The 55,890-nt window shown below is 75.1% G+C and carries 55 protein-coding genes (2 of these 55 cut by a window edge); 32 read left to right on the top strand and 23 right to left on the bottom strand.

Translation table 11 applies throughout. From position 1 onward, the window contains the following. The 3 genes from KC207_RS09475 to KC207_RS09485 all read right to left on the bottom strand — a co-directional run. On the bottom strand, positions 1-260 hold the 5' portion of the coding sequence (locus KC207_RS09475; protein ID WP_211602772.1) for a GDYXXLXY domain-containing protein. 217 nt of this gene lie to the left of the window's left edge; only the first 260 of its 477 coding nucleotides appear in the window; the start codon lies at positions 258-260; its stop codon lies beyond the left edge, outside the window. Then, positions 260-1,531, bottom strand: coding sequence for a DUF2157 domain-containing protein (locus KC207_RS09480; protein WP_211602773.1), 1,272 nt, complete (start codon positions 1,529-1,531; stop codon positions 260-262). The genes KC207_RS09475 and KC207_RS09480 overlap by 1 nt, the downstream gene beginning before the upstream one ends. 85 nt (positions 1,532-1,616) lie before the next feature. Continuing rightward, complete coding sequence (locus KC207_RS09485; RefSeq protein WP_211602774.1) at positions 1,617-2,528, bottom strand: DMT family transporter; 912 nt, start codon at positions 2,526-2,528, stop codon at positions 1,617-1,619. Between the two features lie 39 nt (positions 2,529-2,567). On the opposite strand from KC207_RS09485, the gene KC207_RS09490 reads away from it, so the two are divergent. Then, positions 2,568-3,053 (top strand): MarR family winged helix-turn-helix transcriptional regulator, encoded by a 486-nt coding sequence (locus KC207_RS09490; RefSeq protein ID WP_211602775.1) that lies wholly within the window; start codon positions 2,568-2,570, stop codon positions 3,051-3,053. Between the two features lie 74 nt (positions 3,054-3,127). Then, positions 3,128-4,900 (top strand): acetyl/propionyl/methylcrotonyl-CoA carboxylase subunit alpha, encoded by a 1,773-nt coding sequence (locus KC207_RS09495; RefSeq protein ID WP_211602776.1) that lies wholly within the window; start codon positions 3,128-3,130, stop codon positions 4,898-4,900. Between the two features lie 24 nt (positions 4,901-4,924). Here the strand turns inward: KC207_RS09495 and KC207_RS09500 are convergent, their stop codons facing one another. The 5 genes from KC207_RS09500 to KC207_RS09520 all read right to left on the bottom strand — a co-directional run bounded on the left by KC207_RS09500 (position 4,925) and on the right by KC207_RS09520 (position 7,834). Then, on the bottom strand, positions 4,925-5,098 hold the full coding sequence (locus KC207_RS09500) for a hypothetical protein (protein ID WP_211602777.1): 174 nt from the start codon (positions 5,096-5,098) through the stop codon (positions 4,925-4,927). Then, on the bottom strand, positions 5,098-5,424 hold the full coding sequence (locus tag KC207_RS09505; protein WP_211602778.1) for an antitoxin: 327 nt from the start codon (positions 5,422-5,424) through the stop codon (positions 5,098-5,100). The genes KC207_RS09500 and KC207_RS09505 overlap by 1 nt, the downstream gene beginning before the upstream one ends. 74 nt (positions 5,425-5,498) lie before the next feature. Then, positions 5,499-6,914, bottom strand: a complete 1,416-nt coding sequence (locus KC207_RS09510; protein ID WP_211602779.1) for an NAD(P)H-quinone dehydrogenase — start codon at positions 6,912-6,914, stop codon at positions 5,499-5,501. Positions 6,915-6,928: 14 nt separating this feature from the next. Further along, entirely contained in the window at positions 6,929-7,420 is a 492-nt protein-coding gene (locus tag KC207_RS09515) for a DUF2306 domain-containing protein (RefSeq protein WP_211602780.1), read from the bottom strand. A gap of 3 nt (positions 7,421-7,423) precedes the next feature. Next, the gene (locus KC207_RS09520; RefSeq protein WP_211602781.1) at positions 7,424-7,834 is read right to left on the bottom strand and encodes a MarR family winged helix-turn-helix transcriptional regulator; all 411 of its coding nucleotides are present in this window, start codon (positions 7,832-7,834) and stop codon (positions 7,424-7,426) included. Positions 7,835-7,989: 155 nt separating this feature from the next. On the opposite strand from KC207_RS09520, the gene KC207_RS09525 reads away from it, so the two are divergent. The 6 genes from KC207_RS09525 (at position 7,990) to KC207_RS09550 (ending at position 14,896) form a co-directional block, all read left to right on the top strand. Next, positions 7,990-8,829, top strand: a complete 840-nt coding sequence (locus tag KC207_RS09525; RefSeq protein ID WP_249138668.1) for a purine-nucleoside phosphorylase — start codon at positions 7,990-7,992, stop codon at positions 8,827-8,829. Between the two features lie 11 nt (positions 8,830-8,840). Next, positions 8,841-10,508, top strand: coding sequence for a phospho-sugar mutase (locus tag KC207_RS09530; RefSeq protein WP_211602783.1), 1,668 nt, complete (start codon positions 8,841-8,843; stop codon positions 10,506-10,508). Positions 10,509-10,613: 105 nt separating this feature from the next. Next, on the top strand, positions 10,614-11,435 hold the full coding sequence (locus KC207_RS09535) for a VOC family protein (RefSeq protein ID WP_211602784.1): 822 nt from the start codon (positions 10,614-10,616) through the stop codon (positions 11,433-11,435). A 60-nt stretch (positions 11,436-11,495) separates the two neighbouring features. Beyond that, positions 11,496-12,485, top strand: coding sequence for a deoxyribose-phosphate aldolase (deoC, locus tag KC207_RS09540; protein WP_211602785.1), 990 nt, complete (start codon positions 11,496-11,498; stop codon positions 12,483-12,485). A gap of 54 nt (positions 12,486-12,539) precedes the next feature. Then, positions 12,540-13,991: an aldehyde dehydrogenase family protein gene (locus tag KC207_RS09545; protein ID WP_211602786.1), complete on the top strand. Its 1,452-nt coding sequence runs from the start codon at positions 12,540-12,542 to the stop codon at positions 13,989-13,991. Further along, positions 13,988-14,896, top strand: coding sequence for an aldehyde dehydrogenase family protein (locus tag KC207_RS09550; RefSeq protein ID WP_211602787.1), 909 nt, complete (start codon positions 13,988-13,990; stop codon positions 14,894-14,896). Before KC207_RS09545 ends, KC207_RS09550 begins: the two co-directional genes overlap by 4 nt. Before the next feature lie 6 nt (positions 14,897-14,902). Here KC207_RS09550 and KC207_RS09555 read toward each other — a convergent pair whose 3' ends face one another. Continuing rightward, the gene (locus KC207_RS09555) at positions 14,903-15,595 is read right to left on the bottom strand and encodes a helix-turn-helix transcriptional regulator (RefSeq protein ID WP_211602788.1); all 693 of its coding nucleotides are present in this window, start codon (positions 15,593-15,595) and stop codon (positions 14,903-14,905) included. A gap of 73 nt (positions 15,596-15,668) precedes the next feature. On the opposite strand from KC207_RS09555, the gene KC207_RS09560 reads away from it, so the two are divergent. The 7 genes from KC207_RS09560 to KC207_RS09590 are packed head-to-tail and all read left to right on the top strand — an operon-like array spanning position 15,669 to position 22,615. Further along, positions 15,669-16,433 carry an alpha/beta fold hydrolase gene (locus KC207_RS09560; protein ID WP_211602789.1) on the top strand — a complete coding sequence of 255 codons (765 nt, stop codon included), beginning with the start codon at positions 15,669-15,671 and terminating at the stop codon, positions 16,431-16,433. An 11-nt stretch (positions 16,434-16,444) separates the two neighbouring features. Continuing rightward, on the top strand, positions 16,445-17,086 hold the full coding sequence (locus KC207_RS09565; RefSeq protein ID WP_249138669.1) for a uridine kinase family protein: 642 nt from the start codon (positions 16,445-16,447) through the stop codon (positions 17,084-17,086). Positions 17,087-17,118: 32 nt separating this feature from the next. Next, positions 17,119-18,303: a hypothetical protein gene (locus KC207_RS09570; protein WP_211602790.1), complete on the top strand. Its 1,185-nt coding sequence runs from the start codon at positions 17,119-17,121 to the stop codon at positions 18,301-18,303. A 4-nt stretch (positions 18,304-18,307) separates the two neighbouring features. After that, positions 18,308-18,958 (top strand): DUF4129 domain-containing protein, encoded by a 651-nt coding sequence (locus KC207_RS09575; RefSeq protein WP_211602791.1) that lies wholly within the window; start codon positions 18,308-18,310, stop codon positions 18,956-18,958. Continuing rightward, a complete protein-coding gene (locus KC207_RS09580) occupies positions 18,955-20,202 on the top strand; it encodes a DUF4350 domain-containing protein (RefSeq protein ID WP_211602792.1) in 1,248 nt (415 codons plus the stop codon). Before KC207_RS09575 ends, KC207_RS09580 begins: the two co-directional genes overlap by 4 nt. Next, the gene (locus tag KC207_RS09585) at positions 20,199-21,326 is read left to right on the top strand and encodes an AAA family ATPase (RefSeq protein ID WP_211602793.1); all 1,128 of its coding nucleotides are present in this window, start codon (positions 20,199-20,201) and stop codon (positions 21,324-21,326) included. The genes KC207_RS09580 and KC207_RS09585 overlap by 4 nt, the downstream gene beginning before the upstream one ends. Then, positions 21,326-22,615 (top strand): DUF58 domain-containing protein, encoded by a 1,290-nt coding sequence (locus tag KC207_RS09590; RefSeq protein WP_211602794.1) that lies wholly within the window; start codon positions 21,326-21,328, stop codon positions 22,613-22,615. The genes KC207_RS09585 and KC207_RS09590 overlap by 1 nt, the downstream gene beginning before the upstream one ends. A gap of 106 nt (positions 22,616-22,721) precedes the next feature. Here KC207_RS09590 and KC207_RS09595 read toward each other — a convergent pair whose 3' ends face one another. Next, entirely contained in the window at positions 22,722-23,717 is a 996-nt protein-coding gene (locus KC207_RS09595) for a stage II sporulation protein M (protein ID WP_211602795.1), read from the bottom strand. Positions 23,718-23,823: 106 nt separating this feature from the next. Between KC207_RS09595 and KC207_RS09600 the strand changes: the two genes are divergently transcribed. Genes KC207_RS09600 through KC207_RS09610 form a run of 3 tightly spaced genes read left to right on the top strand, consistent with a single transcriptional unit; the run spans position 23,824 to position 26,114 of the window. Continuing rightward, on the top strand, positions 23,824-24,312 hold the full coding sequence (locus tag KC207_RS09600) for a SigE family RNA polymerase sigma factor (RefSeq protein WP_211602796.1): 489 nt from the start codon (positions 23,824-23,826) through the stop codon (positions 24,310-24,312). Next, the gene (locus KC207_RS09605) at positions 24,305-25,240 is read left to right on the top strand and encodes a hypothetical protein (protein WP_211602797.1); all 936 of its coding nucleotides are present in this window, start codon (positions 24,305-24,307) and stop codon (positions 25,238-25,240) included. Before KC207_RS09600 ends, KC207_RS09605 begins: the two co-directional genes overlap by 8 nt. Before the next feature lie 40 nt (positions 25,241-25,280). Continuing rightward, entirely contained in the window at positions 25,281-26,114 is an 834-nt protein-coding gene (locus tag KC207_RS09610; RefSeq protein WP_249138670.1) for an RDD family protein, read from the top strand. Positions 26,115-26,154: 40 nt separating this feature from the next. On the opposite strand, the gene KC207_RS09615 is transcribed toward KC207_RS09610, so the two are convergent. Next, complete coding sequence (locus KC207_RS09615; RefSeq protein ID WP_211602834.1) at positions 26,155-27,219, bottom strand: adenosine deaminase; 1,065 nt, start codon at positions 27,217-27,219, stop codon at positions 26,155-26,157. A gap of 178 nt (positions 27,220-27,397) precedes the next feature. Between KC207_RS09615 and KC207_RS09620 the strand changes: the two genes are divergently transcribed. Next, positions 27,398-27,553: a DUF6131 family protein gene (locus tag KC207_RS09620; protein ID WP_211602798.1), complete on the top strand. Its 156-nt coding sequence runs from the start codon at positions 27,398-27,400 to the stop codon at positions 27,551-27,553. Positions 27,554-27,644: 91 nt separating this feature from the next. Here the strand turns inward: KC207_RS09620 and KC207_RS09625 are convergent, their stop codons facing one another. The 4 genes from KC207_RS09625 to KC207_RS09640 are packed head-to-tail and all read right to left on the bottom strand — an operon-like array spanning position 27,645 to position 31,159. Further along, on the bottom strand, positions 27,645-28,949 hold the full coding sequence (locus KC207_RS09625) for a thymidine phosphorylase (protein WP_211602799.1): 1,305 nt from the start codon (positions 28,947-28,949) through the stop codon (positions 27,645-27,647). Positions 28,950-28,999: 50 nt separating this feature from the next. Beyond that, a complete protein-coding gene (locus KC207_RS09630) occupies positions 29,000-29,419 on the bottom strand; it encodes a cytidine deaminase (RefSeq protein ID WP_211602800.1) in 420 nt (139 codons plus the stop codon). Then, the gene (locus KC207_RS09635; protein WP_211602801.1) at positions 29,416-30,639 is read right to left on the bottom strand and encodes an amidohydrolase; all 1,224 of its coding nucleotides are present in this window, start codon (positions 30,637-30,639) and stop codon (positions 29,416-29,418) included. Before KC207_RS09635 ends, KC207_RS09630 begins: the two co-directional genes overlap by 4 nt. A gap of 13 nt (positions 30,640-30,652) precedes the next feature. After that, complete coding sequence (locus tag KC207_RS09640) at positions 30,653-31,159, bottom strand: MarR family transcriptional regulator (protein ID WP_211602802.1); 507 nt, start codon at positions 31,157-31,159, stop codon at positions 30,653-30,655. 54 nt (positions 31,160-31,213) lie between these two features. Here KC207_RS09640 and KC207_RS09645 point away from each other — a divergent pair, with 54 nt between their 5' ends. Beyond that, positions 31,214-32,161: an ABC transporter ATP-binding protein gene (locus KC207_RS09645; protein WP_211602803.1), complete on the top strand. Its 948-nt coding sequence runs from the start codon at positions 31,214-31,216 to the stop codon at positions 32,159-32,161. Then, positions 32,158-33,756, top strand: a complete 1,599-nt coding sequence (locus KC207_RS09650) for an ABC transporter permease (RefSeq protein WP_211602804.1) — start codon at positions 32,158-32,160, stop codon at positions 33,754-33,756. The genes KC207_RS09645 and KC207_RS09650 overlap by 4 nt, the downstream gene beginning before the upstream one ends. Positions 33,757-33,762: 6 nt before the next feature. On the opposite strand, the gene KC207_RS09655 is transcribed toward KC207_RS09650, so the two are convergent. Next, entirely contained in the window at positions 33,763-34,842 is a 1,080-nt protein-coding gene (locus KC207_RS09655) for a mannose-1-phosphate guanylyltransferase (protein ID WP_211602805.1), read from the bottom strand. An 88-nt stretch (positions 34,843-34,930) separates the two neighbouring features. Here KC207_RS09655 and KC207_RS09660 point away from each other — a divergent pair, with 88 nt between their 5' ends. Beyond that, on the top strand, positions 34,931-36,100 hold the full coding sequence (locus KC207_RS09660; RefSeq protein ID WP_211602806.1) for a glycosyltransferase family 4 protein: 1,170 nt from the start codon (positions 34,931-34,933) through the stop codon (positions 36,098-36,100). Between the two features lie 30 nt (positions 36,101-36,130). Here KC207_RS09660 and KC207_RS09665 read toward each other — a convergent pair whose 3' ends face one another. Continuing rightward, positions 36,131-36,643: a 2'-5' RNA ligase family protein gene (locus KC207_RS09665; RefSeq protein ID WP_211602807.1), complete on the bottom strand. Its 513-nt coding sequence runs from the start codon at positions 36,641-36,643 to the stop codon at positions 36,131-36,133. After that, positions 36,643-37,668 carry a tryptophan--tRNA ligase gene (gene trpS, locus KC207_RS09670; RefSeq protein ID WP_211602808.1) on the bottom strand — a complete coding sequence of 342 codons (1,026 nt, stop codon included), beginning with the start codon at positions 37,666-37,668 and terminating at the stop codon, positions 36,643-36,645. Before trpS ends, KC207_RS09665 begins: the two co-directional genes overlap by 1 nt. Before the next feature lie 41 nt (positions 37,669-37,709). Between trpS and galK the strand changes: the two genes are divergently transcribed. Continuing rightward, entirely contained in the window at positions 37,710-38,867 is a 1,158-nt protein-coding gene (galK, locus tag KC207_RS09675) for a galactokinase (protein ID WP_211602809.1), read from the top strand. Positions 38,868-39,076: 209 nt separating this feature from the next. Then, complete coding sequence (locus KC207_RS09680; RefSeq protein ID WP_211602810.1) at positions 39,077-40,417, top strand: HNH endonuclease signature motif containing protein; 1,341 nt, start codon at positions 39,077-39,079, stop codon at positions 40,415-40,417. A 495-nt stretch (positions 40,418-40,912) separates the two neighbouring features. On the opposite strand, the gene KC207_RS09685 is transcribed toward KC207_RS09680, so the two are convergent. The 3 genes from KC207_RS09685 to cysD are packed head-to-tail and all read right to left on the bottom strand — an operon-like array spanning position 40,913 to position 43,903. Further along, the gene (locus KC207_RS09685; RefSeq protein ID WP_211602811.1) at positions 40,913-41,710 is read right to left on the bottom strand and encodes an exodeoxyribonuclease III; all 798 of its coding nucleotides are present in this window, start codon (positions 41,708-41,710) and stop codon (positions 40,913-40,915) included. Between the two features lie 4 nt (positions 41,711-41,714). After that, positions 41,715-42,956 (bottom strand): sulfate adenylyltransferase subunit CysN, encoded by a 1,242-nt coding sequence (gene cysN / locus KC207_RS09690; protein ID WP_211602812.1) that lies wholly within the window; start codon positions 42,954-42,956, stop codon positions 41,715-41,717. Continuing rightward, positions 42,956-43,903, bottom strand: a complete 948-nt coding sequence (gene cysD, locus KC207_RS09695; RefSeq protein WP_211602813.1) for a sulfate adenylyltransferase subunit CysD — start codon at positions 43,901-43,903, stop codon at positions 42,956-42,958. The genes cysN and cysD overlap by 1 nt, the downstream gene beginning before the upstream one ends. 70 nt (positions 43,904-43,973) lie before the next feature. Here cysD and cysC point away from each other — a divergent pair, with 70 nt between their 5' ends. From cysC to KC207_RS09720, 5 genes are all read left to right on the top strand, one after another. Next, positions 43,974-45,101, top strand: a complete 1,128-nt coding sequence (gene cysC / locus KC207_RS09700) for an adenylyl-sulfate kinase (RefSeq protein ID WP_249138671.1) — start codon at positions 43,974-43,976, stop codon at positions 45,099-45,101. Further along, entirely contained in the window at positions 45,091-46,140 is a 1,050-nt protein-coding gene (locus tag KC207_RS09705) for a sulfite exporter TauE/SafE family protein (RefSeq protein WP_249138672.1), read from the top strand. Before cysC ends, KC207_RS09705 begins: the two co-directional genes overlap by 11 nt. Then, the gene (locus tag KC207_RS09710; RefSeq protein ID WP_211602815.1) at positions 46,137-46,910 is read left to right on the top strand and encodes a 3'(2'),5'-bisphosphate nucleotidase CysQ; all 774 of its coding nucleotides are present in this window, start codon (positions 46,137-46,139) and stop codon (positions 46,908-46,910) included. Before KC207_RS09705 ends, KC207_RS09710 begins: the two co-directional genes overlap by 4 nt. Before the next feature lie 94 nt (positions 46,911-47,004). Beyond that, complete coding sequence (locus KC207_RS09715) at positions 47,005-49,215, top strand: NADP-dependent isocitrate dehydrogenase (RefSeq protein ID WP_211602816.1); 2,211 nt, start codon at positions 47,005-47,007, stop codon at positions 49,213-49,215. Between the two features lie 116 nt (positions 49,216-49,331). Next, positions 49,332-50,321, top strand: coding sequence for a malate dehydrogenase (locus tag KC207_RS09720; protein WP_211602817.1), 990 nt, complete (start codon positions 49,332-49,334; stop codon positions 50,319-50,321). 102 nt (positions 50,322-50,423) lie between these two features. Here KC207_RS09720 and KC207_RS09725 read toward each other — a convergent pair whose 3' ends face one another. After that, entirely contained in the window at positions 50,424-51,296 is an 873-nt protein-coding gene (locus KC207_RS09725; protein WP_211602818.1) for a bifunctional methylenetetrahydrofolate dehydrogenase/methenyltetrahydrofolate cyclohydrolase, read from the bottom strand. 236 nt (positions 51,297-51,532) lie between these two features. On the opposite strand from KC207_RS09725, the gene KC207_RS09730 reads away from it, so the two are divergent. After that, positions 51,533-51,883, top strand: a complete 351-nt coding sequence (locus KC207_RS09730; protein ID WP_211602819.1) for a hypothetical protein — start codon at positions 51,533-51,535, stop codon at positions 51,881-51,883. A gap of 138 nt (positions 51,884-52,021) precedes the next feature. Beyond that, positions 52,022-53,095: a DUF418 domain-containing protein gene (locus KC207_RS09735; protein ID WP_211602820.1), complete on the top strand. Its 1,074-nt coding sequence runs from the start codon at positions 52,022-52,024 to the stop codon at positions 53,093-53,095. On the opposite strand, the gene KC207_RS09740 is transcribed toward KC207_RS09735, so the two are convergent. Beyond that, complete coding sequence (locus KC207_RS09740) at positions 53,082-54,692, bottom strand: long-chain-fatty-acid--CoA ligase (RefSeq protein ID WP_211602821.1); 1,611 nt, start codon at positions 54,690-54,692, stop codon at positions 53,082-53,084. The two genes, KC207_RS09735 and KC207_RS09740, sit on opposite strands and share 14 nt — an antisense overlap. Before the next feature lie 208 nt (positions 54,693-54,900). Between KC207_RS09740 and KC207_RS09745 the strand changes: the two genes are divergently transcribed. Beyond that, positions 54,901-55,890 carry the 5' portion of a TetR/AcrR family transcriptional regulator gene (locus KC207_RS09745; RefSeq protein WP_211602822.1) on the top strand. Its footprint extends 300 nt past the window's final position, so 990 of the gene's 1,290 nt are visible here — the first part of the coding sequence; its start codon is at positions 54,901-54,903; its stop codon lies beyond the right edge, outside the window.

Here is a 55,890-nt window from a genome sequence, read left to right on the forward strand (position 1 = left end):
CACACGTCCCCGGACCGGGTGAGCGGCACGAAGGCCGCCCCCTCCCCCTCACCCTCCGGGCTCGGCAGGTCCGAGTAGTCGAGGTCGACGTAGGCCCCGCGGAAGGGGTCGACCGGGTCGAAGGGCGCGACGCGGAGGCGGATCTCGTCCCCGGTGAGCCGCGCGGAGAGCGGGGCCCACACCGCGACGCCGACGAGCAGCGCCTGGACGACGAGGGCGACGGCGAGCCGGAGGACGCGACGGGAGGTCGGCGGCGTCATCACGCGGCTCTCCCCTCGGCCACGAGCCGGCGCCTGCCCCGGTCGGCGAGGACGCCGGTCCCGAGGAGGACGAGACCGACGGCGAGGAAGAGCACGGCGCCCGACAGCACCGGCGCGAAGACGGCGAACGCCTGGGTCGTCGTGAAGACGACGAGCGCACCGGTCGCCACCCAGGTGAGCCGGCCGCTGCCGCGCATCCCGCCGAGGACGGCGTAGCCGCTCGCGACCGCGAGGTACACGACGACGGCGACGACGGCCCGGGCCAGGTCGCCCGCCGCGAGCTGCGAGGGGTCGGTGATGCTCGTCGAGGTGCTCCACGACACCAGGACGAGCGCGGCGGCGAGGACGGCGGCGCCGACCCCGACCTCGAGGCGGTCGACCCGCGTCGCCCCGGCGCCCGGCACGAGGGAGGCACCGGCGAGCAGCACGGCGGCGGCGAGGACGACGACGGCGAGGACCGACCACGTCGGCGGCGCGTCGAAGAACGGCAGCGCCGCGACGAAGAGGGCGCCGAGCGCGAGGACGGCCCCGACCTCCCGCCACGGCAGGCCGAGCCCGACCGGGACGAGCCCGCGACGACCGGCCGGGCCGTGCAGGACACCGAGGGCGACGGCTCCCAGGCCCACCGCCGCGACGGCGACGACCGCGGCCCCGGGGTCGGTCGCGGTGTCGACGACGTGCCAGACGACCCACCCGGCGGACAGGACGATGCCGACGAGGACCGGGGAGACACCGCCCACGGCGTAGCCGTACACGAGGGCGCCGAGGGCCCAGATGCCGACGAGCGACGGCTCGTAGGCCGGGACCTGGAGGCTCTGGGCGGCCTGGAAGACGACGGCGCCGAAGGCGGCGACGGCGAGCAGACGGAGGGCGCCGACGAGCGGGGACCCCTCGTCCTCGCGTCGTCCACCGGTCCGGGCCGCGACCGTCTCCGCGGCGGTGACGAGGCCGAGCCAGAGGAGGACGACGAGGGCGAACCGGACGAGTGGCGAGAGGTCGTCGAGGTTGGCCGCGACGAGCCAGATGACCCCGAGGCCGACGAACGCGGCGCCCAGGGTGAGGACGATGCGGGCGAGCGTGACCCGCCGGTGGGCGACGTAGCGCCCGCGGATCGACGCCGCGGTGCCGGCGTCGAGGAGGCCGTCGGCGGCCCAGGCGTCGAGCTGGTCCTCGAGCCAGGCCAGGCGGGACGGGGTCGCTCGCACGGGCGGTCGGGCCTCCCCCGGTGCCGTCGGGGACGGCGGGGGCGGTGCGGTGGGTGGCGCGGTCATCGCGGCCTCCTCGTGGGACGGGCGCCCGGGGTGGGCGCACCCCATCGTCCCGCTCGGGACCCCGCGCCGTCATGGGTCGTCGTACTCAGGTCGCGGGCGCCGCCGCCTTCCGCCGGCGACCGCCGACGAGGCGGGCCCGCACCGGCGCCTGCGCGAGCAGGACCCCGCCGAGGACGAGCACCATCGCTCCGAGGTGGCCGAGCCCGAACGCCTCACCGAGCAGCACGACGCCGAGGACCGTCCCGACGACGGGGTTGAGCAGCCCGACGACGGCGACGGCGCCGGCGTCCATCCGGGTGAGCCCCCGGAACCACACGACGTAGCCGACGACCGACCCGGCGAGCCCGAGGTAGACGAGCGCGAGGACCGCCGGGACGTCGAGCGCCGGTGGGCCGCCCTCGACGACGAGGGCGACGGGGACGAGGAGCAGCCCGCCCGCGACGAGCTGCCACGACGTCGTGACGAGGACCGAGCCCGGCGGGGTCCACCGCTTGACGAGGACGAAGCCGACCGATGACGACACGACGGCCCCGACCATCGCCGCGACGCCGACCGGGTCGACGACGCCGTCGCCGCCGCCGAGGCGGACGAGGACGACGACCCCGACGATGCCGGTCACGGCAGCGACGAGGGTCACGGGCGGCTGGCGCTCGCCGATGGCGAGGCGGGCGACACCCATGACGACGAGCGGCGACAGGGCCGTGAGGGTGGCGCCGAGCCCGCTCGGCAGCCGGTAGGCCGCGACGTAGAGCAGGCCGAAGAAGACGGCGTGGTTGAGCGTGCCGAGCAGGGTGGCGCGCCCCCACCACGGGCCGCTGGGGAGCCGCCGCAGCCAGAGGAGCATGAGCAGGCCCGCCGGCAGGATCCGCAGGACGGCGGCGAGGAGCGGCCGGTCCGGCGGGAGGAACAGCTGGGTCACGGCGTAGGTCGACCCCCACACCGCCGGGGCGACCGCGGTGAGCAGAACGGTGCGGAGCGTCGCCGAGTTGTCTTCCACGGAAGGGACATTACCTTCCGTGGAAGATAGTGTCCACTCATGGACCACGTGCAGACCGTCCACGAGCAGTGGCTCGTCGAGCGGCCCGACCTCGACACCACCCCCGTCCTCGTCATCGGCCGGATCTCCCGGCTCGCCGCGGCGCTCACCCCCGAGCTCGTCGCCGTCTACGCGCGGTTCGGCCTCGGCGAGGGCGAGTTCGACGTCCTCGCGACGCTGCGCCGCCAGGGCGACCCGTACGCCCTGACCCCGAGCGAGCTGTCCGCCCGCACGATGGTCACCTCGGGTGCCGTGAGCAAGCGGCTCGACCGGCTCGAGGCGGCCGGCCTCGTCGAGCGCCGGGCGAGCACCGGCGACGGCCGCTCGCGCACCGTCCACCTCACCGCCCGCGGCCGCGAGGTCATCGACGAGGCGATGACGGCGCACATCGACAACGAGCGCCGGCTGCTCGCCGCCCTGCCCGACGCCGAGCGGGACGAGCTCGCACGCCTCCTCGGACGGCTCGCCTCCGCCCTCGGGGCGTGAGTCCCGCCACGTCCGCGCGACGTCGGTCACGGCCACCCGGCCGGGCCCCGGACGGGCCGCTAGAGTCCACGACCATGGCCATCACCAAGGTCCTCATCGCCAACCGGGGCGAGATCGCCGTGCGCATCGCCCGCGCCTGCGCCGACTCCGGCATCGCGTCGGTCGCCGTCTACGCCGACCCCGACCGGGACGCCCTCCACGTGCGGGTCGCCGACGAGGCGTACGCCCTCGGCGGGCAGACCCCGGCCGAGTCCTACCTCCTCCAGGAGAAGCTCGTCGAGGTCGCGCAGCAGGCGGGCGCCGACGCGGTGCACCCCGGCTACGGCTTCCTCGCCGAGAACGCCGACTTCGCCCAGAAGGTCATCGACGCGGGGCTGACCTGGATCGGCCCCGGACCGCAGGCCATCGACAGCCTCGGCGACAAGGTCAAGGCGCGGCACATCGCCCTCGCCGCCGACGCCCCGCTCGTCCCCGGCACGAAGGACCCCGTCGAGGGACCCGAGGAGGTGGTCGCCTTCGCGCAGGAGCACGGCCTGCCGGTCGCCATCAAGGCGGCCTACGGTGGCGGCGGTCGCGGCCTCAAGGTCGCCCGGACGATGGAGGAGATCCCGGACCTCTTCGACTCCGCCGTCCGCGAGGCCGTCACCGCCTTCGGTCGCGGCGAGTGCTTCGTCGAGCGCTTCCTCGACCACCCCCGGCACGTCGAGACCCAGTGCCTCGCCGACCAGCACGGGAACGTCGTCGTCGTCTCGACCCGCGACTGCTCGCTGCAGCGGCGCAACCAGAAGCTCGTCGAGGAGGCCCCCGCGCCGTTCCTCAGCGAGGAGCAGCACGCCGAGCTCGTCCGTGCCTCGAAGGCGATCCTGTCCGAGGCCGGCTACGTCGGCGCCGGGACGTGCGAGTACCTCGTCGGGCCGGACGGCCACATCAGCTTCCTCGAGGTCAACACCCGCCTCCAGGTCGAGCACCCGGTGTCCGAGGAGGTCACCGGCATCGACCTCGTCCGTGAGCAGCTGCGGATCGCGAACGGTGAGGAGCTCGGCTACGACGACCCGCAGCCGCACGCGCACTCCATCGAGTTCCGGATCAACGGCGAGGACGCCGGGCGGAACTTCCTGCCCGCCCCCGGCACCGTGTCCCGGATGGTCGTCCCGCAGGGCCCGGGGGTGCGCTGGGACGCCGGCATCGTCGAGGGCGACACCGTCGCCGGGGCGTTCGACTCGATGATCGCCAAGCTCGTCGTCACCGGACGGACCCGGCAGCAGGCGCTCGAGCGGTCCCGCCGCGCGCTCGCCGAGCTCGTCGTCGAGGGCATGCCGACCGTCGTGCCGTTCCACCGCAAGGTCGTCTCCGACCCGGCGTTCGCGCCGGGCGACCCGGACGAGCCGTTCACCGTGCACACCCGGTGGATCGAGACCGACATGGACAACGACATCGAGCCCTACGCGGGCCCGGCCGCCGAGGGCGAGGAGCCGCAGGAGCGCCGCACCCTCGTCGTCGAGGTCGGCGGCAAGCGGCTCGAGGTGTCGGTGCCCGGCGACATGTCGTTCGGCGGCGGCGGTGGCGGTGCGAGCCGGAAGAAGGCGCCGCGGCGCAGCAGCCGGGGCGGGGGCGGGGCGGCGGTGTCCGGCGACTCGCTCACCGCGCCGATGCAGGGGACGATCGTCAAGATCGCCGTCGAGGACGGGGCCACGGTCGCGGCGGGCGACACCGTCGTCGTCCTCGAGGCGATGAAGATGGAGCAGCCGATCACGGCCCACAAGGCCGGCACCGTCACCGGCCTGACCGCCGAGGTCGGCGCCACGGTGACGAACGGCGCCGTCATCTGCGAGATCGCCGACGCCTGACCGCCGGGTACCCGGCGGCGGGCGTCAGGCGGGGGCGTCGTCGACGTCGCGGCGCGGCTGCGGGTCGTCGTCGGTGCCGGGCTCGGGGTTCGGGGCCGGCACACCGTCGTCGCCCGGACCCGCCGGGGCGCCCGGCTCCGGGGCGGGCTCGGGGTCGGGGTCGACGTCCGGGTCGACGTGCTCCGGCTGCTGCGTCATCAGGCGCCCGAGGTAGGGGTGTCCCCGTCGGGGCGGGAGGTCCCGGTCGACGGCGGCGGGGGCGGAGGGGTGCTGCCGCCGCCGGACGTCGGGCCACCGGACACGGTGCCGCCGGTGCCGGACGCGCCGGACGACGGCACGCCGAGGCCCTTGCGCAGGGCGTCGCCGCCCTTGCCGACCTTGTCGGAGTGCTGCGGACCGGCCTTGCCGCGCACGAAGCCCTCGACCTTGCCGATGGCGTCCGAGGTCTTCTCGGGGTTCTTGCGGGCGTAGTCCTTCACCTTGTTGACGGCGCCGAGCAGCGCGGCGGCACGGAACTTGGCCATGGCGTCCTCCTGGGGTCGCGTCCGAGGTCACGACCCATCCTGCCCTACCCGCAGGTGAGCGGCCCGGACGGACGTCAGTCGGTCGGGTGCAGGCGGCGCGCGGCCTCGGCGATGGAGCCGGACAGCGACGGGTACACCGTGAAGGTCGAGGCCACCTGGTCGACGTTGAGCCGGTGCTGCACCGCGAGGGTCACGGGGAAGACGAGCTCGGAGGCCCGCGGCGCGACGACGACGCCGCCGATGACGGCCCCGGACCCCTTCTGGGCGAAGAGCTTCACGAACCCGTCCCGGATGCCGAGCATCTTCGCCCGGGGGTTGCGGGAGAGGGCGAGGGTCAGCACGTCGGCGTCGACCCGCTCCTCGGCGAGGTCCTTCTCGGACACCCCGACCGTCGCGATCTCCGGGTCGGTGAAGACGTTCGCCGAGACGACGTCGAGGTCGAGCGGCGCGACGGCGTCCCCGAGGGCGTGCGACATCGCGATCCGCCCCTGCATCGCCGCGACGGACGCGAGCGGCAGGACGCCGGTGCAGTCCCCGGCCGCGTAGACCCCACGCACCGAGGTCCGCGAGACCTTGTCGACGACGACGTGCCCGGACGGCGCGAGCTCGACGCCGACCTCCTCGAGGCCGATGCCCCGCGTCTGCGGGACGGACCCGACGGCGAGCAGGGCGTGCGACCCGGTGACCTCGCGGCCGTCCTCGAGCCGGACGAGCACCCCGTCGTCGGTGCGCTCGACGGACGCCATCCGGGACCGGCCGAGCACCTCCATCCCCCGCTTGCGGAAGACCTCCTCGATGACCTCGGCCGCGTCGCCGTCCTCGCCGGGCAGGACCCGGTCCCGGGAGGAGACGAGGACGACCTCGGAGCCGAGCCCGAGGTAGGCCTGGGCGAGCTCGGCGCCGGTGACGCCGGAACCGACGACGACGAGCCGCTCTGGCAGCTCGGTGAGGTCGTAGATCTGCTGCCACGTGAGGATCCGCTCGCCGTCCGGGACGGCGGTGTCCATGACCCGGGGCGCCGCGCCGGTCGCGACGAGGACGACGTCGGCGTCGAGGTCGCGGGCCTCGCCGTCGTCACCGGTGACCCGGACCGACGTCGGGGAGGTGAGCGTCCCGGCCCCGGTGACGACCTCGACCCCCACCTCGTCGAGGCGGCTGCGGATGTCGCGGCTCTGGGCCTCGGCGAGGGCGAGCACCCGGCGGTTCACGCCCGGCAGGTCGGCGACGGCCTCGGGTGCGCCGTCCCCGTGGTCGTCCTCGAGCTGGACGCCGAGGTCGGAGGCGACCCCGATGTCGTTCATGTACTCGGCGGTCGAGATGAGCGTCTTGCTCGGGACACAGTCGGTGAGGACCGACGCGCCGCCGATGCCGCTGCGCTCGACGACCGTGACCCGGGCCCCGAGGTGGGCGGCGACGAGGGCCGCCTCGTACCCGCCGGGGCCACCGCCGAGGATGACGACTCTGCTGGACCGCGCACTCACGGGAGCCATCCAACCATCCGCACTCAGTGGACCGGCTGCGGCCGCCCCGTCCCGACCCGGGCGAGCCGGTCCCCGACGACGACGAGCGCGGCCGTCGTGGCCGCGAGCGCGACGAGGGCGGCGAGCGCCCCGAGCGGCTCGTCGAGCGCGAAGGTCGGGAGCATCCGGCCGGGCACCGCGACGGCGAACACCATCGCGACGGCCGACCCGACCCAGCTGCCCGTCATGTTCCCCCGGTGGCCGCGCAGGTCGCCGCGGCGGACGGCGACGACGCCGAGGGTCACGGTGACGAGGGTGACGACGCTGAGGACGTGCAGCCAGCTGAACCCGCCGTCGCGCAGGTGGCGGATCCAGAAGGACGACACGGCGGCCCACAGCATGAGGCCGACCCACACCCGCCCGAGGAGCCGGTGGCGCAGGTCGCCCTTGCGACGGACGAGCTGGACGACACCGAGCGCCACCGAGACGAGGGCGGCGGCGACGTGGGAGACGAGCAGCGGGGTCCACAGGTCCATGGGTCAGTCCTCCGGGACGTGGTCGGACAGGTCGGTGACGAGGGCGAGGAGGGCGGCCGGGTCGTGGCCCCGGTCGCGGACGAGGGCGTCGAAGCGGCCCCCGAGGACGTCGTCGGCGACGGCGAGGCGACGCCCGCCCTCGGCGGTGACGTGGAGGGTGCGGCCGCGGCCGTTGGGCCGGACCTCGAGGAGGCCGTCGGCGGCGAGGCCGGCCACCATCCGGCTCGTCGCGGCCTCGCTCGACCCGTTGCGCTCGGCGAGCGCGCGCTGGCTCGGGCCGTCCAGCTCGGACACCTGGAGCAGGGTGAGGAAGCGGCGGTAGGTCAGACCGGTCCCGGCCTCGGCGAGCAGCGCCTCGGCGCGACGGTCCATCCGGGCGACGAGGACGTGGAGCTGGTGGGCGAGGCTGGGCACCCGATCAGAGTTGCACATGCAAGTTGCAGCCGCAAGGACACGCGTCGAGATCGGGCAACACGCAGGCGGACGGCCCGCTCCGCCTGCGTGTTGCCCGACGTCGAGCGTCCATGACCCCGGCCCGGCACCCTCCCCGGCATCGGTACGCTGCCCGGGTGACCGACAGCGCCGCCGCCCACGACCTCACCGACCCCGCCGTCGACCCGTTCGCCGTCGCCGAGGCCGCCGCCGCGGTCATCCGCGAGCGCACCGGCGTCGAGCGGCACGACGTCGCCCTCGTCCTCGGGTCGGGCTGGGGCCAGGCCGGCGACCTCGTCGGCGAGACCCTCGCGACGATCGAGAACACCGACGTCCCGGGCTTCGCGGCCGCCGCCGTCCACGGGCACACCGGCACGATGCGCTCGGTCGCCATCGGCGACACCGGCCGCCGGGCCCTCGTCTACGGCACCCGCACCCACTTCTACGAGGGCCGCGGCGTCCGCTCCGTCGTCCACGGCGTCCGCACCGCCGCGGCCGCCGGCTGCTCGGCCGTCGTCCTCACGAACGGCTGCGGCGGCCTGCGCCCCGAGTGGACCCCCGGCACCCCGGTCCTCATCTCCGACCATCTCAACCTCACCGGCGCCACCCCGCTCGAGGGCGCGACCTTCGTCGACCTCACCGACCTCTACAGCCCGCGGCTGCGCGCCGCCGCCCAGGAGGTCGACCCGACCCTCGACGAGGGGGTCTACACCCAGTTCCGCGGCCCGCAGTACGAGACCCCGGCCGAGGTGCGGATGGCGAAGGTCCTCGGCGGCGACCTCGTCGGGATGTCGACCGCGCTCGAGGCGATCGCCGCCCGCCACGTCGGTCTCGAGGTGCTCGGCATCTCGCTCGTGACGAACGCCGCCGCCGGCATCTCCCCCGACCCGCTGAGCCACGAGGAGGTCATCGAGGCCGGCAAGGCCGCCGCCGACCGCTGCGGCCGGCTCCTCGCGACCGTCGTCGAGCGGATCTGAGGTCGCCTGCGATGCCCTCCACCCCGCCCGAGACCGCCGACGTCGTCGCCGCCGCCCGTGCGTGGGCGGCCGACGACCCCGACCCGCGGACCCGTGACGAGCTGACCGGGCTCGCCGACGCCGCCGAGGGCGAGGACACCGCTGCCGCCGACGAGCTCGCCGACGCGATGTCCGGGCTCCTCGAGTTCGGCACCGCCGGGCTGCGCGGCCGGCTCGGCGGCGGACCGCACCGGATGAACCGCGCCGTCGTCATCCGCGCCGCCGCCGGGCTCACCGCGCACCTGAAGGCCGTCGCCGACACCCCGTTCGTCGTCGTCGGCTTCGACGCCCGGACGAACAGCGACGTCTTCGCCGCGGACACGTGCGCCGTCGTCACGGGCATGGGCGGCCGCGCCGCGCTCCTCCCCCGGCCGCTGCCGACCCCCGTCCTCGCGTACGCGATCCGCCACCTCGGCGCCGACGCCGGCGTCATGGTCACGGCCTCGCACAACCCGCCGGATGACAACGGCTACAAGGTCTACGTCGGCGACGGGTCGCAGATCGTCCCGCCCGTCGACCGGAGCATCGCCGACGCGATCGCCGCCGTGGAGTCCGTCGCGTCCGTCCCGCGGGCCGAGGACGGGTGGGAGACCCTCGGCGAGGACGTGCTCGAGGCCTACCTGCGCGACGTCGTCACGGTCGTCGACCCCGGCACCCCGCGGGAGCTGTCGGTCGTCCACACCGCACTGCACGGCGTCGGCGCCGACACCGTCCGCCGGGCCTTCGTCGCCGCGGGCTTCGACGCCCCCGAGCCGGTCGCGTCGCAGGCCGAGCCGGACCCGCTCTTCCCCACCGTCTCCTTCCCCAACCCCGAGGAGCCGGGGGCGATGGACGCGGCCTTCGAGCTCGCCGAGCAGACCGGCCCCGACGTCGTCGTCGCCAACGACCCCGACGCCGACCGGTGCGCCGTCGCGGCGCCCGGCCCGGGCGGCTGGCGGATGCTGCGCGGCGACGAGATCGGGGCGCTCCTCGGGGCGCACGTCCTCGACCGCGGGGTCGCGGAGGACGCCGTCTTCGCGTGCTCGATCGTCTCCTCCCGGATGCTCGCGACGATGTGCCGCGCCGCCGGGGTCCGGCACGAGGAGACCCTCACCGGCTTCAAGTGGATCGGCCGGGTCGAGGGCCTGCGGTACGGCTACGAGGAGGCCATCGGCTACTGCGTCGACCCCGGCCACGTCCGGGACAAGGACGGGGTGTCCGCGGCGCTCGCCGTCGCCGAGCTCGCCGCCGGGCTCAAGGCGCAGGGCCGGACCCTCCAGGACCGGCTCGACGACCTCGACCGGGAGCACGGGGTCCACGCGACCGACGCCTTCTCCGTCCGGGTCGAGGACCTCTCGCTCATCGGCACGGTCATGGAGCGGCTCCGGGCGCAGCCGCCCACGAGCATCGCCGGCATCGACGTGGCCCGCGCCGACGACCTCGCCGAGGGGACCGAGGACCTGCCGCCGACCGACGGGCTGCGCTGGTACCTCGCCGACGACGCCCGGGTCATCGTCCGGCCGTCCGGCACCGAGCCGAAGCTCAAGGTCTACCTCGAGGCGGTCGAGGAGCCGACCGACGACCTCGCCGCCGCCCGCGGCCGGGCCCGGGACCGGCTCGCGGCCCTCCGCAGCGACCTCGAGCGGCTCACGACCCCCTGACCCGGCCCGGGACACCCACGGGGCCGCGTCCCGAGGGCGGACGGGACGGTCGCCGACGGTCCTCCCGTCGCGCGAGGACCGTCGGTGACCCCCTACGCTCGGGAGATGGAGCGGACCTACCCCCCGGGCGTCACGTGCTGGATCGACGCCGAGCAGCCCGACATCGAGGCCGCGCAGCGGTTCTACGGGCCTCTTCTCGGATGGGAGTTCACGCTCGCGACGCCGCCGGACGCCCCGCTGCGGTACGTCGTGGCAACCCTCGACGGCGCGGACGCGGCCGCCCTTGCCGAGGCGCCCAGCGGTCCCGCTCGGTGGTCGACCTACGTCGCGGTCAGCGACACCGACGCGTCCGTCGAGCGGGCCGTCGCCCTCGGCGGCACGGTCCTCGAGGCCCCGACCGACGCGGGACCCGGCGGTCGGGGCGCGGTCGTCCTCGACCCGGAGAGCAACGAGATCCGGCTCTGGCAGGCTCGGAGGCGGCTCGGGGCCCAGGTGGCGAACCTGCCGGGCGCCTGGAACTTCAGCAACCTGCGGTCCCGGGATCCCGATCGGGTCGGCTCGTTCTACGAGGCCCTCTTCGGGTGGCGCCTGGTCGACCAGGGGTGGGCGACGGCCATCCAGGTCCCCGGGTACGGAGACCACCTCGAGTCCACCGTCGACCCGGACATCCGGGTCCGTCAGGCCCAGGCCCCCGAGGGCTTCGCCGACACCATCGGGGCGATCGTCCCCGCGGAGGACGAGGAGCCCGGCTGGTACGTCGTGTTCACCGTCGCCGACCGCGACGACGTGGTGGACCGGGTCCCCGACCTCGGGGGCACCGTGCTCCTCCGGCTCGAGACGGAGTGGACCCGTGAGGTCGTGGTCCGCGACCCCCAGGGAGCGGTCTTCACGGCGAGCCAGTTCACCCCGCCCACCTCCTGGGACTGACCCCTCCCGGTGGGCCGAGGGCCGGTGACGGGTCCGCGGCAGCGCCCGTACACTCGCCGGGTGAGTACCGCCACCGACGTCGACGTGACCGCGCGCGCCCGCGACCTGCTGGGTGTCTCGCGCCTGACGAACTCCGCCCTCACGGGCTGGCTGCACGGCCTGCCGGGCGTCGACCAGGTCGGCTGCGAGGCCCGCGCCGCGGGGCTGTCGACCCGCTCCATCAAGACCTCGAGCAAGGCGTGGGCCATCGACCTCGCCATCTCGATGATCGACCTCACGACGCTCGAGGGCGCCGACACCCCCGGCAAGGTCCGCGGCCTCGCGACCCGGGCGCTCGTGCCGGACCCGACCGCCCCGGACACCCCGAGCCCGGCCGCGGTCTGCGTCTACGGAGACATGGTCGGCATCGCGAAGGAGACGCTCGGCGACTCCGGCGTCAAGGTCGCCGCCGTCGCCACCGCCTTCCCGAGCGGCCGCGCGAGCCGCGCCGTCAAGCTCGCCGACACCCGCGACGCCGTTGCGGCCGGGGCCGACGAGATCGACATGGTCATCGACCGCGGGGCGTTCCTCGCCGGCGACTACCTCTCCGTCTTCCGCGAGATCGCCGAGACGAAGGAGGCCTGCGGCGACGCCCGCCTCAAGGTCATCATGGAGACCGGCGAGCTCGTGACGTACGACAACGTCCGCCGCGCGTCGTGGCTGTCGATGCTCGCCGGCGGCGACTTCGTCAAGACCTCGACGGGCAAGATCTCCCCGGCCGCGACGCTCCCCGTCACCCTGACGATGCTCGAGGCGGTCCGCGACTGGCACGACCTCACCGGCGAGCAGGTCGGCGTCAAGCCGGCCGGCGGCATCCGCACGAGCAAGGACGCCATCCGCTACCTCGTCACCGTCCACGAGATCGCCGGCGAGGCGTGGCTCGACAACCACTGGTTCCGGTTCGGGGCCTCCTCGCTCCTCAACGACCTCGTCCTCCAGCGCCAGCGGATGGCGACCGGCGCGTACTCCGGCGCCGACTACGTCGCCGACGACGCCCCGAGCGCCTACTGACCCCGAGCACCGACCGCACCGCACCCGCACCGCAGACGCAAGGACCTTCGCGCAATGCCCACCTTCGAGTACGCACCGGCCCCCGAGTCCCGGGCCGTCGTCGACATCGCGAGCAGCCACGGGCTGTTCATCGGCGGCGAGTTCGTCGAGGCCACCGGCGGCAAGCCGTTCAAGACGGTGAACCCGGCCACCGAGGAGGTCCTCTCCGAGGTCTCAGAGGCCACCGCCGACGACGTCGACGCCGCCGTGCGCGCCGCCCGGACCGCGTACACCCGCGTCTGGTCGCGGATGAGCGGCGCCGACCGCGGCAAGTACCTCTACCGGATCGCCCGGATCATCCAGGAGCGGGCCCGTGAGCTCGCCGTCCTCGAGACGCTCGACAACGGCAAGCCGATCAAGGAGAGCCGGGACGTCGACGTACCCCTCGTCGCGGCGCACTTCTTCTACCACGCGGGCTGGGCCGACAAGCTCGAGTACGCCTCGCTCGGGAGCAACCCCCGCGGCATCGGCGTCGTCGGCCAGGTCATCCCGTGGAACTTCCCGCTCCTCATGCTCGCGTGGAAGGTCGCCCCGGCCCTCGCGACCGGCAACACCGTCGTCCTCAAGCCCGCCGAGACGACCCCGCTGACGGCGCTCGCCTTCGCGGAGATCTGCCGCCAGGCCGACCTGCCGCCGGGCGTCGTCAACATCGTCACCGGGGCGGGCGCGACCGGCCAGGCCATCGTCGACCACCCCGGCGTCGACAAGCTCGCGTTCACCGGCTCGACGGGGGTCGGCAAGATGATCGCCCGCTCCATCGCCGGCACGCGCAAGCGGGCGACCCTCGAGCTCGGCGGCAAGGGCGCGAACATCGTCTTCGACGACGCGGCGATGGACCAGGCGATCGAGGGCATCGTCACCGGCATCTTCTTCAACCAGGGCCACGTGTGCTGCGCCGGCAGCCGCCTGCTCGTCCAGGAGAACGTCGTCGACGAGGTGCTGCGCCGGCTCAAGCGGCGGCTCGGCACGCTGCGCGTCGGCGACCCGATGGACAAGAACACCGACGTCGGGGCCATCAACAGCAAGGCCCAGCTCGACCGGATCACCGAGCTCGCGGGCGTCGGCGAGGCCGAGGGCGCCGAGCGCTGGGACTCCGGCTGCGACCTGCCGACCTCCGGCTACTGGTTCCGCCCGACCGTCTTCTCCGGGGTCTCGCAGTCCTCGCGGATCGCCCAGGAGGAGATCTTCGGGCCCGTCGTGTCCGTCCTCACCTTCCGTACCCCGGGCGAGGCCGTCGCGAAGGCGAACAACACCCCGTACGGGCTGTCCGCCGGCATCTGGACCGAGAAGGGCAGCCGGATCCTCTGGATGGCCGACCAGCTGCGGGCCGGCGTCGTGTGGGCCAACACCTTCAACAAGTTCGACCCGACGTCGCCGTTCGGCGGCTACAAGGAGTCCGGCTACGGCCGCGAGGGCGGCCGGCACGGGCTCGAGGCGTACGTGAGCACCGGTCAGGAGACGACGTGAGCACCCGCGTGGACGTCCGCAAGACGTACAAGCTCTACATCGGTGGCAAGTTCCCTCGCTCCGAGAGCGGCCGCTCCTACGAGGTGACCGCCGCGCCGACCGGCCGCCGGAGCACCCCGCGCTTCCTCGCCAACGCCGCCCAGGGCTCCCGCAAGGACGCCCGCGACGCCGTCGTCGCCGCCCGCAAGGCGCAGCCGGGCTGGGCCGGGGCCACCGCGTACAACCGCGGGCAGGTCCTCTACCGCGTCGCCGAGGTCATGGAGGGCCGCCGCGCCCAGCTCGTCCAGGACGTCCGGGACGCCGAGGGCCTCACGGCCGCCCGCGCCGAGGGCGTCGTGTCCGCCGCGATCGACCGGTGGGTCTGGTACGCGGGCTGGTCGGACAAGTACCCGCAGGTGCTCGGCGGGCTCAACCCCGTCGCGGGGCCGTACTTCGACATCTCGGCGCCCGAGCCGACCGGCGTCGTCGCCGTCCTCGCGCCCCAGGCGTCCTCGCTCCTCGGCCTCGTGTCCGTCGTCGCGCCGGTCGTCGTGTCCGGCAACACGTGCGTCGTCGTCGCCTCGCAGGACCGCCCGCTGCCGGCGATCGACCTCGCCGAGTGCCTCGCGACCTCCGACGTCCCCGGCGGCGTCGTCAACGTCGTCACCGGCCGGACCGCCGAGATCGCCCCGTGGCTCGCCTCGCACCGGGACGTGAACGCCATCGACCTCACCGGTGCCGCGGACGCCGACGGCGTCGACTGGGCCGACCTCGAGATCGCGGCGGCGGACAACCTCAAGCGGGTCCTGCGGCCGGGCGGCACGGGGGCCGAGGCCGTCGAGCCCGACTTCGCACCGGTGCCCGACCTGTCCCGGCTGTCGGCCTTCCTCGAGACGAAGACCGTCTGGCACCCGAAGGGCCGCTGACCCCGGTCAGAGGTCCGACGCGGGCCGGGCGGACTCCGGCGGGCGGCCGATCGCCCCGACCGGGTGCCCGGCGCACGGCGTCCGGGTCGCGCTCGCCCGCTCGACCCGGGTGAGGTCGAACCAGCGGACGTCGTTCCGCAGGCGACACCAGGCGACGAGGTACCAGCGCCCGAAGGCCCACGCGAAGATCATCGGCTCCACCTCACGCCGCGTCGCCCGCCCCTGCCGGTCGGTGTACGCGATGCGGACCGTCACCTGGTCCGCCGTCGCGGCCTCGAGCGCCGACATGACGCGGCGCGGGGCACCGTCGGGCGCGTCGACCCAGACCCGCCCCGCGAGCCGTTCGGCACGCCGCCGCGTCCCGGGGTCGAGGGTGTCGAGGACCTTCCGGACCGAGGCACGGGCGGCGTCGGCGTACGGTGCGCCGGTCGTCGCCGCGACGGCGGCGACGAGGCCGACCGCCTGCCCCGGGGTGAGGGTCACCGGCGGCAGCGACGCCCGCTCGGACAACCCGTAGCCCCCACCGGGGCCGCCGCGTCCCCACACGGGCAGCCCGCCGGCGTCGAGGGCGGCGAGGTCCCGCTTGACCGTCCGGGTCGAGACGCCGAACTCCTCGGCGAGCTGCTCGGCCGTCCGGCCCCGGGGTCCGGCCCGGCGGAGGGCCTCGGTGAGGGCGTGGAGCCGTTCGCTGCGTCGCATCCCCCGACGATGCCAGAGACAGTGACGGAGACGGTGACATCCCGCTGTCCACCGGGCGCCGGAGGATCGGGTCATGGACACGACAGCGACCACCCCGCCCGCACCCGCCGCCCCCCTCGTCCTCGTCCCGGGCCACTGGCTCGGCGCCTGGGCCTGGGACGAGGTCGTCGAGGACCTCCGCTCCCGGGGTCTCACCGCCCACCCGGTGACGCTCCCGGGCGCCGACCCGGCCGACCCCGACCGCGCCCGGCGCACCCCCGCCGACCAGGCCGAGGCGCTGCTCACCGCCGTGGAACGCGCCGCCGCCGACGCCGGGCCGGTCGTCCTCGTCGCGCACAGCGGGGCGAACCACCCGGCGACCGTCGTCCTCGACCGCCGGCCGGACCTCGTGGCCCGGGTCGTGTGGGTCGACAGCGGCCCCGTCGCGGACGGCGCGGTCTTCGCCCCCGACCTCGCCGGCGACGGGGACGGGGACGGGCTACCGCTGCCGCCGTTGGACGTGCTCGGCGAGCAGGCGTCGCTCGACGGGCTCGACGACGCGGTGCTCACCCGGTTCCGCGAGCGCGCGGTCGCCGTCCCGGACGCGGTCCTGCGCGACCCGGTCCGGCTCACCGACCCCGCCCGGCGCGACGTCCCGGCGACGTTCGTCTGCTGCTCCCTCCCCGCGGAGCAGGTGCGCGCGCTCGCCGACGCCGGGCACCCGATTATGGCCGAGGTCGCGACGCTCGCCGACGTCACGTGGGTCGACCTGCCGACCGGGCACTGGCCGATGTGGAGCCGCCCCGCGGACCTCGCGGCCACCCTGGCCGATGCGGCCGGGAACGCCACCCACACCTAGACTCGACGCCCGTGGACGAGCGGGCGACGGACGGCGGAACGATCTCGTCGACCCCCGCCCCGGACCGCCGGCGGGTCGTCGTCCTCGCCGGTCCGAGCGGCTCGGGCAAGTCCCGCCTCGCCGGGCGCCTCGCCGCCGCCCGGGGCTGGCCGATCGTCCGCCTCGACGACTTCTACCGCGACGAGGACGACCCGGCGATGCCCCGGCGCGAGGACCTCGGCATCCTCGACTGGGACCATCCCGACAGCTGGGACGAGGACCGGGCCGTCGCCGCCCTCGCCGAGCTCGTCGACACCGGGCGCACCCGCACGCCGGTCTACGACATCGGTGCCAGCCGGGCGGTCGGACACCGGGTCGTCGAGGCGGCCGCCGGCGACCTCGTCCTCGCGGAGGGCATCTTCGCGGCCGAGGTCGTGGCCCGCCTCGAGGCCGACGGCCTGCTGCACAGCGCGTGGTGCGTCCACCACCGTCCGGCCGTGACCTTCGCCCGCCGGCTGCTGCGCGACCTCGCCGAACGGCGCAAGCCGCCGGCGGTCCTGGTCCGACGCGGGTGGCGCCTCATGCGGGACGAGCCGGGCATCGTCCGCCGGCAGACCGGACTGGGCGCGGTGGCCTCCCGGGCGAGCGCCGTCGAGCGCAGCCTGCTCGGCTAGGGTGGCGGCGTGCAGCACGAGGGGGCCCGCCGATGACCGACCAGCCGTGGACCGTCCCGGGCTCCGCGCCCGAGCCGTCCCGCCCCACGCCGGGCGACCCCGGTCCCCCGCCCGGGTCCCCGCCCCCCGCAGGCCCGCCGCCGGGCTCGCCGCCGCCCGGCTCACCACCGCCCGCCGGCCCGGGGGGACCCCCACCGGGGGGCTACGGTCGTTTCGACGTCCGTCCGGGCATCATCCCGCTGCGGCCGCTCGGCCTGGGTGACCTCTTCGGGGCCGTCTTCCAGGCCGTCCGCGGCAACCCCGGCGCGACCATCGGGCTCGCGACGCTGACGACCTTCGTCTTCCTCCTGCCGACGACCGCGCTCGGCGCCTGGCTCGCCGGACAGGCCTCCTACGACGTCCTCGGCACCTCGGGCGCCGAGTCGGACGCCCTGCCGGAGGGGTTCGGCCTCAGCCTCGTCGGCCAGTACCTCCCCTCGATCGGCCAGGTCCTGTCCGGGATCCTCCTCGCCGGGTTCCTCGCCCAGGTCGTCGGTCAGGCGGTGCTCGGCCGCAAGGTCGGGATGGCCGGTACGTGGGCCGCGACGCGCGGCCGGGTCCCCGCCCTCCTCGGCGCGGTCGCCGTCCAGGTCCTCGCCGTCGTCGGTCTCGTCGCGCTCGCGGTCGCCCTCGTCGTGGCCCTCGTCGTCGGCATCGACCCCACGGACGGCCCGAGCATCGCGCTCGCCGTCCTCGTCGGGCTCCTCTGCGTCCTGGCCGTCGTCGTCGCGATGGTCTACCTCTCCACCGTGTGGGCGTTCGCGACGTCCTCCGTCGTCCTCGAGCGGCTGGGGCCGCTGCGCGGGCTCGGCCGCTCCGCGCGGCTCGTCGGCTCACCCCTCAAGGGTCCGTTCTGGCGGGTCTTCGGCATCCGGCTGCTCACCGGCATCATCGTCGGCACGGCCGCCTCGGTCGTCACCTTCCCCATCGCCCTCGCCATCTTCTTCGGCGGCGTCCTCCTCCTCGGCGACGCCGAGGCGGGCAGCCAGCTGCTCGTGCTGCAGACGGTCGCGACCGGGATCGCCGGTCTCGTCACGGGGGCGCTCACGACACCGTTCTCCGCCGGCGTCGACGCGCTCCTCTACGTCGACTCCCGCATCCGACGCGAAGGGCTCGACGTCCGCCTCGTCCAGACCGCCCAGGGCGCCGCCGAGCCCCCGTGGCCGGCGAGCACCTGACCTCGTGACGCCCTTCCTCCACACCGTGGTCGCCGACGCACCGCTCGACCCGACGTCCGACGAGGCCCGGGCCTGGCTCGAGCGCGAGCTGTCCAGCGGCGTCTACACCCCCCGGCCGGGCCTGCTCGAGCGGATCCGCGAGTGGCTCGACGAGCTGTTCTCCGCGACCGGGGGCGGCAGCCTGCCCGCTTTCGTGCTCCCCGTCGTCCTCGTGCTCGCCGTGGCGGTCGCCGTGCTCGTGCTCCTCGCCGTGCTGCGCCGGGACGTCGGTCGGGCGTCCGGCGCGTCCGGCGGCGGGGTGCTCGACGTCCCCGACGTCCCGGCCGACACCCTGCGCGACCGCGCCGTGGCGGCCCTGCGCGCCGGGGACTGGGACACCGCCGTCCTCGACGGTCTCCGGGCCGTCGCCCGGCGGGCCGTCGAACGGGTCGTCCTCGACGACGCCCCGGGGCGGACCGCCCACGAGGTCGCCCAGGACCTCGCCCGGCGGTTCCCCGACGAGGCCACCGCGCTCGCGGCCGCCGCCGATGCCTTCGACGCCGTGCGGTACGGCGACGTGCGCGCCACCCGCGAGCGCGCCGAGCACGTCGTCGCCCTCGAGGACCGGCTCGCGAGTGCCCGGCCCGTCACCGCGGCCGAGGAGGCCCGGCGATGACCGCGACCGCGACGGACGGGGACCGGGCGGTCCGCCCCGCGACCGCCGACACCCGCTCGGCGGCCCGGCGGGTCCGCGGGGTCGTCCTCTGGGCGCTCGCGCTCGTCGTCGGCGGGGCCCTGATCGCGCTCGCGGCGGGACGTCCGTCCCCGGACGAGTACCTCCACCCGGACGGCACCGGCCAGACCGGGGCGCGGGCCCTCGTCGAGGTGCTCCGGGACCAGGGGGTCGACGTCGAGGTCGTCGAGACCACCGCCGAGGCCCTCGCCGCAGGAGCAAACGCCCCCGGGACCACCGTCGTCGTCGGCAACTCCTCGCTGCTCGGCGAGACCGCCGCCCGCGACCTGCTGCGCGGGTCCCGCGACGGGGACGGGGTCGTGCTCCTCGACGGCGCCCCCCAGGTGTTGTACGCGCTCGGCCTGGGCCTCGACGCGCTCCCCGCGACCGACGACATCGGCCCGGCCGGCTGCTCCGTGCGCTGGGTCCGGCCGGACGACGAGCTGCGACGGGTCTCGTGGACCCTCGTCGGGGCCGACGAGGACGGCGCCTCGACCGGCGGCCTGCCGCCCGGCGCGACCGGCTGCTACGAGGTCGCCTCCGGGTCCGGGGACGACGCGCCGCCGCCGGGGCACGCGGCCGTGCTCGTCCCTGGGACGGCGGACCGCGCGCCGGTCACCGTCGTCGGCTTCCCCGACGCCGCGACGAACCGCTTCGTCACCGAGGCCGACCACGCCGGACTCGTCGTCCGCCTGCTCGGCGCCTCCCCCCGGCTCGTCTGGTTCCACCCGAACGCCGAGGCCCTCGCCGCCGGCCCGGACCAGGGCTCCGAGCCCGTCGCGCCCTCGTTCCTCGTGCCGGCGACGGCCGTCCTGGCGCTCGCCGTCCTCGCCTTCGCGCTCGCCCGCGGCCGCCGTCTCGGCCGTCTCGTCCCCGAGCGCCTGCCCGTCGTCGTCCGGGGCACCGAGACGACGGAGAGCCGCGCCGCGATGTACCGCGCCGCCTCCGACCGGGGCCGGGCCGCGGCCGTGCTCCGGCGGGCGAGCACCACCCGGCTCGCGTCCCGGCTGGGCCTGCCCGCCCACGCCCCCCTGCCGACGGTCGTCGCCGCCACCGCGGCCGCGACCGGTCTCGCGCCGTCGGAGGTCGACGCCGTCCTCCGCGACTCCGTACCGCCGGACGAGGCCGCCCTCGTCCGCCTCGCCCAGCAGCTCACCCGCCTCGAGGAGAAGGTCAGCACCCCATGAGCGACACCCCCGACGCCCGACCCGACGAGACCCGGCCCGACGAGACCCGGCCCGCGCCGACCGACGAGCAGGCCTCGCAGGGGACGACACCCGCCACGCCGGACGTCCCCACCGCGTCCGCGCCGCCCGCCGACGCACCCGTCGGCAGGTCCGCGAGCGCTCCGCAGCTCGAGGCGCCGGACGCCCGGGAGGCCCTCGTCCGGGTCCGCGACGAGGTGGCCAAGGCCGTCGTCGGCCAGGACGCCGCGGCCGCCGGCATGCTCGTCGCGCTGCTGTGCCGCGGCCACATCCTCCTCGAGGGCGTGCCGGGCGTCGCCAAGACCCTCCTCGTCCGCACGCTCGCCGCCTCCCTCGACGTCGGCACCAAGCGCGTCCAGTTCACCCCCGACCTCATGCCCGGCGACCTCACCGGCTCACTGGTCTTCGACGCCAAGGACGGGGAGTTCTCCTTCCGTCCCGGCCCGGTGTTCACCCAGCTGCTCCTCGCGGACGAGATCAACCGGACCCCCCCGAAGACGCAGTCCGCCCTCCTCGAGGCGATGGAGGAGCGGCAGGTCTCGGTCGACGGCACCCCGCACGCCCTCCCCGCGCCCTTCCTCGTCGCCGCGACCCAGAACCCCGTCGAGTACGAGGGCACGTACCCGCTGCCGGAAGCCCAGCTCGACCGCTTCCTCCTCAAGGTCGTCCTCCCGGTCCCCGAGCGGGAGCAGGAGATGACGGTCCTGCAGCGGCACGCCGCGGGCTTCGACCCGCGCGACCTCGCCGCCGCCGGGGTCCGCCCCGTCGCGAGCGCCGCGGACATCGACGCCGGCGCCGCCGCCGTCCGCTCCGTCGAGGTCTCCCCCGAGGTCGTCGGCTACGTCGTCGACATCGCGCGGGCCACCCGCACCTCGCCCTCGCTCGCCCTCGGGGTCTCCCCCCGCGGGGCGACGGCGCTCCTCGCCACGGCCCGGGCGTGGGCCTGGCTCAGCGGCCGCGGCTACGTCACCCCCGACGACGTCAAGGCCCTCGCCGTCGCCACCCTCGCCCACCGGCTCACCCTCCGCCCGGAGGCCGAGCTCGAGGGCACCTCGGTCACCTCGGTCCTGCACGGCGTGCTGTCCTCGGTGCCCGTCCCCCGCTGATGGCCCTGACGACCCGCACCGCGCTGCTGGTGCTGCTCGGACTCGTCCCCGTCGTGCTGCGGCCGGCGGGGTCGACGGTCTGGCTGTGGCTCGCGGTCGTCGTGGTCCTCGTCGGTCTCGACCTGCTGCTGGCGGCATCGCCGGGTGCGCTGTCGCTGACCCGCGAGGGCGCCCGCCAGGTGCGGATGGGCGAGGCCGTGACGACGGGCCTCGTCGTCGAGAACACCGGACGCCGGACCGCCCGGGGGCTGCTGCGGGACGGCTGGCCGCCCTCCGCGGGCGCGTCGCCGTCCCGGCACCCGCTCGCCGTCCCGGCCGGGGAGCGCCGGCGCGTCACGACGACCCTCACCCCGACCCGACGGGGCGACCGCCGGGCCGACCGGGTCACCGTGCGCCTCCACGGGCCGCTCGGGCTCGCCGGGCGGCAGCGCTCCGTCGAGGTGCCCGGCACCCTCCGGGTGCTCCACCCCTTCCCCGCCCGCAAGCACCTGCCGAGCCGGCTCGCGGTGCTGCGCGAGCTCGACGGCCGGGCGGCCGTACGCACCCGGGGGCAGGGCACGGAGTTCGACAGCCTCCGCGACTACGTCGAGGGGGACGACGTGCGCTCCATCGACTGGCGGGCCACCGCCCGGCGCCGCGACCTCGTCGTGCGCACCTGGCAGCCCGAGCAGCACCGCCGTGTCGTCCTCGTCGTCGACACCGGTCGCACGAGCGCCGGACGGGTCGGCGACGCCCCCCGGCTCGACGCCGCGATGGACGCGGCGCTGCTGCTCACGGCGCTCGCCGGTCACGCCCGCGACCGGGTCCAGGTCCTCGCGGGCGACCGGCGGGTGCACGCCCGGGTCACGGGGGCCGACCGGGCCGCGCTGCTCCACGACGTCATCAGCACGCTCGCCCCGGTGGACCCGCACCTCGTCGAGACCGACTGGGGCCTGCTCGCCGGTGAGGTGACGCGCTCGACCCACCGCTCGCTCGTCGTCCTGCTCACCCCCCTCGAGCCCGCGGCGCTCGAGGAGGGCCTGCTGCCGGTGCTGCCCACGCTCGTCGCCCACCACCGGGTCGTCGTCGCCTCGGTCGCCGACCCGGCCGTCGCGGCGATGCGGACCGCCCGCGCCGACTCGGCGCAGGTGTGGGAGGCCGCCGCCGCCGAGCGGACGACCGCCCTGCGCGGCGCCGCGGCCGACGCCCTGGGGCGGCTGGGGGTCGACGTGCTCGACGCCGGGCCCGACGAGCTGCCGGTGCGGCTGGCGGACCACTACCTCGCGCTGAAGCGGCAGGGGCTGCTCTGAGGGCGGCCGGTCGGGTCCCGCTCCTCGAGGGGTCAGGACGCGCCACTCTCAACGTCACAGCACACCTCCACAGGTCGTGTTGTGGCCCCTCGACCGTCCGCCGTCGTCAGGCGGCCACGAGGTCGCTGTCGCCGACGTCACGGTCGGCGAGATCACCCGTCGCCCCGCGGGCCGCCGCGCGGCGCCCCACGACGAACACGTAGGCGACGAACAGCACCTCGGCGACGACACCGATGGACACTCGGGCCCACGTCGGGAGGCCGGAGGGGGTGACGAAGCCCTCGATGACGCCGCTCACGAAGAGGACGACGACGAGACCGAGGACGACGGCGACGGCGGAGCGGGCCTCCCGCGCCAGCGAGGCCCCCCGTGGCACGGGCCCGGGGTCCACCCAGGACCAGAAGATCCGCAGCCCCACGGCGCCGGCGACGAAGATCGCCGTGAGCTCGAGGAGCCCGTGCGGGAGGATGAGCCCGAAGAACAGCCCCGTCCGGTCGTGGTAGGCCATGAGCGCCCCGGCGATCCCGACGTTGACGACGTTGACGACGAGGACGTAGACGACCGGTAGGCCGAGGATGCCGAGGGCGACCGCCTGGGCCGCCACCCACGCGTTGTTCGTCCACACGAGCCCGGTGAAGTCGAGGTGGGCGTACTCGGAGTAGTACTGCTCGAAGTCGGTGCCGACGAAGGCCTCGATCTCGGCGGGGGTCATCGTCGAGGTCCACACCTCGGGGTGGGTGTAGGCGTACCACCCGACGACGAACGCGACGGCGACGTTGACGAGCGCCGTCGTCACCCACCACCAGCGCAGCCGGTACAGCGCCGCCGGGAAGGTCGAGGTGAAGAATCCGAGGAGGCCGCGCCAGCTGCTCGTGCGGCGGCCGGAGGCCGCGAGCCGCGCCCGGGCCAGCACCGAGGAGAGGTGGGCGACGACGGCCGGGTCGGGGCTCGCCGAGCGCACGACCGACAGGTGGGTCGACACGCGCTGGTAGAGGTCGAGCAGCTCGTCGGCCTCGGCCCCGGTGAGCCGCCGGCGCTGCACGAGCTCTTCGAGCCGCCGCCACTGGTGGGCGTGCGCGGCGACGTACGCGTCGAGGTCCACCCCGTCAGCCTAGGCGACCCCCGGTCCGGGCGATGATGCAACCGGGCCGGGGGGCCCACGCGTACACCCGATGACCCGACCGACCGGACCGACCGCAGGGAGCCGCATGGAACCCGAGGAGTTCGACGCCTGGTACGAGGCCGCGTTCGCGCGGCTCGTGCGCCAGGTGTACGCGATGACGGGCGACGAGGAGGAGGCCCGCGACTGCGTGCAGGAGGCGTTCGTGCGGGCCTGGGACCGCCGCTCGCGGATCGACGCCGGGCGGGGACGGGACGCGTGGATCCGCACGACCGCCCACCGGCTCGCGGTGTCCCGGTGGCGACGGCGGCGGATGGACCGCCGGGCCTCGGACCGGGCGGTCGGCGTCACGGTGGCCGCCGACGGTCCGGACGAGCGCCGGGTCGCGCTCGTCGCAGCGCTGCGCCACCTGCCCGAGGCCCAGCGGGTCGCCCTCGTCCTGCACCACATCGCCGACCTCTCGGTCGACGAGGTCGCCGCGGAGACCGGCGCGCCCGCCGGCACCGTCAAGGCGCGCCTCTCCCGGGGCCGCGCCGCGCTGGCCGACCTGCTGGCGGAAGGAGCCACCCATGCCTGAGCACCCCGTCGACCCGCTCGAGGAGGCCTTCGAGTCGATGCGCGACACGAGCCGGTACCCGCTGCCGGACCTGGACCCGGGCACGGTGCGTGGCCTGGGCGACCGGCGCCGTCGCCGCCGGCGGGCCGTCGCCGGGGGGTCGGTGGCGGCGGCGGCCGTCGCCGTCCTCGCCGGTGCCGTCCTCGTCGTCGGGGGCGGACCCGAGCCCGAGCCGCTGCCGGCCGGACCGACCCGCAGCACGACACCGACGCCGTCGTCCACCCCCCCGGCCCCCAGCGGGACGGCCGAGGCCACCCCGACCGGACCGCCGACGACCACCCCGACCGTCGACGCGACCCCGACCGCCCCGTCGACGGCCCCGCCGCCCTCACCCGCGGCCCCGCTCGACCCCGCGACGATGCCGCTCACGGCCGGCTACCCGGACACGAACGAGGACGGGACCGCCACGCGGGTCGAGCGCGGTCCGGGTCCGGGCGTGGACGTCTGCGGGCAGACGATCCTCACCGGGCGGGACGCGCGGTCGGTCGCCGTCGGCCGGTTCCTCGGCGGCGAGGACTTCCGCAGCAGGACGCTCGTCGTCTTCTCGGACGAGGCCGAGGCCCGGGCCGCCCTGGAGTGGACGGCGGCCACCGTCCGCGACTGCGTCGGGTCGCCGGACCTCCCGGCCGGCTCGTCGGTCACCGTCCTCGGGGAGGCCGAGGGTCCCGGGACCTTCCTGTGGTCCCAGGACTACGGACCGGTCGGCGGGCCCGCGATGGCCACCGGCATCCGGCGGCTCGTGCTGCTCGGCGACGCCCTGCTCGTCGACACCGTGGACGGCGAGGCGTGGGGGCCGGGCGGCTCCGCCGACGACGAGGACGTCGTCGCGACCCGGGAGGCGCTCGTCCCCGTCGTCGAGGCGGTGCGTGGGGCCCGGGGCTCCGGCTGACCCGGTCCGTCCGGGGCGGCGCTCCGGATAGCCTGGGCTCGTGGCGGACGCGGTCGAGGAGGGCATCGGGTACCGGGCGTACGCGTCCGAGGACGTCGTCACCGGTGAGGGCGTCGCCGTCGAGCTGCCCGTCGCGACCACCCTCTCCCGTGCGGCGAGCGGCCTCATCGACCTCGCCCTCGAGCTCGCCGTGCTCCTCGTCGCGGTGTTCGCCGTCGGACCGCTCATCGCCTTCCAGTCCGACGCGGTGGCCCAGGCGGCCGGACTCGTGACGAGCGTCGCCGTGCTCGTCGTGCTCCCGGCGACGCTCGAGACCCTGACGCGTGGCCGCACCGTCGGGAAGCTCGCCCTCGGCCTGCGGACCGTCCGCGACGACGGTGGCCCGATCCTCGGCCGGCACGCCATCGTGCGGGCGCTCGTCGGCTTCGTCGAGATCTGGCTGCTCACCGGGGTCCCCGCCCTCGTCGCGTCCGTGGCGACGAGCCGCGCCAAGCGGCTCGGGGACCTCGCGGCGGGCACGTACGTCGTCTCCCAGCGCTCTCGGCTGCGCCTGCCCCCGCCCCCGGAGATGCCGCCGCCGCTCGCGTCGTGGGCGACGACCGCCGACGTCGCCGCCCTGCCGTCCGGCCTCACGGTCGCCGTGCGGCAGTTCCTCGCCCGGGCGGGGTCGCTGCCCGCCGCGTCCCGCGAGCCGCTCGCCCGTGAGCTGGCCGGCGAGGTGCGGCGCTTCGTCGCCCCGGCGCCGCCGGACGGGTTCCACCCGGAGTACGTGCTCGCCGCGGTCGTCGCCGAGCGACGCCGCCGCGACACCGAACGGCTCGCCCGGGAGCGGGCACTGCACGATCGGGTCGTCGGCCGGGACCCGCTCGGCTGAGCAGCCGCGTTCGGCGGGTGGGGCGAGCTCTCGGCCGAGGTCAGGCGCCGAGCGCGGCGTAGCCCGGCTTGACGACGTGGTCGATGAGCTCGAGGCGCTCGTCGAAGGGCAGGAACGCCGACTTCATCGCGTTGATCGTCACCCAGCGCAGGTCCTCGAGGTCCCAGCCCGCCTCGTCGACGAGCAGCTGCATCTCGCGGGACATCGACGTGCCGCTCATGAGCCGGTTGTCGGTGTTCACGGTGACCCGGAAGCGCAGGTCCTTGAGCATCGTGATCGGGTGCGTGGCGACGGACTCGGCCGCCCCGGTCTGGATGTTCGAGCTCGGGCACATCTCAAGCGGGACGCGGCAGTCGCGGACGTACGCGGCGAGCCGGCCGAGGACCGGTGCCCCGTCGCCGCCGGTCGCGACGTCGTCGACGATCCGCACGCCGTGCCCGAGCCGGTCGGCGCCGCACCACTGGAGGGCCTCCCAGATCGACGGCAGCCCGAACGCCTCGCCCGCGTGGATCGTGAAGTGGGCGTTCTCGCGGCGCAGGTACTCGAAGGCGTCGAGGTGCCGGGTGGGCGGGAAGCCGGCCTCGGCGCCGGCGATGTCGAAACCGCCGACGCCGCGGTCGCGGTAGGTCACGGCGAGGTCGGCGATCTCGCGGCCGTTGGCGGCGTGGCGCATCGCCGTGAGCAGCGCGACGACGCGGATCGGCGTCCCGGCGGCGGCCGCCTCGGCCTCCCCCGCGCGGAAGCCTGCGAGGACCGCCTCGACGACCCGGTCCAGGGGCAGGCCGCGCTCGATGTGCAGCTCCGGGGCGAAGCGGGACTCGGCGTAGACGACCCCGTCGGCGGCCAGGTCGAGGGCGCACTCGCGGGCGACCCGGGTCAGCTGCTCCTCGGTCTGCATGACGGCGACGGTGTGCGAGAAGGTCTCGAGGTAGCGCTCGAGGGACCCGGAGTCCGCGGCGTCGCGGAACCACGTCCCGAGGGCGGCGGCGTCGGTTGTCGGCAGCCCGTCGTAGCCCGACGCCTCCGCGAGCTCGACGACGGTCGCCGGCCGCACGCCCCCGTCGAGGTGGTCGTGCAGGAGGGCCTTGGGGGCCCGCCGGACCATCTCCGGCGTCGGTCGCGGGGCGGGGGTCGTCGCGTCGGTCACGGCGCTCACCCTAGCGACGGGGCCGGCCCGTCGACGAGCGGCCCGGGACGGGACCGGGCCGGTGTCGCCGCGAGGGAGTGGACCGGGCCGCCGGCGGGTACAAGGACCGTCATCGTCCACAGAAAGGCAGCACACCGTGATCATCCTCGGCGTCATCCTGCTCCTCGTCGGCCTCGTGGCCGACATCTCGATCCTCGTGACGCTCGGCGTCATCCTCGCCCTCGTGGGCGTGGTGCTCGCCGTGCTCGGAGGCACCGGCCGCGCGATCGGCGGACGCCGACACTGGTTCTGAGCCGACCGACGACGCGCCGTCCCGCATCCGCGCGGGGCGGCGCGCCGTCGTGTGGGGCCGGTGTGGTGCGGCGACGGCCCGCGTCGGCCCGTCAGCGGCCCGAGTCGGCCGCGATCCGGTCGATGACGACGGAGTCGGCGGTCTCGGCGGTGCCGCCGTCGACGACGTCCACGCCGCCCTCGAGGGCCGCGAGCGCCCGCTCGAAGCGCTCCGGGGTGTCGGTGTGCAGGGTGAGCAGCGGCTCGCCCTCGCGGACGGTGTCGCCGGGCTTGGCGTGCAGCTCGACGCCCGCGCCGGCCTGCACCGGGTCCTCCTTGCGGGCGCGGCCCGCGCCGAGCCGCCAGGCGGCGACCCCGACGGCGTAGGCGTCGAGCCGGGTCAGCGTGCCCGACGACGGCGCCATGACGACGTGCGTCTCCGCGGCCGTCGGCAGCGTCGCGTCGGGGTCGCCGCCCTGGGCCGAGATCATCCGGCGCCAGACGTCCATCGCCCGCCCGTCGGTGAGCGCGGCCCGCACGTCCTGGCCCCCGCGCCCGGCGGCCTCCAGCATCTCCTCGGCGAGCCGCACGGTGAGCTCGACGACGTCGTCGGGGCCGCCGCCCTCGAGGACCTCGACGGACTCGCGGACCTCGAGCGCGTTGCCCGCGGTGAGGCCGAGCGGGGTCGACATGTCGGTGAGGAGGGCGACGGTCGTCACCCCGGCGTCCGTGCCGAGGTCGACCATCGTGCGGGCGAGCTCGCTCGCGTCGTCCCGGGTCTTCATGAAGGCGCCGCTGCCGACCTTGACGTCGAGGACGAGCGCCCCGGTGCCCTCGGCGATCTTCTTGCTCATGATCGAGGAGGCGATGAGCGGGATCGCCTCGACGGTGCCCGTGACGTCCCGGAGGGCGTAGAGCTTCTTGTCCGCCGGGGCGAGGCCGGACCCGGCGGCGCAGATGACGGCACCGACGTCCTCGAGCTGACCGAGCATCGACTCGTTCGACAGCGACGCCTGCCAGCCGGGCACCGACTCCAGCTTGTCGAGCGTCCCGCCGGTGTGCCCGAGCCCACGCCCGGACAGCTGCGGCACGGCGACGTCGAAGACGGCGACGAGCGGCGCCAGCGGGAGGGTGATCTTGTCCCCGACCCCGCCGGTCGAGTGCTTGTCGGCGGTCGGCCGGGAGAGGCCGGAGAAGTCCATCCGCTCGCCGCTCGCGATCATCGCCGCGGTCCACGTGGCGATCTCCCGACGGGTCATCCCGTTGAGCAGCACGGCCATCGCGAGGGCGCTCATCTGCTCGTCGGCGACCGCACCCCGGGTGTAGGCGTCGATGACCCAGCGGATCTCGTCGTCGGACAGCTCGTGGCGGTCCCTCTTGTGGCTGATGACGTCGACGGCGTCGAAGGCTTCGCTCATCCGCTCATCATGGCAGGACGGCGCGGCGCCGCCGCGAGGGGCGGGAGCCGTCAGGGGCGGCGGGTCTCGAGGTCCTGCGCGCCGAAGGCCTGGGGCAGCACGTCGCGCATGGCGAGGTCGCCCTCCGGGGTGCGCAGGACGGTGTCCGGGGTGCCGTTCTCCCACAGCAGCTGGCGGCAGCGGCCGCACGGCATGAGGGTCTCGCCCCGGCCGTCGACGCACCACACGGCAACGAGCCGACCGCCGCCGGTCGCGTGGAGGGAGGAGACCATCCCGCACTCGGCGCAGAGGGTGACGCCGTAGCCGGCGTTCTCGACGTTGCAGCCGCTGACGATCCGGCCGTCGTCCACGATCCCGGCGACGCCGACGGGGAAGCCGCTGTAGGGGCAGTACGCGTGCTCGGTCATCCGCACGGCCTCGGCGTGCAGGGCGTCCCAGTCGGCGGCGGGGGTGGCGGGGGCGTCGGTCATCGGTCCTCCTCCTCGGTGAGGGCGCGGCGTCGGACGTCGAGGCCGCGGACGACGGCGGTCTTGGCGAGCAGCCGGGCACCGAGGGCGATCGCCCGCTCGTCGACGACGAGGTCGCCCTGGTGCAGGTCGTACGTCGGTCCCCCCGGCGTCCGGGTGCCGAGCCGGGCCATCGCGCCGCCGCAGTGCCCGAGGTACCACGCGAAGTCCTCGCCGCCGAGCGACTGGGCGGTGGGCACGGGCCGCAACCCGCCGGCGAGCGCCGCCCGACGCATCGCCTCGATGCCGTCGGCGGTGTTGACGACGGGGGGCACGCCCTTGACCCGCTCGACCTTCGCCTGGACGCCGTAGGGGTCGACGACGCCGTGGACGATCTCCTCGAGCAGGGGGCCCACGGTGAGCCAGGACTCGGCGTCGAGCATCCGCAGCGTGCCGGAGCACTCCCCCGTCGACGGGATGACGTTCGCGACCCTCCCGGCCCGGACCTGGCCCCACACGAGGGCGGCCCCGGTCCGCGGGTCGAGGCGGCGGCCGAGCACGGCCGGGACGTCGGTGACGACCTTCGCGAGGGCGAAGACGAGGTCCTCGGTGAGCTGCGGTCGCGAGGTGTGGCCGCCGCGGCCGTGCAGCGAGACCTGGACCTGGTCGCAGGCCGCGGTCAGCGCCCCTTCGCGCAGCCCCACCTCGCCGACGTCGATGCTCGGGTCGCAGTGCACCGCGAAGATCGCGTCGACGCCGTCGAGGGCGCCGGCGGCGATCGCCTCGAGGGCACCGCCGGGCATGACCTCCTCGGCGGCCTGGAGGACCCCCCGCACGGCGATCCCGCGGTCGGCGAGGGCCCCTTCGACCTCGTGGAGCGCGAGGAGGGCCCCGACGAGCGCGGCGACGTGGACGTCGTGGCCGCACGCGTGGCAGACCCCGGTCGTGCCGGACGCGTACTCCAGGCCCGAGCGCTCGCGTACCGGGAGCGCGTCCATGTCGGCACGCAGGGCGACCCGCACGTCGGGGTCACCGGCCCCGATGTCGGCGACGAGCCCGGTGCCGGGCAGGCGTCGCACGTGGACGCCCGCGGCCTCGAGGCGGCGGGCGACGGTCTCGGTCGTGCGCGTCTCCTCGCGGGCCAGCTCGGGGTGGGTGTGCAGGTCCCGGCGGAGCATGACGAGCTCGGGGGCCCGCGAGGTGATGCGCTCGCCGAGGGTGGCGAGGAGGGCATCGTCGTTCATCGGAGGACCGACTCTACCGCCGTGGACCGTGGACCAGGGACGCCTTGTGCTCCTCCCACCGCTGCGCCATGGCGTCCATCTCGCGCATGACGAACTCGAGGAACTCGACGGACAGGCCGATCCGGTCCGCGGCACGGCTGCCGACCCCCGCGGCGTCGTGGGCGGCGGCGAGGGCCGCGACGAGGGGGGCGTAGATGCCGTCCTTCTGGACGAGGACGTCGTGCCAGGCGTCGTCCTGGACGACGTAGACGTCGCGGCGGGACCCCCGCTCCCGCTCGCGGCGGACCATCCGGACGGCGGTGAGGGAGCGGACCGCGCCGGAGACCGCGGCCGGGCTGACGTCGAGGACCTCGGTGAGCTCGGCCGAGGTGAGCCGGCCGTCGTCGGTCGCGAGGAGCGCGGCGAAGACGCGCGCGGGCTGGAGCTGCATGCCGAGGTCGGCGAGCGCGCCGCCGAGCCGCTCGACGACCGCGACGGGCGGCAGGTGTCGCTCCGGCGGGGTGCGGTCGGCGGCGCTCATGCCCGCGACCTTACAACATTCACAAAGTTCTGAACGAGGTGTACCGTCGTCGCCATGGACGCGATCACCGTGCGGGGCCTGCGCAAGACGTTCGGCCGGACCGTCGCGCTCGACGGTCTCGACCTCACCGTCGGCGCCGGCGAGGTCCACGGCTTCCTCGGTCCGAACGGGTCCGGCAAGTCGACGACCCTCCGGGCCCTCCTCGGCCTCGTCCGGGTCGACGCCGGCACGGCGAGCGTCCTCGGCCTCGACCCGTGGCGGGACGCCACCGAGCTGCACCGCCGGCTCGCGTACGTCCCGGGCGACGTCGTGCTGTGGCCGACCCTCTCCGGCGGGGAGACGATCGACCTGCTCGGACGGCTGCGCGGGGGTGTCGACGCCGCCCGCCGGCGCCGGCTCGTCGAGCGCTTCGAGCTCGACGAGCGGAAGAAGGGCAAGGCGTACAGCACGGGCAACCGGCAGAAGGTGGCGCTCGTCGCGGCCCTCGCCTCCGACGTGCCGCTCCTCGTCCTCGACGAGCCGACCTCGGGGCTCGACCCGCTCATGGAGCAGGTCTTCCAGGACGAGCTGCGCGCGGCGCGGGAGGAGGGGCGCACCGTCCTGCTCTCCAGCCACATCCTCAGCGAGGTCGAGCGCGCCTGCGAGCGGGTGACCATCGTGCGCGCCGGTCGGGTCGTCGAGTCCGGCACCCTCGACGACCTGCGCCGCCTCACCCGCAGCCGGGTCCGGGCCGCCCTCGAGCGGGTCCCGACCGCTGCCGCGGCCGCGGCCTGGCCGGGGGTGGAGGACGTCGTCGTCGACGGGTCGACGCTCACGTGCACCGTCGACGCCGAGCACCTCGGCGGGCTCGTGGCGGAGCTGGGCGCCCGCGGGGTGTCCGGTCTCACCTGCCAGCCGCCCACCCTCGAGGAGCTCTTCCTGTCGCGCTACGGGCCGGGTGCCGACGTCGGCAGCGCCTCCGCCCCGGCCCCCGGGACGTCCGAGCCGGAGCCGGTGCGATGAGCACCCTGGCCGGCGTCGGCGAGCTGACCCGGCTCGCCTGGCGGCGGGACCGGGTCCTCGTCCCGGCGAGCGTGCTCGGGCTCGCGGTGCTCGCCGCCGGCTCGGCCGCCGCCTCCCTCGACCTCTACCCGGACGACCGGTCGGCCGCCGAGGGCCTCGCCGGGGTCGTCTCGAACCCGGCGGTCCTCGCGATGTACGGGCCGCTCGCCTCCGAGACCGCGGACGCCCTCGCGGTGTTCAAGACGGTGATGATGGGCGCGGTCCTCACGAGCGTGCTCGCGCTCGTCGTCGTCCGGCGGCACACCCGGACCGAAGAGGAGGACGGCCGTCTCGAGCTCCTCGGCTCGGGGGCCGTGGGCCGGCGTGCACCGCTCGCCGCCGCGGTCGGCGTGGCCGTCGTCGCCGTGCTCCTCGCGAGCGGGCTCGCCGCGGTCGGGCTCGCCGCCGTCGGCACCGACCCCGGCGGGTCGCTCGCCTTCGGGGTCGCGTGGGCGACGGCCGGGCTGGCGTGGACCGGGATCACGGCCGTCGCCGTCCAGGTCGCCTCGACGTCGCGCGGCGCCGGCGGAATCGCCTTCGGCGCCCTCGGCGTCGCCTACCTCGTCCGGGCGGCCGCGGACACCGCGCCCGAGGGGTCCGGCGTCCACGCGCTGGGATGGCTGTCCCCGCTGGGCTGGGCCGGGCGGGTCGAGGCCTACGGCGCGGACCGGACGTGGCTGCTCCTCCTCGGGGTCGGGACCCTCGCCGTCGGGACGGTCGCGGCCGCCGCGCTGCTCGAGCGGCGCGACCTCGGCGGCGGCCTGCTCCCCGCCCGCCCGGGCCCGGCCCGCGGGGGTCGGCTGCTCGCCTCCCCCCTGGGTCTCGTCGCACGCCTCGCCACGGGGACGCTCGTCGGCTGGACGGTCGGTCTCGTCGCCGGGGGCGTCGTCGTCGGGTCGCTGCTCGGCTCCGTCGGCGAGCTCGCGGACGACCCCCAGGTCCGCCGGATCCTCGAGACGCTCGGCGGGTCGGCCGGGGGCGTCGAGGACATCTTCCTCGCCACGGAGGTCGTCGTCGTCGCGGCGGTCGTGTCGGCCGCGGGGGTCGGCCTCGTCCTGCGGCTCTCGGCCGCCGAGCGGCGGGGGCTCGCCGAACCCGTCCTCGCGACCCCCACCCCGCGGTCCCGCTGGTACCTCGCCCACGTCCTCGTCGGGGCGGCGCTGCCCGTGCTGCTCATGGCGGTCCTCGGCCTCACCGTCGGGCTCGTCGGCCCCACGGTGAGCGACGCGGCGCCCGGACCGCTCGAGATGCTCGGCGCCACGATGTCGACGCTGCCCGCGGTCTGGGTGCTCGTCGGCGTGGCGGCGGCGCTCGCCGGCGCGACCCCCCGGTTCGCGCCGACCGCCTGGGGCGTCGCGCTCGTCGCGTTCGTCGTCGGCGAGCTCGGTCCGACGATGCGGCTGCCGGACCCGGTCGTCGACCTGTCCCCCTTCGCCCACCTGTCCGGTCTGCCGGGCGGGTCGTTCGCGGCCGCCGAGGCGGTGGTCCTCACCGTCCTCGCGGCCGTCCTCGTCGCGGCGGGAGGCCTCGCGTACGACCGCCGGGACCTCGCCTGAGCGGGCTCAGGTGAGGTCGGTGCGCCCCTCCGCCTTCAGCGCGTCGACGACCGCCTTGACGTCCTGGGCCCGCTCGCGCGTCGTGACGAGGAGGGCGTCCGGGGTGTCGACGACGACGACGTCCTCGAGCCCGACGACCGCGACCCGTCGCCCGGAGCCCGCGACGACGAGGCCCTCGGCGTCGACCGCGCTGACGTCCGCCGCGTCACCGACGACCGTCACCGGGCCCCCGTCCCCGGGCACGAGGCCCGACAGGCCGGCGAAGTCGCCGACATCATCCCAGGCGAACGGGGCCGGGACGACGACGACGCGGCCCTGCGCCGCCGCCGGCTCGGCGACGGCGTGGTCGATGGCGATGCGCTCGAGGCCGGGCCAGACGTCCGGCAGCCGGTCGGGGTCCTCCGCGACCGCCCGCAGGCCGGCCGACAGCTCGGGGTGCCACTGGGCGAGGAGGTCGAGCAGGGTGCCCGCCCGGACGACGAACATGCCCGCGTTCCACCGGTAGCCTCCGGCGGCGAGGTAGGCCGCGGCCCGCTCGGCGTCGGGCTTCTCGACGAACTCCAGGGCGTGCAGCGCCGTGGGGAAGCCCTCCACGGGGTCACCGGCCCGGATGTACCCGAAGCCGGTCGCGGGGTGCGTCGGCTCGACGCCGAGGGTCACGAGGTGCCCGTCCCGGGCGACGTCGACGGCCTCGCGGACGGCGTCGTGGAAGACCCCGGCGTCGGGGACGACGTGGTCGGCCGCGAACGACCCGACGACGGCGTCCGGGTCCGACCGCTCGACGAGGGCGGCCGCCAGGCCGATGGCGGCCATCGAGTCGCGGGGCGACGGCTCTGCGACCACCCGCTGCCGGGGCACCTGCGGGAGCTGGGAGCGGACGGCGTCCGCGTGCGCGGTGCCGGTGACGACGACGACCCGGTCGGCGGCGAGGGGGGCGAGCCGGTCGACCGTCGCCTGGAGCAGGGTGCGCCCCTCGCCGGTGAGGTCGAGGAGGAACTTCGGGCGCCCGGCACGGCTCAGCGGCCAGAGCCGGGTCCCGGCTCCTCCGGCAGGGACGACGGCCCAGAACCCACCCACGTCGGACATGTCCGCGAGGCTATCGGTCACCCGTTCGTCACCGCACACGCCCGTGCCCGTCGCCCTCCCGTCGCCCTGGCCGGGCAGCCTCGGTGCCGTGCGCGTCTCCGTCGTCACCGAGTCCTTCCTGCCCACCGTCAACGGCGTCACGACGAGCGTGTGCCGGGTGGTGGAGCACCTCACCGCGGCCGGGCACGAGGTGTCGCTCCTCGCCCCCTCCCCGGCACCGGCCGAGCACGCCGGCGTCCCCGTCCGGCCGGTGCGGTCGGTCCCGGTCCGCTCCTTCCCGCTCGGGGTGCCGGGGCAGTCGGTGCGGGCCTTCCTCGAGTCCGAGCGGCCGCACGTCGTCCACGTCGCCTCGCCGTTCGTCCTCGGGGCCCGGGCGCTGCACGAGACCTCGCGCCTGCGCATCCCGTCCGTCGCGGTGTACCAGACCGACATGCCGAGCTACCTCGTCCGGCACGCACCCCTGCCCGTCGGGGTGCCGGCGGCCGACGCCGCCTGGCGGTGGATCCGCCGCGTCCACGGGATGGCCGACCGGACCCTCGCGCCGTCGACCTCGACCCTCGCCGAGCTCGCCGCCCACGGCGTGCGGGACACCGCGCGCTGGGGCCGCGGGGTCGAGGCCACCCTCTTCCACCCCGGGCGGCGTGGGCGGCCCTCCGTCGCCGCGGCCCGCCGCGAGCTGGCCCCGGACGGCGAGGTGCTGCTCGGGTACGTCGGGCGGCTCGCCCCCGAGAAGGAGCTGGGACGCCTGGAGGCGGTCGCCCGGGTGCCGGGGACGCGGCTGGTCCTCGTCGGGGACGGGCCGAGCCGGGTGGTCGCCTCGGTCCGGCTCGCGGAGGCCGTCGCCTCGATGCCCGGCCGTCCGAACCGCCCGCCGGTCCTGCTCGGCCAGCGCTCCGGTGGCGACCTCGCCGACGCGTACGCCCTCCTCGACGTCCTCGTCCACCCCGCGACGACCGAGACCTTCGGCCAGACCCTCCAGGAGGGCGCCGCGGCCGGGCTGCCGGTCGTCGCCCTCGCCCGCGGCGGGCCGCTCGACCTCGTGGAGCACGGCCGCACCGGGCTGCTCGCCGACCCCGACGACCCGGCCGACCTCGCCCGGCAGGTCAGCCGCATCGTCGCGGACCGCGGGCTGCGGGAGCGGTACGGCGCGGCCGGGCGGGCGGCCGTCGAGGGCCGGACGTGGGCGGGCGTCGTGGACGAGCTCGTCGGCCACTACGCCGCGGTCGTCGCGGGACGCCGGACGCCGCTCGCCGCGTGAGGCGGGCCGCCCCGCTCGGGACCCGGCGGCTCAGCCGGTGAGCGGGAAGGACCGCACGACGCGCCAGACCCCGTCCTCGTCGTGCTGGTAGAGCTCGACGCTGTCGACGGTGAAGTCGCACCGGAAGTCCGAGAGCCCCTCGAAGGCCCGGTCGAGGGCGTCGTCCTCGAGGTGGTGGGCGATCGTCACGTGCGGGTGGTACGGGAACTCCAGCTCGCGCTCGACGGGCCCGGACCGGATGCCGGCCTCGAGGATCTCGCAGGCCGCGAGGCCGCTGGAGACCTGGACGAAGACGACCGGGCTGATGGGGCGGAAGGTGCCCGTCCCGGACAGCACCATCTCGAAGGGCGCGACCGACCCGCACACCGAGCGCAGGTGGGCGCCGAAGCCCGGCAGGTCCTCGCCGTCGACGAGGGTGGGCGGCAGCAGCGTCACGTGGGGCGGGATCGCCGCGGCCATCGGGTCGCCGCAGTCCTCGCGCGCCTGCTGCAGCACCGGGCCCCAGGGGTCCGGCACCGTGACGGCGACGCCGTGGACGGGCATCAGCGGGCGGCCGGCAGCAGACCGACCGCGTCACGGACGCGGGACATCGTGACGTGCGCGACCTCGGCGGCGCGGGCGGCGCCGTCCGCGAGGATCCGGTCGAGCTCGGCGGGGTCCTCGAGCAGCCCGCGCATCCGCTCCTGGAACGGCTCGACGGCCGCGACGACGACCTCCGCGACCTCCTTCTTGAGGTCCCCGTAGCCGCGCCCGGCGAACGAGGCGGCGACCTCCTCGACGGGCGTGCCCGACAGCACCGAGTGGATGACGAGGAGGTTGGACACCCCGGCCTTGCCCTCGGGGTCGTAGCGGACCTCGGAGCCGGTGTCGGTCACGGCCGAGCGGATGTTCTTCGCGATCCGCCTCGGGTCGTCCATGAGGTCGATGAGGCCCTTCGGCGACGACGTCGACTTGCTCATCTTCGCCGTCGGCTCCTGGAGGTCCTGGATCTTCGCCGAGCCCTTGACGATGTAGGCGTCCGGGACCACGAGCGTGTCGCCGAAGCGGGCGTTGAACCGCTGGGCGAGGTCGCGGGTGATCTCCAGGTGCTGCCGCTGGTCCTCGCCGACGGGGACGTAGGCGGCGTCGTACATGAGGATGTCGGCGGCCATGAGCATCGGGTACGTGAGCAGCCCGACGTTGGCGTTCTGGCCCTTGGCCGTCTTGTCCTTGAACTGCGTCATCCGCCGGGCCTCGCCGTCGGCGGTGAGGCAGTTCATCACCCAGCCGAGCTCGGCGTGCAGCGACACGTGGCTCTGGCAGAAGACGGCCGAGCGGACCGGGTCGACGCCGCCGGCGAGGAACTGGGCGGCGGTGACCCGGGTCCGGTGGCGCAGGACCTCGGGGTCGGTCGGGACGGTGAGGGCGTGGAGGTCGGCGACGAAGTAATAGGCGTCGAAGTCCTCCTGGAGCCCGACCCAGTTGACGAGCGCCCCGAGGTAGTTGCCGAGGTGCAGCGAGTCGCTGGTCGGCTGCATCCCGGACAGGATGCGGGGGCGTGCGCCATCGGCCGAGGTCGGGGTGGACATGGGCCCATTGTGCCCTGCCGCCCCTCCCTAGACTCACCCGCATGACGAGTCCCGCCGCCACCCATCTGGACGTCCACGGCCGGGAGCCCGACGGGGTGTGGTCCGCTCCGGGGCGGGTCAACCTCATCGGCGAGCACACGGACTACAACGGTGGCCTGGCCCTCCCGATCGCGTTGCCGCACCGCACGGTCGCGGCCGCGTCGGCCCGCTCCGACGAGGTGCTGCGGCTGCACTCGGTCCAGGCGGGCGAGACGGTCGAGGTGTCGTTGTCGGACGTGGGGCCGGGCGTCCCGGAGGGCTGGACCGCCTACGTCGCGGGGGTGCTCTGGGCGCTGCGCGAGGACGGGTTCGCGGTGCGCGGGATGGACGTGACGGTCGACAGCGAGGTGCCGCTCGGCGCGGGACTGTCGAGCTCGGCCGCGCTCGAGTGCGCCGTCGGGGCCGCCGCGTCCGACCTCTTCGGGCTCGACCTGCTCGACGGGGACGTCGCGCGGGCCCGGCTCGCGGCAGCGTGCGTGCGCGCCGAGAACGAGGTGGCGGGGGCGGCGACCGGGGGGATGGACCAGTCGGCGTCGCTGCTGTGCCGCGAGGGTTCGGCCCTTCTCCTCGACTGCCGGTCCGGCGGGACCGAGCACGTGCCGTTCGACCTCGCCGCGCACGGGCTCGTCCTGCTCGTCACGGACACCCGGGCGGCGCACGCGCTCAACGACGGGCAGTACGAGGAGCGGCGGCGGGCGTGCGAGCGGGCGGCGGACGAGCTGGGCGTCGGGACGCTGCGGGAGGTCCCGGTGGGCGGGCTGGGCTCGGCGTTGGACCGGCTGTCCGGCGACGAGCTGCGGCGGCGTACCCGGCACGTCGTCACCGAGATCGCCCGGGTCGAGGAGGCGGTCGCGGCGCTGCGGGCCGGCGACCTCGAGGAGGTCGGGCGGTTGTTCGCGGCGTCGCACGCCTCGCTGCGCGACGACTACGAGGTGAGCTGCGAGGAGCTCGACGTGTCGGTGGACGCGGCGCTCTCGGCCGGGGCGCTCGGGGCGCGGATGACGGGGGGCGGGTTCGGTGGGTCGTCGATCGCGCTCGTCCCGGAGGGGTCGGTGGCCGCGGCCGAGGAGTCCGTGCGGGCCGCGTTCGCCGAGCGCGGGTGGACCGCGCCGCGCTGCTTCGCCGTGACCGCGGGTCCGCCCGCCGCCCGGGACGCCTGAGGGGGCTCGGCTTCCGGTCCTCCCCTGGAGGATCCGGCCCGGCGTCCGGCCCTCGCCGGGAGGATCCACCCCGTCCCCACGGGGTCGACCCTCCCGCGGTGGACCGCTGCCCGGCTCCGGCCCCGAGTGTCGGTATCCCGCCGACGGACACTCTCCACAGGTCCGCCTCGACCCTTGCGTCATCGAACACATGTTCGATATCATGGAGCATGGCCGGGGGGACCAGCACACTGACGGAGCGACGCTCCGCCCTCGAGGCTGCGCGAGAGGCCCTCGACGGCCTCACCCAGGTGCTGGGTGAGGCGTCGGGTCCGGAGCTGGCCGACCTCATGGGGCTCGTCGACGACGTCACCGCGAAGGGATCCGCGGCGCGCGCCGCGGTCACCGTCGAGGCGGTCCGCCGCGGCGAGGTCGCCGGGTCGGAGACCCAGGCCTGGGTCCGGGAGCACGCGCCGTCGCTGCGGCAGGGCGGGTCCGCGTCGCTCGCCCGGCTGGCGGTGGACGTGGGATCGGCGGGCTCGGGACTCGCCACCGCCGCGGTCGACGAGGCCTCGCCCCTCGGCCTCGCGTGGCGAGCGGTCGAGTCGGGTCAGGTCGAGACCGGCACCGCCTGCGCCGTCCTGCGTGAGTGCACGAGGCTGGCGCCGCACCTGCGCGAGGAGGCCCTGCCGACGGTCACCGCCGGGCTCCTCGACCTCGCCGCCGAGTGGGGACCCACGGTGATGCGTGGGCTGCGGCCACGCCTCGTCGCCGAGTACGGCCACGTTGGCGCTGTCGACGACCTGCAGCACCGGCTCGCGCAGGCAGCCCGGCTCTCCGCGCCGCGGGTCGAGTCCGGCGACCTCACCGAGTACCAGCTGTGGATGGCTCCCGAGCAGGCGGCGGCCCTCGAGGCCGCGATCGGACCGCTCTCCGCCCCCGCCCCGAACCCGGAGACGGGCGAGCGGGACCTCCGCCCGGCCGGCCAGCGGCGCGTCGAGGCCCTGACCGAGGTCTGCCGTCGCTCCAGCGCGATCGACGCGGGGGAAGCCGGCGACCCGTCCACCGCCCCCGCCGTGCTCCACGTGAGCGTCGACCTCACGGACCTCGAGGGTCGCACCGGCGCTGCCGAGGTCCTCGGCTCGACCGCCGACGGCGTGCTCGTCGCGCCGGAGGCCCTCCGCCGGATCGCCTGCGATGCGGCGCTCGTGCCGTACGTCCTCGGCACCGAGGGCGAGCTCCTCGACGTCGGCCGGGTCGCCCGGCTCTTCACCCGCGCGCAGCGCCGACTGTTGCGGCGTCGCGACCGCGGTTGCACGTACCCGGGATGCGGGGCGCCGGCCGACTGGGCCCGCGCCCACCACGTCCGGCACTGGGCCGACGGGGGCCGCTCGGACGTCGGCAACGCCGCGCTGCTCTGCCAACGTCACCACACGGCCGTCCACCGACGACGGCTCTGGGCCGAGGTCCGCGGCCGACCCGACGACCACGGCCGGTACGTCGTCTGGGACCTCACCCCCGGCTCCTATGACCGAGCCCTCACCATCGACACGGCACCCCGAGCCGCCTAGCCCGGCCTCCCGGCCGCCCTCCACCGTGACTGCTCGACGCCACCGCGCGATCACAGGACCCGGGCACCCGGCGACCCGGAGCTGTGCGACCGGTGGATCGGCATCGCCCTCCCACCACTGCTACCCGGACACCGGGTTCGCCACCGAGATTTCGCCACCGAGATCGAGGCATCGGCTCCGATCCGCTGCAGCTCCTCGCTGACCACTCGCACCATGCCGTCGATCAGGGCTCGCGTGAAGCCCATCCCGTCGGTGTCGGCCCACAGGAGGATCGAGCCCTGCTGGACGCTCAGATCGACCCACTCGATGGGTCTCCACTCTCCTGGCTCGTCCGAGAGGTCACCGTCGTCCTCCGGCTTCTCCTCGCCACGCCGTGTCAGGGTGCAGCAGCGAGAGCTGATCGCCGGAGGAAGGTCGACCACTCCGTCCGAGCGACGGGGTCTCCCCTCGAGGCTCGAACGCTCCGCGGCGAAGGCGGTGCGAGGACGCCTCTGCTCAGACGGCGTACTCGACGAGCACCGGCGCGTGGTCGCTCCAGCGCTCGGCGTAGCTCGGCGCCCGCCCGACCTCGGCGCGGGTCGCCCGGGCCGCGAGCGGTGCCGTCGCCCAGTGGTAGTCGATCCGCCAGCCGGCGTCGTTGTCGAACGCCTTCCCCCGCCACGACCACCACGTGTAGGGACCCGGCCCCGGCCCGTGCAGCCGTCGGTGGACGTCGACCGCCTCGTGCTCGGCGGCCCAGCGGTCGAGGTGGGCCTGCTCCTCCGGCAGGAACCCCGCCTTGCCGCGGTTGCCCTTCCAGTTCCTCAGGTCGTCCTGCGTGTGCGCGACGTTGAGGTCACCGGTGACGACGGCGGAACGCCCGGCCGCCGACCACGACGCGATCCGCTCCCCCACCCGCGTGAGGAAGCGGTCCTTCTCGTCCTGCTTCGCCGTGCCCGCCTCGCCGGTGTGGACGTACGCCGAGGCGACGGTCACCCGGTGGTCACCGTCGACGACGTCGGCCTCGACCCACCGGCCGGCGCCCTCGAACTCGGGACCGACGTCCGTGCGCACCGCCTCGACCGGTAGCCGGCTCAGGACGGCGACGCCGGCGCGGCCCTTCGCCATGCTCGGGGCGTGCGCGACCTCCCAGCCCTCGAACACGCTGCCGCGCAGCGCCGTCCGCAGCTGGGCGTCGTCGGCCCGGACCTCCTGGAGGGTCAGGACGTCGACGCCCGACGCGGCGAGCCAGTCCAGGCCGCCCCGCCGGACCGCCGCCCGGATCCCGTTGACGTTGACGCTGGCGAGGAGCACCCCGTCAGTTGATCATCCCCGCACCGACGGTGACCCCGGTGGCCTCGTCGATGAGGATGAACGACCCGGTGACCCGGTTCTGCTCGTAGGGGTCGGTGAGCAGCTGCTGGGTCGTGCGCAGCCGGACCCGGCCGATCTCGTTGAGCCCGAGCTCGTGGGTGTCGGCGTCGCGGTGCAGGGTGTTGATGTCGAGCCGGTACTGGACGTCCTTGACCACCGCCCGGGCGCTGCGCGTCGTGTGCTTGATCGCGAGCTTCTGGCGCGGACGCAACGGCTCCTTCGTCATCCAGCACACCATCGCGTCGACGTCCTGGGACTGGTCCGGCTGGTTGTGCGGCCGGCAGATCATGTCGCCCCGCGAGACGTCGAGGTCGTCCTCGAGCCGGACGACGACCGACATCGGGGGGTAGGCCTCCTCGATCTCCCGGTCGAACAGGTCGATCCCCGCGATCCGGCTCGTGAGCCCGCTCGGCAGGACCATGACCTCGTCGCCGGGCTTGAGGACCCCGCTCGCCACCTGTCCCGCGTAGCCGCGGTAGTCGTGGTACTCGTCCGACTTCGGCCGGACGACGTACTGCACGGGGAAGCGCACGTCGCGCAGCTCGCGGTCGGCGGCGATGTGGACGTTCTCGAGGTGGTGCAGCAGCGACGAGCCGTCGTACCACGGCATGTTCTCGCTGCGCGTCACGACGTTGTCGCCCTGCAGGGCCGAGATCGGGATGACGGTGAGGTCGGGCACGTTGAGCCGCGCGGTGAACGCCGCGAACTCGTCCCGGATCCGCTCGAAGGTCGCCCGGTCGAAGTCGACGAGGTCCATCTTGTTGACGGCGAGGACGAGGTGGCGCACCCGCAGCAGCGACAGGATGACCGCGTGCCGACGGGACTGCTCGGTGAGCCCCTGACGCGCGTCGACGAGGACGAGCCCGAGGTCGGCCGTCGACGCGCCGGTCACCATGTTCCGCGTGTACTGCACGTGGCCCGGGGTGTCGGCGATGATGAACTTGCGCTTCGGCGTCGCGAAGTAGCGGTAGGCCACGTCGATCGTGATGCCCTGCTCCCGCTCGGAGCGCAGGCCGTCGGTGAGCAGCGCGAGGTCGGTGTAGTCGTAGCCCTTGGTGCGCGAGGTGGCCTCGACCGCCTCGAGCTGGTCCTCGAAGATCGACTTGGAGTCCAGCAGCAGCCGCCCGATGAGGGTGGACTTGCCGTCGTCGACCGAGCCGGCGGTGGCGAAACGGAGCAGGTCCATCAGAAGTAGCCCTCCTTCTTGCGGTCCTCCATGGCGGCCTCGGAGAACCGGTCGTCGCCGCGGGTGGCGCCGCGCTCGGTGATCCGGGAGGCACCGACCTCCTCGACGATCTCCTCGAGCGTGGCGGCCTCGCTCTCGACGCAGCCGGTGAGGGTGAGGTCCCCGACGGTCCGGAAGCGGACGGTGCGCTCCTGCACCGTCTCACCCTCCCGCAGCGGGTTGAACTCGCTCTCGGACAGCAGCATCCCGTCGCGCTCGAAGACGCGGCGGCGGTGGCTGAAGTAGATCGAGGGGATCTCGATGCGCTCGCGGGTGATGTAGTCCCAGATGTCGAGCTCGGTCCAGTTCGACAGCGGGAACACCCGCATGTGCTCGCCCTCGTGGAGCCGCCCGTTGTAGAGCGACCACAGCTCGGGACGCTGGTTCTTCGGGTCCCACTGGCCGAACTCGTCGCGGTGCGAGTACACCCGCTCCTTGGCGCGGGCCTTCTCCTCGTCCCGGCGCCCGCCACCGAAGGCCGCGGTGAAGGCGTTCTCCTCGATGGCGTGCAGCAGCGTCCCGATCTGGAGCCGGTTGCGGCTCGTGCGTCCGTCGTCGACGACGACGCCGTCGGCGATGGCCTCCTCGACGGAGGCGACGAGCAGCCGCACCCCGAGCCGGTCGACCCAGGAGTCCCGGCACGCGAGGACCTCGGGGAAGTCGTACCCCGTGTCGACCTGCAGCACCGGGAACGGGATGCGGGCGGGGTGGAATGCCTTCTCCGCGAGACGGAGCATGACGATGGAGTCCTTGCCCCCGCTGAACATCAGGACGGGCCGCTCGAGCTCGGCGACCACCTCCCGGAAGATGTGGATGGACTCGGCCTCGAGCTCGTCGAGCTGCGAGAGCCGGTACGTCGGCTGGGTCGTCACGCGGGACCTTTCATGACGGCAAGTTTTGAGCACCATAACCGAACCTTCGGTCTCGGCGATCGAGCGTCCGCCCGAGGGCCGATGGGCGCTTGGCACACTATCGGTCGTGACCCCTCGCCCACCGACCGTCTGCCCCTCCCGGGCGGATCTCGACGACCTCGACCTGCTGCGCCGCGGGCTCTACGGACCGACCGCCGGGCCGCGGCCACTGCGCCTGTCACCTGAGGACCTCGACGCCGCCCTGACCGCCGGCGCCGTCGAGGTCGTCGACCCCGAGGGCGTCCCCGTCGCGCGGCTCGAGGACGTCGGGCGCGTCGGCGACGAGCACGTGACCGGTCGGCCGGTCTGGCTCTCGGCGCCGTCGTCCCGCCCCTTCCAGGACCTCCACCTCACCGGGCCGCGGGACCTGTCCGGCGAGCAGGTCGTGCTCGTCGCCGCCGCCGACGAGGTGCCGGACGGCGTCCCTGCCGGCGCGACGCTCCTCGTCCTGGCCTCGACCTCCCTCGACGGCCCCCTCGCGGGCACCGCCACGGTGCGCGCTGCCGTCTCCGCCGCCGCGTCCTCCGGCGCCCGGGTGCTCGTGGTCCCGGTCCCGGACGACCTCGACCGCCGCGCCGCCCTCCTCGCGACCCTGGGTCTCGTGCCGACCACCGGCTCCGGCGGGGCCGGCCGCCCCGCCGAGGGCGGAGACCACCCGGCCGGGGTCGTCCTCCTCCTCACCGGCCTCTCCGGGTCGGGCAAGTCGACGATCGCGCGCACGGTGGCCACCCGGCTCGTCGAGGGCGGGACGCCGGTGACGCTGCTCGACGGTGACGTCGTCCGCCGGCACCTCACGGCAGGGCTCGGCTTCTCCCCGGAGGACCGCCGCACGAACGTGCGCCGCATCGGCTGGGTCGCCGCCGAGGTCGCCCACCACGGCGGCATCGCCGTGTGCAGCCCGATCGCCCCCGAGGACGCGGTCCGCCGGGACGTCGCCGCGATGGCGGCCGACCGCGGCGCGCGGTTCGTCCTCGTCCACGTCGCCACCCCCCTCGAGGAGTGCGAGCGCCGAGACCGCAAGGGCCTCTACGCCCGGGCCCGACGCGGCGAGATCCCGGACTTCACCGGCATCTCGGCGCCCTACGACGTCCCGGACGAGCCCGACCTTCGGATCGACACGACGGGCCGCGACGTCGGCGCGTGCGCCGACGAGGTCCTCGCCCTGCTCGACCCGGAGGTTGGCCGTGCCCGCTGAGCTCCTCACCCAGGCCGCGCTGGCGGTCCTCGTCGTCAGCTTCCTCGTCGGCATCGTCGTCGGGCTCACCGGCATGGGCGGCGGAGCCCTCATGACGCCCGCCCTGGTCTTCCTCGGCATCCCCCCGAGCGCCGCCGTCGCCAACGACCTCGTCGCGGCGGCCGTCAACAAGTCCGTCGGCGCCGCCGTGCACGCTCGCACCGGCTCCCCGGACTGGCGGCTCGCGAGGCTGCTCGTCGTCGGCTCCGTACCGTTCGCCTTCGCCGGGGCCTTCCTCATCCGGCTCGTCGGGTCACCCGAGGAGCAGGAGGACCTCCTCAAGGTCTTCATCGGCGTCGCGCTGCTGCTCGCGGCGTCGACGTACACCCTGCGGGTCTACGGCTCGGTGTTCCGGGGCTGGGGCCGCGGGACCGGCGACGCGGCGCAGGGGCGCACGGTCGCGACGATCGCCGTCGGGGCGGTGGGCGGGCTGCTCGTCGGCCTCACGAGCGTCGGGTCCGGCTCGATCATCATGGTCGCCCTCCTCCTGCTGCACCCGGGCCTCGCGGCACGGCGCCTCGTCGGCACCGACCTCGTCCAGGCCGTCCCGCTCGTCCTCGCCGCCGCCGTCGGGCACGTCATCACCTCGGGCGTCGACTGGAACGTGCTCGTCCCCCTCGTCGTGGGTGGCACGCCCGGGACGATGCTCGGCGCCCGGCTCGCCGCCTGGGTCCCGGGGTCGGCGATCCGGCGCGGCATCGTCATCGTCCTCACCCTCACCGGGCTGGCACTCCTCGGGGTGCCGCCGACGACGGTCGGCGCGATCGGCGCGGCCCTCCTCGTGCTCGGCCCCCTCGGCTGGGCCGTCCTCCGCCGAGCCCACGGCCTCCCCGCCTTCTCCTCCTTCGACCCCATGGACCGGCGCACCGGGGACCCCCCGGCGCCGGAGCACCCCGCGGACACGACGCCCCCCGCGGCCTCCACGGCCTCCACGACCGCCACGACCGCCACGACCGACCCCACGGACCGACCCGGACCCGACGAGAGGACCACCCGATGACCGCCCCCGATCCCGGATCCGACCACGAGGTCGCCGCCGCGGTCGCCGCCGAGGCCGGCCACCTGCTCGTCGAGGTCCGCGCCGACCGCGCCGACCTCGAGGGCAGGGACCTCAAGGACCACGGCGACCGGGTGGCCCACGAGCGGATCCTCGCGCTGCTCACCGCCTGGCGCCCCGACGACGCCGTCCTCAGCGAGGAGGGCTCGGACGACGTGGCCCGGGTGACCGCCGACCGGGTGTGGATCGTCGACCCCCTCGACGGCACCCGCGAGTTCTCCGAGCGCCCGCGGGACGACTGGGCCGTGCACGTCGCCCTCTGGGAGCGGGGTGCCCTGGTCGCCGGGGCCGTGGGACTGCCGGCCCGGGACCTCGTCCTGCGGATGGACCGCCCCGAGGCGCTGCCCGCCCGGCCCGACGGACCGGTCCGTCTCGCCGTGAGCCGTAGCCGGCCGCCGGAGTTCGTCGCCGCCCTCGCCGAGCGGCTCGGCGCCGAGCTCGTGCCGATGGGCTCGGCCGGGGTCAAGGCGATGGCGGTCCTCGACGGCACCGTCGACGCCTACGTCCACGCCGGGGGCCAGTACGAGTGGGACTCCGCGGCCCCGGTCGCCGTCGCGACCGGGTACGGCCTGGCCCCGACCCGGGTCGACGGGTCGCCGCTGCAGTACAACCGCGAGGACCCCTACCTCCCCGACCTCGTCGTCGCCCGCCCCGAGGTCCTCGACGAGGTCCGGGCCGCCCTCGACGCCCTGGCGGACGACGCGCACGCGTAGCCGGCGGGACCCGCGCGGGGTGTCGCCGCCGGCCCGGCTCCGGTAGGATTTGTCTTGACGTCAAGATATTCCCGACCCGAGGAGCCGGCGCCCCATGGCGAAGATCATCTACACCCTCACCGACGAGGCCCCGATGCTGGCCACGTACTCGTTCCTGCCGGTCGTCCAGGCCTTCGCCCAGTCCGCCGGCGTCGACGTGGAGACCCGCGACATCTCGCTCGCCGGCCGCATCCTCGCCCAGTTCCCCGACCGGCTGACCGACGAGCAGCGGGTGTCCGACGACCTCGCCGAGCTCGGGGAGCTCGCGACGACGCCGGACGCGAACATCATCAAGCTGCCGAACATCTCCGCCTCGATGCCGCAGCTCAAGGCCGCGATCCGCGAGCTCCAGGGCCAGGGGTACGACCTGCCGGACTACCCGGACGAGCCCTCGACCGACGAGGAGCGCGACGTCCGCGCCCGGTACGACAAGGTCAAGGGCAGCGCCGTCAACCCGGTCCTGCGCGAGGGCAACTCCGACCGGCGCGCGCCCGCCGCGGTGAAGAACTACGCCCGCAACCATCCGCACTCGATGGGCGAGTGGTCTGCCGACAGCAGGACCCGCGTCGCGACGATGGGCGCCGACGACTTCCGCAGCAACGAGCAGTCCGTCGTCATGGACGCCGACGACAGCCTGACGATCCGCCACAAGGGCACCGACGGCACCGTCACCGTCCTCAAGGAGGGCATCCCGGTGCTCGCGGGCGAGGTCGTCGACTCCACCGTCATGCACGTCGCCGCGCTCGAGGCCTTCCTGAAGGAGCAGATCGCGCAGGCCAAGGCCGACGACGTCCTCTTCTCGGTCCACCTCAAGGCGACGATGATGAAGGTCAGCGACCCGATCATCTTCGGCCACGTCGTCAAGGCGTTCTTCCCCGAGGTCTTCGCCCGCCACGGCGCCGACCTCAAGGCCGCGGGCCTGTCCCCGAACAACGGTCTCGGCGGCATCCTCGACGGGCTCGACGCGCTGCCGAACCGGGTCGAGATCCGCGCGGCCTTCGAGCAGGGCCTCGCCGACGGCCCCCGGATGGCGATGGTCAACTCGGACAAGGGCATCACGAACCTCCACGTCCCGAGCGACGTCATCATCGACGCCTCGATGCCGGCGATGATCCGCACCTCGGGGCACATGTGGGGCCCGGACGGCGGCGAGCACGACACCCTCGCCGTCATCCCCGACAGCTCGTACGCCGGCGTCTACCAGGCCGTCATCGACGACTGCAAGGAGCACGGCGCGTACGACCCGACGACGATGGGCTCGGTCCCCAACGTCGGCCTCATGGCGCAGAAGGCCGAGGAGTACGGCAGCCACGACAAGACCTTCGAGATGCCCGCCCCGGGCACCGTCGAGGTCGTGAGCAGCGGCGGCGACGTCCTCATGTCCCACGAGGTCGAGACGGGCGACGTGTGGCGCGCCTGCCAGACCAAGGACGCCCCGATCCGCGACTGGGTCAAGCTCGCCGTGACGCGCGCCCGGGCCTCGGACACCCCCGCCGTGTTCTGGCTCGACGAGACGCGCGCGCACGACCGCAACCTCGTCGCGAAGGTCCACGAGTACCTCGCCGAGCACGACACCGAGGGCCTCGACATCCGGGTCCTCGCGCCGGTCGAGGCCGCGAGGCTGTCCGTCGAGCGGATCCGCCGTGGCGAGGACACGATCTCGGTCACCGGCAACGTCCTGCGCGACTACAACACCGACCTCTTCCCGATCCTCGAGGTCGGGACCTCGGCGAAGATGCTCTCCGTCGTGCCGCTCATGAACGGCGGCGGGCTCTTCGAGACCGGCGCCGGCGGCTCGGCCCCGAAGCACGTCCAGCAGCTCGTCGAGCAGGACTACCTGCGCTGGGACAGCCTCGGGGAGTTCCTCGCCCTCGCCGAGTCCTTCCGGCACGAGGCCGACGCCGGCAACGACCGCGCCGGGGTGCTCGGCGACGCCCTCGACAAGGCGACCGAGACCCTGCTCAACGAGAACAAGGGGCCCTCGCGCAAGGTCGGCTCGACGGACAACCGCGGCAGCCACTTCTGGCTCGCCCGCTACTGGGCCCAGGAGCTCGCGGCGCAGACGCGCGACGAGCAGCTCGCGGAGGTCTTCGGCCCGGTGGCCGAGAAGCTCGTCGCCGAGACCGAGACGATCGAGTCCGAGCTCGTCGCCGTCCAGGGCGAGCCGGCCGACATCGGCGGCTACTACCGGCCCGACGGTGACAAGGCCGCGGCCGTCATGCGCCCGTCGGCGACGTTCAACGCCGTCATCGACCCCCTCCGCTGACCGGCCCGCCGGGGTGGTCCAGGCCACCCCGGCGACCGGCGTCGGACCCCGCCGGCGCTGGTAGCGTCGACAGCCAGCCCGACCCTCCTGAACCGCACCCGACCAAGGGAGATCCCGTGACCAGCACGCCCGTCAAGGTCGCCGTCACCGGCGCCGCCGGCCAGATCGGCTACAGCCTCCTGTTCCGCATCGCGAGCGGCGCGCTCCTCGGCCCGGACACCCCGGTCGAGCTGCGGCTCCTCGAGATCACCCCGGCCCTCAAGGCGCTCGAGGGCGTCGTCATGGAGCTCGACGACTGCGCGTTCCCGACGCTCGCCAAGGTCGAGATCGGCGACGACCCGAACGTCGTCTTCGACGGCGTCAACCACGCCCTCCTCGTTGGCGCCCGCCCGCGCGGCCCGGGCATGGAGCGCGGCGACCTCCTCGAGGCCAACGGCGGCATCTTCGCCCCGCAGGGCAAGGCGCTCAACGCCGTCGCCGCGGACGACGTCCGGGTCACCGTCACGGGCAACCCGGCGAACACCAACGCCCTCATCGCGATGAGCAACGCCCCCGACATCCCCACCGAGCGGTTCTCGGCGCTCACCCGGCTCGACCACAACCGCGCCATCTCGCAGCTCGCGTCGAAGCTGGACGTGCCGGTCACCGAGATCCGCCGGATGACGATCTGGGGCAACCACTCCGCGACGCAGTACCCCGACCTCTTCCACGCCGAGGTCGGCGGCCGCAACGCCGCCGAGGCCGTCGGTGACCAGGACTGGCTCGAGAACACCTTCATCCCGACGGTCGCCAAGCGCGGCGCGGCGATCATCGAGGCGCGCGGCGCGTCCTCGGCGGCCTCCGCGGCGTCGGCGACGATCGACCACGCCCGCACCTGGGTCGAGGGCACCGCCGACGGCGACTGGGTCTCGATGGCGGTCCGCTCGGACGGCTCCTACGGGGTGCAGGAGGGGATCATGTCCTCCTTCCCCGTCATGGTCAGCGGCGGCCGCTGGGAGATCGTCCAGGGCCTCGAGATCGACGACTTCTCCCGCGGGCGGATCGACGCTTCGGTCGAGGAGCTCGTCGGCGAGCGCGACGCCGTCGCGGGTCTCGGCCTCATCTGACCCGACGCCCGACACCGAGGGCCGCGCCGGCACGTCCGGCGCGGCCCTCGCGTGTCCGGTGGCGTGGCGCCGCGTCGCCCTCGGGACGCAGGCGGGCGGGGTTCAGCCCCGGGCGGCGACCTGCTGCTCGGCGACCTGGACGACGTTGCTCAGGAGCATCGCGCGGGTCATCGGGCCGACACCGCCGGGGTTCGGGGACACGTGGCCGGCGACCTCCCACACGTCGTCGGCGACGTCGCCCGCCACCCGGGCCTTACCGGTCGCCTCGTCGACGACCCGCGAGACGCCCACGTCGAGGACGGCCGCTCCGGGCTTGACCATGTCGGCGGTGACGATGCCCGGCACCCCGGCGGCCGCGACGACGACGTCGGCCCGGCGTACCTCGGCGGCGAGGTCCCGGGTCCCGGTGTGGCACAACGTGACCGTGGCGTTCTCGGACCGCCGCGTGAGGATGAGCCCGAGCGGCCGACCGACGGTGATGCCACGCCCGACGACGACGACCTCCGCCCCGGCGAGCGGGACATCGTAGCGCCGGAGCAGCTCGATGCAGCCGACCGGCGTGCAGGGCAGCGGCGCGGCCTTCCCGAGGACCAGCCAGCCGAGGTTCGTCGGGTGCAGGCCGTCGACGTCCTTCGCGGGGTCGACGGCCGAGAGGATCGCGTTCTCGTCGAGGCCCGTGGGCTGCTGGACGATGAAGCCGGTGCAGGCAGGGTCCGCGTTGAGCTCGCGCACGACGTCGAGGACCTCGTCCTGGGAGGTCCCTGTCGGCAGGTCGCGCCGGATGGAGTGGATGCCGACCTCGGCGCAGTCCTTGTGCTTGGCGCCGACGTACCAGCGGCTGCCGGGGTCGTCACCGACGAGGATTGTCCCCAGACCGGGGACGACGCCCTGCTCGGCGAGCGCCGCCACGCGCGCCCGCAGCTCGTCCTTGATCGTCGCGAGCACTGCCTTGCCGTCGAGGGTCGTCGCCGTCACGCCGGCCATCCTCCCACCGCCCCCGGTCGCCCGCGGAGCGGGGCCGCCCGGCCCGTCGGCCGCGGCTCGCGCGGCCGGACGGAGCCGGACCGGGGTCGCGCCCCCTGCGGCGTGACCCCGGCCGACCCCCGCCCCGCGGACGGGGCACCTCATGGAGGGACCGATGGCAGTTCGGTGCCATGGCGCTGTCCGGATCGGCACCCTCCTGAGCGGCTTCTCAGGACTACCGTGGGGCGATGGCCCGCTACGCGGTGAACCCCGACGCCGTCGCCCACGTGCGACGGCTGGTCGACACCCGCCAGTACGTCCTCGACAGCGACTGGGGTGAGGCGCAGCCCGACGCCGCACGGCAGAACGCCTGGCTCGAACGGCACTCCTGGGAGGAGTACGCCCGCTGGCACCTCGGCCTCACCGAGGGCGCGACGGACGGGACGAAGGCGCGGTACGCCTTCGTCGTCGGCGACCTCCGTCGGGTCCACCGCTCCGCCCTCATCGCCTGCGTCTACCGCGCCTCGGAGTGGCGGCACAAGGACGTCGAGCTCGCCGCCCACGACCTCCTCCAGCACCTCGACGCCACGAGCGGCTGACGACCGCGGCGCCACGAGCGCCTGAACGGCCGCGACGCCCGGCCCACCGGCCTCGGCCCGACCCGCCTCGCCCCACGGGCGCCGCCCCGCCGGGGTGTCCCGCCCACGCGCAGGCCCCGGCTCGGCGAGACTGGGCCCATGAGCGGTCGTCACGTCAGCCCCACCCGCCACGCGCAGGGTCCCGGGGGACGACTGGAGGGCCTCGACGCCGCCCGTGGGATCGCCGTCCTGTCGATGCTCGTCGCCCACCTCAGCCCGGTCGGCGGTGTCTTCGAGCTCTCGGAGTACCTCACCGCGCCGCTCTTCGCCGTCGTCATCGCCGTCGCGATGGCGCTGCGCCTGGAGTCCGGCACGGTGTCCGCCGCGCGGTTCGTCGGCGACAACGTGCTGCGGGGGGTACTCCTGCTCGTCGTCGGCGTCGCCCTCCAGATGACCTACGGCCAGATCGACGTCGTCCTGCCCTACCTCGGGGTGCTCGTCGTCGTCCTCGCCCCCCTCGCGGTGCTCCTGCGCCGGCTGCCGGTGCTCACCCTCGGCGCGGCGGTCGGGGCCGCGGTCGTCGGGCCCATCGTCATGGAGCGCGCCCGCGGGCTGGTCGCCGACGGGGCGGTGACGGGCCCCCTGCGCGACCTGCTGCTGTGGACCGCCGCCGGGGCCAACTACCGGCTCGCGTCGTTCCTGCCGATGGCGCTCGGCGGACTCGTCCTCGTCATGCTCCTCGGGCGGCTCGACCGGCTGCTCACGACGACCGCCGCCGCAGCCGTCCTCCTCGGCACCGCGGCGCTCGTCCACGTCATGGGCCGGGCGACCGACGAGGGGGCGGCCGCCTACTCGGGGACGACCGCGGAGGTCGTCGCGGCGACGTTCCTCGCCTCCGGCGTCGTCCTCGGCTCCTTCGCCCTCGTGCTCGTGGTCCGCGAACGACTGCCCCGGCTGGCGCCGGCCCTGGAACCCGTCCTGTCGACGGGGCGGCTCGCCTTCACGGCGTACACGCTCCAGATCCTCGTGCTCGCGGCGATCTCACCGCTGCGCGGCGGCGCCCGGGACGACTCCTTCCTCGTCCTCGGGGTCACGACGGTCCTCGTCGTCGGGACCTGCCTGCTGCTGGACCGGCGCTTCGGCACCGGCCCCTTCGAGCTGCTCTCCCGCGCGGTGCGGGTCCCTCAGCGGCCGGACCCCGGGCAGGCCGGGCGGCACGTCACCCGGCGCTGAGGGCCTCGGTGTCGGCGGTCCGCAGCACGCCCTTGGCGACCTTGCCCCCGGCGTTGCGCGGGAGCGCCTCGACGAGGGTGAGCGCCTTCGGGTGCTTGAACGAGGCGAGCCGGTCCCGGAGGAAGTCCGACAGCTCCTCGACGCCGAGCGACTCGGCCCCGGGCGCCAGCGAGACGACCGCCACCGGCACCTCGCCCCACCGGTCGTCGGCGCGGCCGATGACCGCGACCTCGACCACCGACGGGTGCCCGGCCACGGCGTTCTCGACCTCGGCGCAGTACACGTTCTCGCCGCCGCTGATGATCATGTCCTTGGCCCGGTCGACGACCCAGACGAAGCCCTCCTCGTCCTGGCGCACGAGGTCGCCGGAGTGGAACCAGCCACCGTCGAAGGCCGCGGCCGTCGCCTCGGGCCTGTTCCAGTAGCCCTGCATGACGTTCGGACCGCGGTAGACGATCTCGCCGACGTCCCCGACCGGCACGTCCTGCATCGCGGCGTCGACGACGCGGTACTGGACGGTCGGCACCGGGCGCCCGACCGAGCCGAGCTTGCGCAGCGACTCCTCACCGCGGAGCACGCACGTGATCGGGCTCGTCTCGGTCTGACCGAAGACGGCGACGTTGAGCGCGTCCGGGAAAGTCTCCCCCATCCGGCGCAGCAGTGCGTCGCTCGCGGGGGCCGCACCCCAGCTGATGATGCGCAGGCGGAGGTCGCGCTGGGCGGCGTCCGGCTGGGCGCAGATGAGCTGCCACTGCTGCGGCACGTTGAAGACGATCGTCGCGCCCTCGCGCTCGTAGGCGTCCAGGACCGCGGCCGGGTCGAACGCCCCGAGCGGGTGGATGACCGTCGGCACCCCGACGACGAGGTTGGCGACGATCGAGCCGAGCCCCGCGATGTGGAAGAAGGGCGCGGTGAGGAAGCCGACGTCGGACTCGTCGACCATGTTCATCGCCCGGATGCACGTGAGCGCCTGGACCTGCATGTTGCGATGGCTGAGCATCGCCCCCTTGGGCCGCCCGGTCGTCCCGGACGTGTACATGAGCAGCGCGGTGGCGTCCTCGGGGACGTCGTCCGGCTCGAGCGGCTCGTGGCCGGCGACGAGGTCCTCGTACTCCTCCAGGTCGCTGCCCTCGGGGCGCTCACCGATGACGACGCGGGTGGGGACCCGCGCCGCGACGTCGGGGACGGCCGCGAGCAGCGGGACGAGCGGGGCGTCGACGAGCACGGCCGACGGACCGGCGTCCCCGAGGATGTGGTCGAGCTCCGGCGGGGCGAGCCGGAAGCTCAGCGGCACGGCGATCGCGCCGAGGGCGTTCGCCGCGAGCACCGCCTCGAGGAAGTACGGGTGGTTGAGCGTGAGGAGGGCGACCCGGTCACCCGCCCCGACCCCCCGCTCGCGCAGCGCGGCGGCGAGGGAGAACGAGCGGTCGGCGAGCTCGCGCCAGGTCGTCGTCCGGCCCGTGAAGCGGAGGGCGGTGGCCTCGGGCCGCATCGTGGCGTGAGCCGCGACGTGCGCCACCCAGTGGTGGCGGAACGACCACGCGGGCGCGGTGGTCGGGGCGGACGTGGGGGCGGCGGTCGTGGGGGTGCTCGTCATGGCCGTGGCCTTCCGTGGCGACGCTGCTGCGGATGCCCGCCAGTATGCCCGTCCGATCCAGGGGCGACAAGACTTTTGTTAATCATGATTCTCTTCTAAGTGATGCCCGGTTCACGTGCGTCGCCCGCGTTCCGCCCCGCGGGCCCTCCGCCGCCGGGGGGGTCGACCGTGGTTGACTCTGGAGGGCGCGGCGGTGAAGGAGGACCTCGTGACGGACACGGCGACCACGCGGACCACCCGGGGGTCCAGGCCGCGCAACCGCCGCGAGCTCATCGCGGCCGCCGCCGGCCGGGCCTTCAGCGAGCGGGGCTACCACGCCGTCGGGATGGACGACATCGCGGCGGCCGAGGGGATCAGCGCCGCCGCCCTCTACCGGCACTTCCCGAACAAGTACGCCCTCTTCGTCCACTGCGCGACGGCGCTCGCCGACGGGCTCCTCGCCACCCTCGACGAGCTGCCGCCGGACGCCTCCCTCGAGGAGACGCTGCGCGCCGTCGCACGGACGACAATCGCGGGCCGCGCCTCCGGCGGTATCTACCGATGGGAGGCGCGCTACCTCGAGCCGGACGACCGCGCGGCCCTTCGCGCCACGTTCGAGCGGATCACCGACCGTGTCGCGACGGCGGTGTCATCGGCCCGGCAGGACGCGGGTGCCCCCGACGTCGGCCCGGCCCACGCACGGGTCCTCGCCGCGGCCGCTCTCGGTGCCGTCGGCAGCGTGACGACGCACCGGACCTCGATGGCGGCGCGCCGGACGGAGGGACTGCTCGCGGACGCCGCCGTCCGGGTCGCCCTCGCGACCCCCGGCCACGCGGACCACCCGACGCCGGTCCCCGCGCCCCCTCGCGCGCCCGCGCCCGGCCGGCGCGGGCAGATCCTCGACGCGGCCGTCCCCCTGTTCCACCGGGACGGCTACCCGGAGGTGTCGATGGGAGACATCGCGGCCGCCGTCGGTCTCACCCCCTCGGGCCTCTACCGGCACTACCGCGGCAAGGCCGACATCCTCCTCGCCGCCTGCCTCGAGGCCGCCGACCTCCTCGAGCGGACCGTCGCGGAGCGGACCGCCGGCGCCCGGAGCCCGTCCGTGGCGCTGTCCGCGCTCGCCGACGCCTACGTGGGGTACTCCTTCGAGCACACGGCGCTCACCTCCGTCGCCACGGCCGAGTCCGGCGGTCTGCCCGCGGCCGTGCAGCGGCCG

The organism is Phycicoccus avicenniae (assembly GCF_018139485.1).
GTDB lineage: Bacteria > Actinomycetota > Actinomycetes > Actinomycetales > Dermatophilaceae > Phycicoccus > Phycicoccus avicenniae.

Excerpts from the sequence above, each read along its gene's own strand:
- KC207_RS09505 (WP_211602778.1), bottom strand. The coding sequence starts at position 5,424 with ATGGCCAAGTTCCGTGCCGCCGCGCTGCTCGGCGCCGTCAACAAGGTG.
- KC207_RS09640 (WP_211602802.1), bottom strand. The coding sequence starts at position 31,159 with ATGAGCGCCGCCGACCGCACCCCGCCGGAGCGACACCTGCCGCCCGTC.
- galK (WP_211602809.1), top strand. The coding sequence starts at position 37,710 with ATGACGAGTCCCGCCGCCACCCATCTGGACGTCCACGGCCGGGAGCCC.
- KC207_RS09580 (WP_211602792.1), top strand. The coding sequence starts at position 18,955 with ATGACCGCGACCGCGACGGACGGGGACCGGGCGGTCCGCCCCGCGACC.
- KC207_RS09710 (WP_211602815.1), top strand. The coding sequence starts at position 46,137 with ATGACCGCCCCCGATCCCGGATCCGACCACGAGGTCGCCGCCGCGGTC.
- cysD (WP_211602813.1), bottom strand. The coding sequence starts at position 43,903 with ATGGTGCTCAAAACTTGCCGTCATGAAAGGTCCCGCGTGACGACCCAG.
- KC207_RS09615 (WP_211602834.1), bottom strand. The coding sequence starts at position 27,219 with ATGGTCCGGCGGGCCCCCAAGGCCCTCCTGCACGACCACCTCGACGGG.
- KC207_RS09715 (WP_211602816.1), top strand. The coding sequence starts at position 47,005 with ATGGCGAAGATCATCTACACCCTCACCGACGAGGCCCCGATGCTGGCC.
- KC207_RS09515 (WP_211602780.1), bottom strand. The coding sequence starts at position 7,420 with ATGGACCTGTGGACCCCGCTGCTCGTCTCCCACGTCGCCGCCGCCCTC.
- KC207_RS09630 (WP_211602800.1), bottom strand. The coding sequence starts at position 29,419 with ATGACCGACGCCCCCGCCACCCCCGCCGCCGACTGGGACGCCCTGCAC.
- KC207_RS09635 (WP_211602801.1), bottom strand. The coding sequence starts at position 30,639 with ATGAACGACGATGCCCTCCTCGCCACCCTCGGCGAGCGCATCACCTCG.
- KC207_RS09665 (WP_211602807.1), bottom strand. The coding sequence starts at position 36,643 with ATGCCCGTCCACGGCGTCGCCGTCACGGTGCCGGACCCCTGGGGCCCG.
- KC207_RS09555 (WP_211602788.1), bottom strand. The coding sequence starts at position 15,595 with ATGCGACGCAGCGAACGGCTCCACGCCCTCACCGAGGCCCTCCGCCGG.
- KC207_RS09495 (WP_211602776.1), top strand. The coding sequence starts at position 3,128 with ATGGCCATCACCAAGGTCCTCATCGCCAACCGGGGCGAGATCGCCGTG.
- KC207_RS09535 (WP_211602784.1), top strand. The coding sequence starts at position 10,614 with ATGGAGCGGACCTACCCCCCGGGCGTCACGTGCTGGATCGACGCCGAG.
- KC207_RS09625 (WP_211602799.1), bottom strand. The coding sequence starts at position 28,949 with ATGAGCGAAGCCTTCGACGCCGTCGACGTCATCAGCCACAAGAGGGAC.
- KC207_RS09735 (WP_211602820.1), top strand. The coding sequence starts at position 52,022 with ATGAGCGGTCGTCACGTCAGCCCCACCCGCCACGCGCAGGGTCCCGGG.
- KC207_RS09650 (WP_211602804.1), top strand. The coding sequence starts at position 32,158 with ATGAGCACCCTGGCCGGCGTCGGCGAGCTGACCCGGCTCGCCTGGCGG.
- KC207_RS09600 (WP_211602796.1), top strand. The coding sequence starts at position 23,824 with ATGGAACCCGAGGAGTTCGACGCCTGGTACGAGGCCGCGTTCGCGCGG.
- KC207_RS09480 (WP_211602773.1), bottom strand. The coding sequence starts at position 1,531 with ATGACCGCGCCACCCACCGCACCGCCCCCGCCGTCCCCGACGGCACCG.
- KC207_RS09530 (WP_211602783.1), top strand. The coding sequence starts at position 8,841 with ATGCCCTCCACCCCGCCCGAGACCGCCGACGTCGTCGCCGCCGCCCGT.
- KC207_RS09560 (WP_211602789.1), top strand. The coding sequence starts at position 15,669 with ATGGACACGACAGCGACCACCCCGCCCGCACCCGCCGCCCCCCTCGTC.
- KC207_RS09510 (WP_211602779.1), bottom strand. The coding sequence starts at position 6,914 with ATGGCTCCCGTGAGTGCGCGGTCCAGCAGAGTCGTCATCCTCGGCGGT.
- KC207_RS09585 (WP_211602793.1), top strand. The coding sequence starts at position 20,199 with ATGAGCGACACCCCCGACGCCCGACCCGACGAGACCCGGCCCGACGAG.
- KC207_RS09740 (WP_211602821.1), bottom strand. The coding sequence starts at position 54,692 with ATGACGAGCACCCCCACGACCGCCGCCCCCACGTCCGCCCCGACCACC.
- trpS (WP_211602808.1), bottom strand. The coding sequence starts at position 37,668 with ATGTCCACCCCGACCTCGGCCGATGGCGCACGCCCCCGCATCCTGTCC.
- KC207_RS09545 (WP_211602786.1), top strand. The coding sequence starts at position 12,540 with ATGCCCACCTTCGAGTACGCACCGGCCCCCGAGTCCCGGGCCGTCGTC.
- KC207_RS09730 (WP_211602819.1), top strand. The coding sequence starts at position 51,533 with ATGGCCCGCTACGCGGTGAACCCCGACGCCGTCGCCCACGTGCGACGG.
- KC207_RS09490 (WP_211602775.1), top strand. The coding sequence starts at position 2,568 with ATGGACCACGTGCAGACCGTCCACGAGCAGTGGCTCGTCGAGCGGCCC.
- KC207_RS09500 (WP_211602777.1), bottom strand. The coding sequence starts at position 5,098 with ATGACGCAGCAGCCGGAGCACGTCGACCCGGACGTCGACCCCGACCCC.
- KC207_RS09605 (WP_211602797.1), top strand. The coding sequence starts at position 24,305 with ATGCCTGAGCACCCCGTCGACCCGCTCGAGGAGGCCTTCGAGTCGATG.
- KC207_RS09680 (WP_211602810.1), top strand. The coding sequence starts at position 39,077 with ATGGCCGGGGGGACCAGCACACTGACGGAGCGACGCTCCGCCCTCGAG.
- KC207_RS09590 (WP_211602794.1), top strand. The coding sequence starts at position 21,326 with ATGGCCCTGACGACCCGCACCGCGCTGCTGGTGCTGCTCGGACTCGTC.
- KC207_RS09645 (WP_211602803.1), top strand. The coding sequence starts at position 31,214 with ATGGACGCGATCACCGTGCGGGGCCTGCGCAAGACGTTCGGCCGGACC.
- KC207_RS09655 (WP_211602805.1), bottom strand. The coding sequence starts at position 34,842 with ATGTCCGACGTGGGTGGGTTCTGGGCCGTCGTCCCTGCCGGAGGAGCC.
- KC207_RS09570 (WP_211602790.1), top strand. The coding sequence starts at position 17,119 with ATGACCGACCAGCCGTGGACCGTCCCGGGCTCCGCGCCCGAGCCGTCC.
- cysN (WP_211602812.1), bottom strand. The coding sequence starts at position 42,956 with ATGGACCTGCTCCGTTTCGCCACCGCCGGCTCGGTCGACGACGGCAAG.